The sequence below is a fragment of the Rhodococcus shunpengi genome (assembly GCF_048381395.1).
Classification (GTDB): Bacteria; Actinomycetota; Actinomycetes; order Mycobacteriales; family Mycobacteriaceae; genus Rhodococcus.
The window spans coordinates 57,201-114,416 of sequence record NZ_JBLWIU010000032.1 but is presented as its reverse complement, the minus strand read 5'-3'; the positions used below and the strand labels follow the sequence as shown (position 1 = coordinate 114,416).

Below are 57,216 nucleotides of genomic sequence, written 5' to 3'. Positions count from 1 at the left end.
ACGGAGCGCTGATCGCCGAACTGACCGTGGCGCCCGGACTTCCGGTTCCGGGCAAGGGTCTCGCGGCCTCGCTCGCCGCCTACTCGCACATCGACGACGTCACCCGCTGCACGACCTGGGAGATGAATCCGAGCGGCGTGCGCACCCGGCTCGGCGGCGCGACCCTGCGGTTGGGGACGCATCCGATCGCCGACGAACTGCGGTCGCTCGGTCTGCCGCGACGCGCACTCGCCTCGTCGTCGATCCCCGATCTGCGGATGACCTTCGGCGACGCGACCGTCGTCTGACGATCCTGAGGACTCAGGAGAGCGCACCCGAGACGGCGAGGACGATCACTGCGACACCCAGCAGGGTGTCGAGCACACCGCAGAACTCCGCGAGCGAGCGGGCGACCACGGTGTTCCGGCGGAAATGAACGTAGTCCCACGCGGCGTGACCGAGCAGTCCGAGCCCGACGATCACGCCCGCCGGGACGGGGGTGACGGTCACCGCGGCCACCGCGACGGCACCGAAACCCAGCATGGCCACGGCCGACTGCCCGACGAACATCGCCCGGCCGGCCGGGGTGCGCGCGAGTCCGTAGACGGCGCCGGCGGCACCGAGCGCGACCATCACCACGGTGATCTCGACCGGCACCCCGAGCGCGACGACGGCGACCTTGCCGACGCCGATCACCGCGACGGCGCCGAGGAACAGCGGCCAGGCCGCGCTGCGACGACCCAGCACGGCGGCACCGAGATAGACCAGTGCCGCGCCGGTGAGGATCGCCGGGAAGTCGGTGCCCCCGTCCGCGAGGACGAACGCGGCGAGGGCGACTGCGACGAGGCTCGGCCACCGGCGCAGCACCCCTCGTAGCAGCGCCTTCGGGTCGATGCCGGTCGCAGATCGATCGACAGGAACGGTGATGTCGGAGCTCGTCATGAGGATCCGCCCTAAGTTGAACAGTGATGTTCGAATTGATGGTCAGCGTAACCTGAACATCAGTGTTCGACAAGAGGAGGATCCGTGACCACCCACGAGGCATCCCGCCGTCCCGAATCCCCCCGCCCCGAATCCCCCCGTGCCAGGAAACGTGCGGACGCCGAGCGGAACATCGAGGCGATCCTCCACGCCGGGCGCATCGCACTGAGTCGCGCTCCCGGCGCGAGCATAGGGGAGATCGCCGAGGTCGCCGGCGTCGGGCGTGTCACGCTCTACGGCCACTTCCCCACTCGCACAGAACTCGTCACCGCCGTGGTGCAGCGCGCGCTCGCCGAGGCGGAGGAGACCGTGGAACGGATCGACCTCACGGGCGACCCACGCGACGCCCTACACCGCCTCATCGCGGGTTCGTGGTCGCTGACCGCCGACGCGGGGGCACTGCTCGCGGCCGCCGAACAAGCACTCCCCGCCGAGGACGTCCGCGCCGCACACGACGGCCTACTCGCCCGCGCGACCGCCCTCATCGAGCGCGGTCGCGCCGAAGGGGCGTTCCGCACCGACCTGTCGTCATCCTGGCTGGCGTCGGTCCTGCACAGTCTGGTCCATTGTGCCGCAACCGAAGTCGCGGCAGGACGGTTGTCGGCGGAGGACGCCGCCGACTACATCGCCGCAACGGCCCTGTCGTCGTTCACCCCGCCCGCCTGAGCGGTATCAGCCGGACGCGATCACGCCGTCGACATTCTGACGCTCGCGGAGCCGGGTGACCGTGTCGTGCAGGTGCTCGTCGAGCAGACGCCGCACCTCCTCCCGGTCGGCGGTGCGGATCGCCTCCCGCAGCACGACGTGCTCGTCCACCTGCACATGCAGGTCGGGATAGGTGGTCTGCAACGCGCCGAGGCACATCCGCGTCTCGACGAGCAGCGTGCGGGCCGCCCGCACGAGCCGCGGACTGTCGGCACTGGCCACGAGGATCTCGTGGAAACGCCGGTCGCCGTCCGAGACACCGGTGGCGTCCTCGCGTTCGGCGGCGGTGCGCATCTCCTCGATCGCCGGTTCGAGGGCCTTCCACGTCTGTTCGCGACGGCCGTCCAGCACCAGGTCGAGGGCACCGCCCTCGATGACCCAGCGGCTGCGGTAGATGTCGACGACGTCGTCGAAGGTGAGCTCGGTGACGAAGATCCCCCGGTTGCGGATGCTGTAGAGCAGACCCTCGGACAGCAACCGCTGCATGGCTTCTCGTAGCGGGCCCCGCGATACCTGGAAGTGCGCCGCGAGTTCGGCCTCGCCCAGCTGTTCCCCGGGACCGAGCGCACCCCGGACGATGGCCGACCGGATCTGTTCGGCGATGAGCTCGGCCGTGGACGGCCGGGTGACAGGACGTAGATCTTCCAGATCACCGAGCACCATGATCGGTATCCTCCTCGAACAGTGAGCCCAGGTCCGGGCATTCCACTGTATATCCGGCGAGTTCCAGGCCGTGCCACACGGTGACCTGGTTGGCGGTCAGCACCGGCTTGCCGGTCTCCTTCCCGAGCTCCCGCATGATCCGCAGCGTGTGCATCGCGGTGTCGGGGACGATGACCGCCTGTGCGTCGGGATGATCGTTGGTCCTCACGAATTCGAGGACGGCCTCGTCGGTCAGGGTGCCGACCTCGGCGGCGGTGTCGATGCCGGCGTCGGCGAGCGAGACGACGTCGACACCGGCGTCCGCGAGGAAGGCGACGAACAGTTCGGCGACGTCCCGCGGATAACTCGCCGCCACGGCCACCCGCCCGACTCCGAGCGCCCGTAGCGCGGCGACGAACGCGATGCTCGTGCTCGTCGTGGGCACGCCTCCCGCGTCCCGGGAGAGCTGCTCGACCTGGGTGCGTGCCCCCTCGGGTCCGTACACGAAGCTGCCCGACGTGCACGCCCACACGAGGGCGTCGAGGGGCTCGTCCGCGAACTGCGCCGCTCCCCCGGCGAGCTTGGCCGGGCTCCCGAGGTCGAGGAGTTCGGGAACGGCGTGCAGATCGGTTCCGTAGATGTGGGCGACGGGCAGGTTCACCCCCAGGAGTTCGGCGGCGAACGGGTAGTCGTCCTCGGCGGCATGATCCGGATAGACGATCCCGACGGTCGGACGGTCACGATGCATTCAGAACACTCCTCTCAACCACTTCCCCGGCCCGGTCATGGGCAGCTTCATCCGTCCCAGGCACGCCCAGATGGTGAGCTGGTTGGCCGTGAGGACCGGCTTGCCGAGTTCCCGTTCGAGTGGCGCGATCAGGTCGTAGGTCGGCAGGTTGGTGCAACTGACGAAGATCGCCTGTGCGTCCGGGGTATCGGCCCCGATGATGTGTTCGGCGATGGTGCGGTAGTTGACCTTCCAGATGCCGCCGCCGAGCCCGAGATGTGACGACCGGACGACCTCGGTTCCGGCCTCCTGCAGGAAGTCGTGCAGCAGGTCCGTGAGTTCCCGGTCGTAGGGGGTGATCACCGAGATGCGGGTGAGGTCGAGTGTGTGGAGGGCTTCGAGCAGCGCTCCGGAGGTCGTGACCGCGCACGATGCGCCCGCTTCGCAGATCGCGTCGCACAGGGTCTTCTCGTAGGCCACCCCGTTGACGAAACTGCCCGAGGTACACAGATAGGCAACAACTTCCGGCTCCACCGACAGCACGTCGCGGGTCGCGACCATCAGGTGCCGTCGGTCGGACACCAGCTCGGCCATGGCACGGCTGACCGGCACCGGCTCGTAGGGGGTTCGAGCGAGGTGCAGGGTGACCTCGAGCGGCGCCCATCGCCACAGTTCTCGTTCCAGGGCGAGATCGAAAGGTGCGATCACACCGATGCCCCGCTGAGCCAGAGGACCTTCGAATTCGGGAATGTTCAGTTCCATACGGTCCCTCGGCTTCGTCAAGAGTTCCCTCAGCCTTGAGGATTGTTGACAATAATACGAGGCGCTCATACGGTGTCAACGTGGATGCCCAGCCGGTCGTTGCAGTGCTTCATGCCGAAGCCGTGCCGGATCGTGCGTGGATGGCCCCGGTGGCCGAACACGCCACGGTGCGCTACACCGACGCCTCCGGCCTGGCCGACGCGCTCGACGGCGCCGACATCCTCTTCGCATACGACTTCCTCACCGACGCGCTGCCCGCAGCCTGGCACGCCGCAGCGTCCCTGAAGTGGATCCATGTCGCCGCGGCCGGGGTCGACGCCCTCATGTTCCCCGAGCTGCGCGACAGCGATGTGGTCGTCACCAACTCCCGCGGAGTCTTCGACGGGGCGATCGCCGAATACGTGCTCGCCCAGATACTCTCCTTCGCCAAGGACATCCCCGAATCGCTGCGGCTCCAGCACGAGCACATCTGGAAGCACCGGGAGTCCGAACGCATCGCAGGTCGCTCCGTGCTCGTCGTCGGCACCGGTCCGATCGGTCGCGCGATCGCGCGCCTGCTCTCCGCCGTGGGGATGACGGTCCAGGGCTCGGGCCGGCGTTCTCGCGACGACGACCCCGATTTCGGCACCGTCACCGCGACCGCCGACCTTCCGGCCGCTCTCGCCGACGTCGATTTCGTCATCGTGGCCGCACCTCTCACGGATCAGACCCGGCACCTGTTCGACGCCCGGATGTTCGCCGCGATGAAGCCGCAGGCACGCTTCGTCAACGTCGGGCGTGGCGAACTCGTGCGCACCGACGACCTGGTCGAGGCTCTGCGGTCGGGCACGATCGCCGGTGCCGCGCTCGACGTGCTCGACGTCGAACCGCTCCCCGAGGGCAATCCGCTCTGGGACATGCCGAACGTCTCGATCACCCCGCACAATTCGGGAGATTTCGTCGGCTGGCGCGACGCGCTGGTGGACGTCTTCGTCGACAACTTCCGCCGTCACCGCAGTGGCGAACCGCTTCGGAACGTGGTGGACAAGAAGCTGGGTTACGTGCCCGGCGCGTGAGAGTCGGCATCGTCCGACGAGAAGGAGGCACGATGGAGCCCACAGACATGACCGCCGTCGAACTCGTGTCGGCGTTCTCCTCGGGCGAGTTGTCTCCCGTCGAGGTGACGCGGGCCGTGCTCGATCGGATCTCGGCGCACGATCGCGAGATCAACTCGTTCTGCCTCGTCGACGAGGAGAAGGCACTCGACCAGGCGCGCAGGTCCGAGGAGCGGTGGCGGACCGGCTATTCGAAGGGCCTGCTCGACGGGGTCCCCATCTCGATCAAGGACGTCTTCCTCACCGACGGATGGCCGACCCTGCGGGGTTCGCAGGCCATCGACGAGAACCAGGACTGGAACGTCGACAGCCCGGTCGCGGCCCGGTTGCGCGAGGACGGAATGGTGTTGCTGGGCAAGACCACCACTCCGGAGATCGCGTGGAAGGCGGTGACCGATTCGGCCCTGTACGGGGTGACCACGAATCCCGCCGATACGACGAAGACCGCCGGTGGCTCGTCCGGTGGCAGCGCGGCGGCGGTCGCGGCCGGCTTCGGTCCGTGCTCCGTCGGCACCGACGGTGGGGGCAGCATCCGCATCCCCGCATCGTTCTGCGGCGTCGTCGGATTCAAGCCCACCCACGGCCGGATCCCGATCTTTCCCGCCAGCCCGTTCGGGCCGCTCGCGCACGCCGGGCCGATCACCCGGACGGTCGAGGACGCGGCGCTGCTCACCGACATCCTCGCGCTGCCCGATCCCCGGGACCCGACGGCCCTGGCGCCGCCCCTGACGACCTTCCGCGGCGGCCTCAACCGCGAGGTGGTGGGGATGGACGTCGCCTACTCCAAGACCCTCGGCTACGTCGACGTGGACCCCGAGGTCGGTGAGATCGTCGACCGGGCGGTCCGCGTCCTCGACGAGGCCGGACTGCGGGTGACCGCCGCCGATCCCGGTTTCACCGACCCGCTCGAGGCCTTCGAGAACCTCTGGGCGGCAGGCGCGGCCACGATGTTGAAGACCTTCCCCGAGGGCACGCGGGACAAGGTGGATCCCGGCCTCGGACGCGTGTGGTCCCACGGCGAACAACTCGGTGCCGTGGACTATCTCGAGGCCCGCGCGGTCGCGGCGGCCGTCGGCATCACGATGGGGATCTTCCACCAGAAGTACAACGTGCTGATCACGCCGACGATGCCGATCCCCGCCTTCGAGGCCGGTCACGACGTGCCGTCGGGTTCGTCGCTGACCTCGTGGCCGCAGTGGACCCCGTTCACCTATCCCTTCAATCTCACGCAGCAGCCGGCCATCAGCATTCCTGTGGGCACCACTTCGGCGGGTCTGCCCGTGGGTCTGCAGATAGTCGGGCCGCGGCACTCGGACGACCTGCTGCTCGCCGTCGCGCGATTCGCCGAGTACGCATTGAGCTGAGACAGGAGGAGCACCAAGAGAAACGGCACCGCGCGAAGTACGCGGTGCCGTTTCCCGTGCAGTGGCCGTCTATGCCCGTGCGAAGCTCAACGTCTCCCCCACGACCCCCTGGATCCACAGGTCGTTGCACGCGACGGCGAGTTCGGGCAGTCCCTCCTCGATGGTCGCGAAGACGTTGCCCGGCACCCACCCCACGTCGCCGTTGAGCAGCAGATTGTTCCGGCCGTAGAACAACGCGAGGTCGGTTGCTCCCTGCTGCGCGTGGGCCTGCGATCCGGGTTCGTAACCGTATGCGGAATTACCGATCTCCCACGGTTCGAAGTCGAACAGGCACACATCCCCCGGGATCGGCGTCACCGTCGGGTTCTCCCGGTGCGGTGCCGCGGTGATCCTCGGGACGAGGGTGTAGAGCTCGTTGCGGGCGTACTTGGCATGGAACGCCGAGCCGCTCTGCGGCAGGGCGTCCCACACCGCCGCGCAGGTGAGCGGCGCCTCGCCTTCGAGAAGCCTTGCTCTGCAGGTTATGTCGCGCTTGTCGAGAGTGATCGTGATGTATCGGGCCACGCGGACTCCCTCCTTCGACGGATTATCGGACCTCGGCGAGGACCTCGGACCAGATCCCGAGCGCATCCTCGATCTGCTGGGCGGTGACGATCAACGGCGGGATCATGCGCACCACGTTCATGTGTGCACCGCAGGTCAACAGCAGCAACCCCTTCTGCGCGGCGAGTTGTTGCGCTGCGGTCGCCCGTTCCCGGTCGGGTGCTCCGTCCGTGGTGAACTCGAGGCCCACCATGAGACCGAGGCCGCGCACGTCACCGATGGCGTCGGTCGTGTTCTCCCGTGCGCCGGAGAGCAGTTCACGTCCACGCACAGCGGCGTTGTCGACGAGCCCCTCCTTCTCGATCACGTCGAGAGTGGCCACGGCCGCCGCGCACGAGACCGCATTCGCCCCGTACGTGCCGCCCTGCGATCCCGGACGGGCGCGTTCCATGAGTTCCTCGGAGGCGGCGATACCCGACAACGGGAAACCGCTCGCGAGACCCTTGGCGATGGTGACGATGTCGGGACGCACGTCGAAGTGCTGATGGCCGAAGAACTTTCCGGTCCGCCCGAATCCGGTCTGGATCTCGTCGAAGACGAGCAGGATGCCGTGTTCGTCGGCCCGCTGCCGCAGCCCCTGGAAGAACCGGGTGTTGCCGGGGACGTAGCCGCCCTCGCCCAGGACCGGTTCGACGACGAAGGCCGCGATCTCGTCCGGCGCCACGAGGGTTGCGAAGAGGTAGTCCAGTTCCTGTAGGGCGAAATCGGTCGCTTCGTCCTCCGACCAGCCGTAGCGGTAGGCGGTGGGGAACGGAGCGACGTGCACGCCGCCCATGAGCGGCGAGAACCCTGCGGAGAAGCGGGTTCCCGAGGTCGTCATCGTGGCGGCGGCGACGGTCCGGCCGTGGAAACCGCCGTGGAAGACGACGATTCCGGGTCGTCCTGTCGCCTGCCGGGCCAGACGCAGCGCCGCCTCGACGGCCTCGCTGCCCGAGTTGGCGAAGAACAGTGAGTCGAGCCCTTCGGGGAGCACCGTGCCCAGGCGTTCGGTGAGTTCGAGCAGGGGCCGGTGCATCACGGTCGTGTACTGCCCGTGGATGAGGGAGCCGATCTGCCGGCGGGCGGCCTCGACGACGTGCGGGTGACAGTGGCCGGTACTCGTGACGCCGATGCCGGCGGTGAAGTCGAGATACCGACGTCCGTCGGTGCCGTGGATGTAACAGCCCTCGGCGTGGTCGACGGTGACGGGCGTTGCCTGCAGCAGGCGGGGTGAAAGACGGGTCATGACGATCCCTCCGAACAGCCGAGGGCGCGAACCCTCGTGCCGGTTGTCGGATTGTTGACAATATGGATAACACGCGGGGATGGTCGACGCAACGGCGAGCGGTGTAACGGCAGTGTTTCGTCACTCTCATCGGAGGGCATCCGCACTGCAGGAAGCCGCATCGCCCACGGATGAGGACATCATGATCAGCAACGACGACATCGACACCCTCGCTCGCGCCACCGCGTACGGACCGGACGGCGACAAGCTCGGACGCGTGGGAGAGGTGTACCTGGACAACGACACGGGCCGACCCGCCTGGATCACGGTCGTCACGGGTCTGTTCGGAACGCGCCGGCACTTCGCCCCCATCGACGAAGCCGAACTCGACAGCACCGGAGTGCGCCTGCCCTTCGACAAGGACACCATCACCGGCGCCCCGAACATCGACGAGAACGGTGAGCTGACCCCGCTCGAGGAGGACGAGCTGTACCGCTACTACCGCCGGTTCGGGGACACCCCTGCAGGGGGTGGATCCACCGGCGATCGGGGCGGATTCAACGACGACCGACACGGGTTCACCGACGACCGGAGCGGCCTCGACGAGCGGAGCACAGCCGGTGGAGGCCTCGTCGGTGGCGCGGCCGGCGGACCGGGAGGTACCGGGACACCGCACACCGGCGAGACGTACGGCACCACCACACCCGCGGGAACCGGGCATTCACCGACACCGCCCGACGTCGCGCGTGAGGAGATCGCCGGCAACTACCGGCCGAGCGAGGGCCAGCGGGACGAACCGCTCGAACACTCGATGCCCGGGCATACCGCGTCGACGCCGTCGACACCGTCCGGGACCGCGGACTCGGCGGCGGACACGGCCCGCCACGCGGCTCCCCGCGGCGACGGCGGCAGCGGCAGCGGCAGCGGGCAGGAGATCGTCGGTCCGGGACCGACGGGACCGGCGCACTTCACGCCGCCGCAGTCGGCCGGCACCGACACGAGCACGGCTGACGCGAAGACGGATACGGCAGGCGGCGGGGACACCGACCAGCCGCGCAAGCCGCGCCTGGTGCGTCGGGTCGTGACCACGGAGTACTACGAGGAGTCACCGGACGACGCGACCGACGCCGATCGCTCCTGATCCACACCCGAAGCCGGGACGACCACATTCGATGTGGTCGTCCCGGCTTCGTCGTGCGGTACTTACAGTCTGCGATCTACAGCCAGGTGTCCTCCGTGACGGAGGTGAGGAACGCTTCGAGATCGTCGCGCCAGGGCGCCGGAGTCGTCTTCTCCGGTTCGATCCCGGTGTACTGCCCGCGGTAGAAGAGCAGCGGGCGTTCCTTCTCGTCGCGCACCTCGCTCAGCGACGAGACGCGACCGAACACCACCCAGTGGTCTCCTCCGTCGTGCACCGTCTCGACCGTGCACTCGATGTGCGCGAGAGAGCCCGTCAGGACGGGGGAGCCCAACGGGGACGGCGTCCAGTCGAGTCCGGCGAACTTGTCGGGTTCGCGGGAACCGAACCGCGCGCAGGTCTCCTGCTGTTCCTCGGCGAGGACGTTGACGCAGAAGCGGCCCGCTCGTTCGATGGCCGCCCACGACCGTGACTGCTTCGTGGGGCAGAACAGTACGAGCGGCGGGTCGAGCGACAACGCCGCGAACGACTGGCACGCGAATCCCACAGGCGTCCCGTCGTCCTCGGTGGTGGTGATGACGGTGACGCCGGTGCAGAACTGCCCGAGCACGGTGCGGAAGGCCCGCGGGTCGATCGCACCGTTCTCTCCGGCCTCCGGCGCGGTCATTACTGCATTCCCACCGAGAAGTCGTGGCCCCACAGGCTCACGGCCGTGGATTCACGGGCGATCCAGTCGCCGTCCTCGACCTGCAGCCCCTCGCAACCGAATTCGACGTCGAATCCGCCGGGGGTCTTCATGTAGAAGGACAGCATCTTGTCGTTGACGTGGCGCCCGAGCGTCGCAGACATCTTGACCTTCTTCCGCAGTGCGCGGTCGAGGGCGAGACCGACGTCGTCGGAGTTCTCCACCTCGATCATCAGGTGCACGATGCCCGACGGGGTGGGCATGGGCAGGAAGGCGAGGCTGTGGTGGCGCGGGTTGCATCCGAAGAACCTCAGCCAGGCCGGTTTTCCGTCGGCGGGCCGGCCGACCATCTGCGGAGGCATCCGCATGGAGTCGCGCAGGCGGAAACCGAGCACGTCGCGGTAGAAGCGCAGCGATTCCTCGTCGTCGCGGGTCGAGAGCACCACGTGCCCGAGGCCCTGCTCACCGGTGACGAATTTGTGCCCGTACGGGCTGACCACGCGACGGTGTTCGAGCGCGGCACCGTGGAACGCCTCGAGGGTGTTGCCCGATGGATCCTGAAAAACGATCAGCTCGTCGACGCGACGATCGGCGAGCTGCTCGGCGGTGCCCTCCTTGAACGGGACACCCGCTGCGGAGAGACTGTCGCGAACCGACTGGAGATCGGCGGCGTTCGCGGTCTCCCAGCCCGAGACGAGCAGCTTGTCGGACTCGTGCGGCTCGATGACGAGCCGGGCCGGGAAGTCGTCCATCCGCAGGTACAGCGCGTCGGCGTGGGTGCCCTTGCCCTCGATCATGCCGAGGACCTTGAGACCGTACTCGCGCCAGGCCGGGACGTCGGTGGCGCCGATCCGGAGATATGCCAGCGACCGGATACTCATCTATTCGACTCCGTCCGTGAGGAAATCCACTGTCAGGCGGTTGAATTCGTCGAACTTCTCGAGCTGTGCCCAGTGACCGCATCCACCGAACACATGCAACTGTGCGCGCGGGATCATCTTCAGTGCGACGAGCGCACCGTCGAGCGGGTTGACGCGGTCCTCGCGACCCCAGATCAGCAGCACCCGCTGACGGAGCTTGTAGGCGTCGCGCCAGAGCATCCCCTTTTCGAATTCGGCGCTGGAGAACGACTTCCCCATCGCCTTCGCCGCGGCGAGCGACTCGTGGGTGCTCGCCGACGCGAACCGCTCCTCGACGAGTTCGGGCGTGATCAGCGACTGGTCGAAGACCATGATCCGCAGGAACGCCTCGAGATTCTCACGGGTGGGTTCGTACGAGAACCGGCCGAGATTCTTGACGCCCTCGGTGGGGTCGGGTGCGAACAGGTTGACGCTCAGCCCACCCGGTCCCATGAGGACGAGTCGTCCGGCGCGCTCAGGATAGTCGAGCGCGAACCGCACGGCGGCGCCCCCACCGAGCGAGTTGCCGAGGAGGTGGACGCGGTCGGTGATCCCGAGCGTGTCGAGCAGGTCGTTCAGCGCGGACGCGCTGTGCACGAAGTACTGCGGATGCTCGGTCGGCTTGTCGGACCTGCCGTAACCCGGCTGGTCGACGGCCAGCACGTGGAACCGTTGCGCCAGCACCGGAATGTTCCTGGCGAAATTCGACCACGACGACGCGCCCGGGCCACCGCCGTGGAGCAGGACGATCGTGGTGTCGTTGCCGACACCGGCCTCGTGGTAGTGCAGGCGCAGGTCCTCGCGGACCTGCGCGAAACGGGAGGTCGACTCGTAGGTGATCTCGTCGATTGCGGTCACATCCACCCCTAGACCATCGTGTCGGTGATCGGCAGACCGAACTCGGCGGCACCGAACATCACGTAGGCGCGCTCGGCGTCGTTGGCGGCGTGCACACGACCGGCGTGCGCGTCGCGCCAGAAACGCTGGATGGGTGTGCCGTCCGCGAGTGCGGTGGCACCCGAGTTCTCGAAGAGACGGTCGATCGACGTGATGGCACGGCCGGTCGCGCGGACCTGGTCGCGACGTGCCCGCAGACGCAGTTCCATCGGAACCTCCTCGCCGGCGAGCAGGTGGGCGTACTCGTCGGCGACGTTGCCCGACAGTTGGCGCCAGGCCGCGTCGATGTCGCTGGAGGCCTCGGCGATGCGAACCTTGGCGAACGGGTCGTCCTTGGCCTTCTCACCGGCGTACGCCGCACGGACACGCTTGCCCTGGTGCTCGACGTGGGCTTCGTACGCGCCGTAGGCCATGCCGACGATGGGCGTCGAGATGGTGGTGGGATGGATGGTGCCCCACGGCATCTTGTAGACGGGCGCGGTGTTGCGCCCGAGCCCGGGCGAGGCGAGATCGTTCATGGCCTTGAAGCTGAGGAAGCGGTGGCGCGGGACGAAGACGTCCTTCACCTCGACCGTGTTGGATCCGGTGCCGCGCAGACCGACCACGTGCCACACGTCGTCGATCTCGTACTCGGAACGAGGGATCAGGAAGCTGCCGAAGTCGACGGGGCGGCCGTCCTTGATGACCGGGCCACCGACGACGACCCAGCTCGCGTGGTCGCATCCGGACGACCACGCCCACGCACCGTTGACCTTGTATCCGCCGTCGACGACCTCACCGGCGCCCATGGGCGCGTAGGACGACGAGATGCGGACGTCGGTGTCGTCGCCCCAGACCTCTTCCTGGGCCTGCTGGTCGAAGAGTGCGAGGTGCCAGTTGTGCACGCCGATGATGCCGGAGACCCATCCGGTCGAGCCGCATGCGCTCGCGATGTTGCGCACCGCGGTGAAGAAGGTGACGGGATCGGCCTCGTATCCACCCCACTGGGCCGGTTGCAGAAGTTTGAAGAAGCCGGCCTCCTGGAGCTCCTTGATCGAGTCGTCGGGCACCCGGCGCAGATTCTCGGCCTCCTGCGCACGTTCTCGCAGCGTAGGCAGCAGAGCGTCGATCCGCTGCAGTACCTCGTGGCTGTCGTGGTCACCCACTGGACGCTCCCGTCTGTTCAGGAATTGATCGCTTGTACCGAGACTAGAACATGTTCTTATTCGTGTCGAGACTCGGCACACTCGCAGGTAGACAATCCCTATGGCGGGACCAAAGTCCCCGAACCCTTCCCCTCGCGACGCGAATTCTATAACGTGTTCTAGAAGAGATTTCCGGAAGGAAGTGAGCGGACATGGCACAGATTCGCGAGATCGACGTCGGAGAGGTCCGGACGCGTTTCGCGCGAGGCTGGCACTGCCTCGGCCTCAGTCGCACGTTCAAGGACGGCAAGCCTCATGCCGTCGAGGCCTTCGGCACGAAACTCGTGGTGTGGGCCGACAGCAACGGCGACCTGAAGGTGCTCGACGCGTACTGCCGCCACATGGGCGGCGACCTGTCACAGGGCGAGATCAAGGGCGATTCGGTTGCGTGCCCGTTCCACGACTGGCGCTGGGGTGGCAACGGCAAGTGCACGGACATCCCGTACGCCAAGCGCGTTCCCCCGCTGGCCCGCACCCGTTCATGGATCACGATGGAGAAGCACGGCCAACTGTTCGTGTGGAACGACCCCGAGGGAAACACTCCGCCTGCGGAGGTCACCATCCCCGAGATCGAGCAGTACGGCTCGGACGAGTGGACGGACTGGACCTGGAACCAGATCCGGATCGAAGGTTCCAACTGTCGCGAGATCATCGACAACGTCGTCGACATGGCGCACTTCTTCTACATCCACTACGCCTTCCCCACGTTCTTCAAGAACGTCTTCGAGGGGCACATCGCCGAGCAGTACCTCAACACCCGCGGCCGGCCGGACAAGGGCATGGCGACGCAGTACGGACTGGAGTCGACGCTCGAGTCGTACGCGGCCTACTACGGCCCCTCCTACATGATCAATCCGCTGAAGAACGACTACGGCGGATACCGGACCGAATCCGTGCTGATCAACTGCCACTACCCGATCACGCACGATTCGTTCATGCTGCAGTACGGCATCATCGTCAAGAAGCCTCAGGGCATGTCACCCGAGCAGTCCGACGTGCTGGCCGCCAAGCTCACCGAGGGTGTCGGCGAGGGCTTCCTGCAGGACGTCGAGATCTGGAAGAACAAGACAAAGATCGAGAATCCCCTGCTGTGCGATGAGGACGGTCCGGTCTACCAGCTCCGTCGCTGGTACGAGCAGTTCTACGTCGACGTCGCCGACGTGACGGAGAAGATGACGGGCCGCTTCGAGTTCGAGGTCGACACCGCCAAGGCCAACGAGGCCTGGGAGAAGGAGGTCGCCGAGAATCTCGAGCGCAAGAAGCGCGAGGAAGAACAAGGCAAGCAGGAAGCGGAGGTGTGACGATGAGTGCCTCGACCCGGCGGAGCAGCTGGGCGAAGTCCCCGGACTTCTCCCAATGGCCCGAGCGGGCCGAGGCCGTCGCCGCCCAGACCGCGATCGACAAGATCAACTATCTGGATTCGGGTCAGCACGAGGTGCAGTGCCGCGAGTGCGGCACCTGCGTGCTGGTGCGCAAGAACAGCCTGTCGCACACGAGCGTGCAGTGGCAGGACGATCCGGACACCGTGTGCCCGACCTTCCGCGAGACCGCCTCGCTCCGAGGCTCGTCCATCACACCGCGCGAGGGGTGTCCGCAGCTTCGGGAGAGCATCGACCGGGCCGTGCTCGACGGCACCCTTCCCGTATCGGACGGATCGCCCACCTGACCGATTCCGACCCCGATCGACCCCGCGACGGCACCGTCCCCATCGGACGGTGCCGTCGCTCGTCGTCGGCCGGCGATATCGCGTTCCAGTCCCGACGTCACTGCGTCTTCGCTTCACGTCCAGGACTCTTCGCATTCGGGGATGGACTCGGCACCGCCATTTCTATAACGTGTTCTACATGACGAAGCAGGAGTACGACATCGTTGTCGTCGGCAGCGGTGCCGGCGGAATGACCGCCGCCATCACCGCAGCCCGCAAGGGCGCCGACGTGGTCCTGATCGAGAAGGCGCCGCGCTACGGCGGGTCGAGCGCCCGATCGGGCGGCGGTGTGTGGATCCCCAACAACGAGGCACTGAAGGCCGCCGGGGTGGACGACACCCCCGAAGAAGCCCGGAAGTACCTCCACAGCATCATCGGCGACGACGTGCCCGCCGAGAAGATCGACACCTACATCGATCGCGGACCGGAGATGCTCTCCTTCGTCCTGAAGAACAGCGCACTCGAACTGCAGTGGGTGCCGGGCTATTCCGATTACTACCCCGAGGCGCCCGGCGGGCGTCCCGGTGGCCGTTCGGTGGAACCGACACCGTTCGACGGTCGCCGTCTCGGTGAGGATCTCGCTCTCCTCGAACCCGACTACGCGCGCGCTCCCAAGAACTTCGTCATCACCCAGGCCGACTACAAGTGGCTGAACCTGCTCATGCGGAACCCGCGCGGACCTGTTCGCGCCATGCGGGTCGGCGCCCGTTTCGTCTGGGCGAACATCACCAAGAAGCACCTGCTCGTCCGAGGCCAGGCTCTCATGGCCGGGTTGCGGATCGGTCTGCGCGACGCCGGTGTACCCCTGCTGCTGGAGACGGCGCTCACCGATCTCGTCGTCGAGGACGGCGTCGTGCGCGGCGTCGAGGTGGTCGCGAACGGCGAGAAACGCGTCATCCGTGCCCGCAAGGGCGTGATCCTCGCGAGCGGCGGTTTCGAGCACAACGCCGAGATGCGGGCACAGTACCAGCGTCAGCCGATCGGCACCGAGTGGACCGTCGGTGCGAAGGCCAACACCGGCGACGGCATCCGCGCCGGACAGAAGCTCGGCGCCGCAGTCGATTTCATGGACGACGCCTGGTGGGGTCCGTCCTTCACGCTCACCGGCGGCCCGTGGTTCGCGTTGTCGGAGCGCAGCCTTCCCGGGTGCCTGATGGTCAACGCGGCGGGCAAGCGCTTCGTCAACGAGTCGGCGCCCTACGTCGAGGCGACGCACGCGATGTACGGCGGCGAGCACGGACGCGGTGAGGGACCGGGCGAGAACATCCCCAGCTGGCTGATCCTCGATCAGCGCTACCGCGACCGCTACACCTTCGCCGGAATCACCCCCCGCACCCCCTTCCCTCGCCGGTGGCTCGAGGCCGGAGTGCTCGTCAAGGCCGGTTCCGTCGCCGAACTCGCCGAGAAGATCGGGGTACCGGCCGATGCCCTCACCGAGACGGTGCAACGCTTCAACGGCTTCGCGCGTGCCGGCAAGGACGAGGACTTCGGCCGCGGCGAATCCCACTACGACCACTACTACGGAGATCCGCGCAACAAGCCGAATCCGAGCCTCGGCGTGGTCGACAAGGCCCCGTTCTACGCGTTCACGGTGGTCCCGGGCGATCTCGGCACCAAGGGCGGGCTCGTCACCGACGTCCACGGCCGAGTGGTGCGCGAGGACGGCAGCGTGATCGACGGCCTGTACGCGGCCGGCAACGCCAGTTCCCCGGTCATGGGTCACACCTACGCCGGGCCCGGCGCCACCATCGGACCGGCGATGACCTTCGGTTATCTGGCGGCCCTCGACATCCTGGACCGCACGCGTGACGAACGTGCCGAGGAACTGCGAGAATCCGCCGACACCGTGTGACCCGATCGACCCGCGTTCGTGTCGTAGAAAGGAAGCGCCCGTGCCCATCGATCCCTCGGTTGCCGTCGGAGCCGAACTGCCCGCCCAGGAGTTCGAGTGGAGCAGCACCGATGTCCAGCTCTACAACCTCGGCATCGGCGCCGGGTCCCACCCCACCGACGCGGGCGAACTGCGTTACCTCCGGGACAAGGACCCTCAGGTACTCCCCACCTTCGCGACTGTCGCCGCGACCTTCCACCAGGTCGAGCCGCCGAAGGTCTCGTTCCCCGGGATCGAGATCGATCTCGCCAAGGTCGTCCACGGCAGTCAGGAGGTGACCGTGCACGCGCCCATCCCCGCTTCGGGCAAGGGCCGCACGATCACCCGTATCGCCGAGGTGTGGGACAAGGGCAAGGCCGCGGTCGTCGTGCAGGAATCGGTGACCGAGGATCTCGACGGCAATCCCCTGTGGACCGCACGGTCGTCGATCTTCGCCCGCGGTGAGGGCGGTTTCGGCGGTGAGCGTGGTCCGTCGGAGTCGGTGGAGTACCCCGATCGTGAGCCGGACGCCGAGTTCGACGTGCCGACCCTCCCGCAGCAGGCGCTGCTGTACCGGCTGTGCGGCGACCGCAATCCCCTCCATTCCGATCCCGAGTTCGCATCCGCGGCGGGCTTCCCGGCGCCGATCCTGCACGGGCTGTGCACCTACGGCATCGTGTGCAAGGCGGTGACCGACGGCCTGCTCGACGCGGACGCTTCGCGCGTGAAGGGATTCCGCGCCCGGTTCGCCGGCGTGGTCTTCCCCGGCGAGACCCTCCGAGTGCGCGTGTGGAACGACGGCGACCGCAAGCTCGTGACCGCCTCCGTCGTCGAACGCGACCTCGCCCCTGCCCTGGCCGACGTGGTACTCACCGTGGCGTGATCGCCACGCCCTCCCGAAAGAGCGACATTCGAATATGACACTTCGTGATTCGTCGCCGCGCCTGTCGCGGCGCGGCTTCCTCGCGGCCGGCGCCGGCGCGCTGGCGGTCTCCGCCCTCGGTGGGTGGACCCCGGTGCACGCCGTCCCTTCCGGGTCCGCGGCCTCGACGCTCCCCACTCCTCCGGCGTTCCCCGCCGGCATCGACCTCTACCAGCAGGCATACCAGAACTGGTCGAAAGAGATCATGCTGGACGCCATCTGGACCTGCGCGCCTCGCACCCCCGACGACGTGGTGCGCCTGGTGAACTGGGCGCACGAGAACGGATACACCATCCGCCCGCGCGGGGCCATGCACGGCTGGACACCGCTGACGATCGTCAACGGTGCACCCGTCGACCGGGTGATCCTCGCCGACACCATGCTTCACCTCAACGGGGTCCAGGTGAACCCCGGCGGCTCCCCCGCGACCGTCACGGCAGGTCCCGGCGCGACACTCGACGCCATCACCACGGCACTGCAGAACCACGGTCTCGGTCTCGCGAATCTTCCTGCGCCCGGCGTGTTGTCGATCGCCGGAGCACTCGCCGTCAACGCGCACGGTGCCGCGCTGCCCGCGAACGGCGAATCCACCCTTCCCGGGCACACCTTCGGTTCGCTGAGCAATCTCGTGACCGAACTGACGGCCGTCGTGTGGGACGGCAGTGCCTACGCGCTGCGCACCTTCACCCGCGCCGATCCCGAGATCACCCCGCTGCTCACGCATCTCGGCCGGACGTTCATCACGTCCGTCACACTGCAGGCCGGGCCGAACTACCGCATGCGCTGCCAGTCCTTCACCGACATCACCTGGCAGGAACTGTTCTCACCCGCCGGCGCGCCGGGACGGACCTTCGAGTCGTTCGTCGATTCGGCGGGGCGGGCCGAGGCGATCTGGTATCCGTTCACGGAACGTCCGTGGATGAAGGTGTGGTCGCTCGCACCGGAGAAACCGCCCACCTCGCGCGAGGTGACCGGACCGTACAACTACCCGTTCTCCGACAACGTGCCCGAACCGATCACCGACCTGCTGGGGCAGATCACGGCCGGGAACACGTCGATCGCACCGGCTTTCGGGCAGACCTACTACGGCGTGACCGTGGCCGGTCTCGCGGCGACGGGATCGTCCGACATCTGGGGCTGGTCGAAGGATCTGCAGTTCTACATCAAGGCGACCACCCTGCGACTGACCGAGGGTGGCGGTGCGGTGCTCACGAACCGCGCCAACATCGCCAACGTGATCCACGACTTCGCGCACTGGTTCTCCGAGCGCATCGAGCACTACCGCAGCCTGGGACAGTTCCCTCTCAACGGTCCGGTCGAAATCCGTTGCTGCGGACTGGATCGGCCGGAGGACGTCCTCGTCCCGTCGGCCGGACCGCCGACGATCGCGTCGACCCGTCCGCGTCCCGACCACCCGGACTGGGACACCGCCATCTGGCTCAACGTTCTCGGTGTCCCGGGAACTCCCGGCATGTTCGCCTTCTACCGGGAGATGGAGCAGTGGATGCGGCAGCGGTACAACGGAAGCGACTCGACCTTCCGGCCGGAATGGTCGAAGGGCTGGGCGTTCGGTCCCGACCTGCCGTACACCGACGAGCAGATCCTGACGCAAGGCCTGCCCGACACCTACCGGGAAGGTGTTCCGTCGGACGAGAACTGGGATTCGGCTCGCGCGGTCTACAACCGTCTCGATCCGCATCGGGTGTTCAGCAACACCTTTATCGACACCCTGCTCCCCTGATCTCCCACGGGCGTCCTCGCTCACCACGGGCACAGCGCAGTCCTTTGCTAGGGTTCGCACCATGCGGAACATGCGAAGGTGGATCGGTGCTGCTGCTGTGCCCGTGCTGGTTCTCGCGGGAGGTGTGACACTCGCGGGAACCGCGGTGGCCCTTCCCGACACGGGTTCGGTCGCCGTGTCGAACGGCACCGACGCCCCGGTGACCTTCGAGGCCGACGGCACCACCTTCCACGGCAGCCTCCGCAACCCGGACGGAGCCGCGGTCGCCGCCGCACTGCTGCTCCCGGGCAGCGGCCCCACCGATCGCAACGGCAACCAGCCCGGCTTCGCGTCCGACACCCTGGTGCGCACCGCGGACGCACTCGCCGCCCACGGCATCGCGAGCCTGCGCTTCGACAAGATCGGGGCCGGTGAGACGGGTCTCGGGTCCTACACGGTCGAGACCATCGGCGAGTACGGCTTCACCGAGCAGGTCGACCACGCCGAGGCGGCGGTGCGTCTGCTCGCCGAACGCACCGGAGTCTCCCCCGAGGAGATCCTCGTCCTCGGACACAGCGAGGGTGCACTGACCGCCCTCGCACTCGCCGATCGCGGTATCGGAAGCGGCTTCGCACTTCTCGCTCCGCTGCCGATGCGCTACCTGGACCTGCTGACCGTCCAGCTGAATGCCGTGGTGGATTCCGGGCAGCTCGGCCCCGACGGCGAGGCGGTCCGGGCCGACCTGTCGCGTGCCGTCGAGTCGCTGCGGACGACCGGGGCCTTCCCCACCGATCTGCACCCGATCCTCGCGCAGTTCGGCATGAACCCCGCGAACGCGAAGTTCCTCTTCGAGTCCGACCAGCTCGACCCGGCCGTGCTTGCCGCGGAGCTGGCAGCCGACACCCCGGTGCTGCTCACCTGCTCCGACAAGGACCTGAACATCAGCTGTGCGCAGGTCGAGCCGCTGCGGGACGCCCTCGCCCACACCGACCTGCAGTTCGAGCACTTCACCACCGCGAATCACAGCCTCGAGGAGCTCGGCCCGTTGCAGCCCGGTCCGGCCGACCAGATGGCGCTGCTGCCCACCTCGTTCGAGTTCTCGGCGGCGATCGACGGCTGGGGGGCCGCACGCGGTCGCTGACTGTCGTGCTGCAGCTGATTGTCGTGGTGTAACTCGGGTATCCCGGGCGCATGACAGCACTGCACGCCGTGGCCCTGAACTGCACGCTCAAGCCGTCCCCCGCCGAGTCCAGCACCGACAAGATGGTGGCGCACGTGTTCGACGCACTGTCGAAGCACGACGTCAGCGTCGAAACCGTCCGAGTCGTCGACTTCGACGTCAAGCCCGGTGTCGAAGCCGACATGGGCGACGGGGATCAGTGGCCGGAGATCGTCGAGCGCATCGTCTCGGCCGACATCCTGCTCGTCGCCACACCGACCTGGGTGGGACACATGTCGAGCGTCGCCCAACGTGTCCTCGAGCGGCTCGATGCCGAACTGTCGAACACCGATGACGAGAACCGTCCACGCATGGTGGGCAAGGTCGGGATCGCCGCAGTCGTCGGCAACGAGGACGGCGCGCACAAGATCGTCGCCGACCTGTTCCAGAGTCTCAACGACATCGGTTTCTCGATCCCCGCGCAGGGCTCGACCTACTGGAACGGCGAGGCGATGTCGGGCACCGACTTCAAGGATCTCGACGAGATCCCCGAAGCGGTGCGCTCGACCACCGAATCCGTCGCCCGCAACGCCGTGCACCTGGCGACACTGTTGCGTCAGCGCCAGTACGCGCCCTACCCGGGATGAACCCGCCCGCCGGCCGGACGCCGACCGTCAGCGGCTGACGGCCTTCTGGTACCTGCGGATCGCGAACGGCACGAACACGATCAGCATCAACGCTGTCCACATCAGCGACGCGAGGACCGGATTCTGCAGGGGCCACACGTCGGGCGGCGGCACCATGGGATTGGTGTTGCCGAACAGTTCGCGGACCGCCTGCGTGACCGCCGAGATGGGATTCCACTCGGCGATGACGCGCAGCACCGTCGGCATCGACGACGGGTCGACGAACGTGTTGGCGATGAACGACAGCGGGAAGATCACCATGAAACTCGCGTTGTTGAAGACCTCCGGTGTGCGGATCCACATGCCGATCACGGCCATCACCCACGACAGAGCGTAGGCGAACAGCAGCAGCAACAGGTAGCCGGCGAGCGCCTCGCCCAGCGAGGTGTTGATCCGCCACCCCACGAGGAGACCGGTCAACGACATCACCACGAGGCTGAGCACGTTGATCAGCACGTCGGTGCTGGTACGGCCGATGAGTACCGCCGACGGGGCCATCGGCAGCGATCGGAACCGGTCGATGATGCCCTTCTGCAGGTCTTCGACCATCCCGAGGCCCGTCCAGGTGGACCCGAAGATGACCGTCTGGGTGAAGATGCCTGCGATGAGGAACTCCCGGTACGAGATGCCGGGGACGTCGATCGCACTGCCGAAGACGTAGGCGAACAACAGCACGAACATGATCGGCGACAGCGTCGTGAAGACCAGCAGATCCGGCACACGCTTGATCTTGATCATGTTGCGCTTGGCAATGGTCAGGCCGTCGGATGCGACCATCTCGAGTGTGTTCACGACACCGCCTCCTCGACCTTCTCGTCCGTCCCGCGACCGGTGAGCGTGAGGAACACGTCGTCGAGGGTCGGTTTCCGCAGAGCGACGTCGGAGACCCGGATGCCCGCGGCCGACAGCTTCCCCAGCGCCGTCACGAGCCCGTCGGTTCCGCCGCCCGAGTCGCCGCTGACCGGCACGGTGATGCGACCGGTGCTGCGCTCGACCCTGATCTCCCCAGCCGCCACCGATTCGAGCTCACGGACCGCTCGGTCTCGCTGGTCGGCGTCGGTCACGGCGAGTTCGATACGTTCGCCACCGACGCGGCTCTTGAGCTCGTCGGCCGTGCCGCGGGCGATGACCGCGCCCCGATCGATCACGACGATGTCGTCGGCGAGGCGTTCGGCCTCGTCCATGTACTGCGTCGTCAGCAACAGCGTCGTGCCGCGCTGTACGAGGGTGTCGATGACGTCCCACAACCCGAGGCGCGCCCGCGGATCGAGACCCGTCGTGGGTTCGTCGAGGAACAACACCGGAGGATCGGCGACGAGCGCACCGGCGAGATCGAGGCGGCGTCGCATACCGCCCGAATAACCCTTCACCGGGCGATCACCCGCTTCCTCGAGGTCGAACTGTTCGAGGAGCTCGCGGGCGCGGAGGCGACTCCGTTTGACGCCGAGGTGGTACAGCCGGCCGACCATCTCGAGGTTCTCGAACCCCGTGAGATATTCGTCGACCGCCGCGTACTGCCCCGACGCCCCGATCCGGGAACGAAGCTCCCGCGCCTCGGTGAGGACGTCGTATCCCGCCACTTCGGCGCGACCGGCATCGGGGACGAGCAGTGTCGTCAGCACCCGCACCGTGGTGGTCTTACCGGCGCCGTTGGGACCGAGCAGCGCGGTGACCGTCCCCTCCGGCACCCGCAGATCGACCCCGTCGAGCGCTCTGACCTGCCCGTATGTCTTGATCAGTCCTTCTGCAACTATGGCGTCGGCCATGAGTTTCTCCCTGACTGTGGTGGTGAGCACAGTGTGCACGAAGAGACCGACACGGTTCGACAGGTTTTCTCATCGCTCCGTCAGGCGGATCGCTCAGCCCGTCACCCGGGCGGCGTTGCCGGCATCGATCGGCAACACGGTGCCGGAGATGTGTGCGGACGCCTCGTCGGCGAAGAACAGGACCGCACGGGTGATCTCGGCCGGGTCGAGCCACGGCACCGGTTGTGCGTGCAGGGAGGCGAACACCGGGGCCACATCGTCGGCGGTCGGCTCTTCGAGGTCGGGCCGCAACATCCCGTAGAGCGCGTCGTTGTGGATCATCGGCGTGGAGATGTTGCCCGGGGCGACGGCGTTGACGGTGATGCCGTTCTGCGCGAGGTCCAGGGCCGCGCTCTTCGTCAGGCCGATCACGCCCCATTTCGACGCCGCATATGCGGCCATGTTGGTGTTGCCCGCTCGGCCGAGCATCGACGACACCGTGACGATGCGACCGTAGTCACGCTCGATCATCCCGGGCGCGACCGCGGCGACGGTGTTGAACACCCCGGTGAGATTGGACGAGATCGCTTCGTCCCACATCTGTTGCGGCATCCGGTGCACCGGTGCCGCCACCGACACCCCGGCATTGGCGACCGCGATGTCGATCCGCCCGAGTTCGGCGTGAGCACGGGCAACCAGAGCGTCCATCGCCGGACGGTCGGCGGTGTCGAGTGTCGCCGAGACGACCCGGCGACCGGTCGCCTCGACGAGTCGCACCGTCTCCGCCAGGTCCTCCTCGGTCGCCAGCGGATATCCCACCACCGGTGAGTCGGAGCACCGGTCGCAGACGACCACGTCGGCCCCTGCTTCGGCGAATGCGACGGCGTGCGAGCGTCCTTGGCCTCGCGCCGCTCCCGTCACGAATGCGACCCTGCCCTCGAAACCCATCATGACGTCCTTCCGTCGGCGCGTGATCGCCTCCCTTGTACCGCGCCGGGAGAGAGGACAGGTGAGTAAGTCCCGGACAGCGGACGTGTCCGGGAACCAGACGAAGATCAGAGTCCGGTCCGGACCTTCACTCGTCCCTGCTCGACGGCCTCGTGCAGCGCCTGCAGGTCGCGTTCGTTGCGGTCGGCGTAGGACACCGCGAACGACGAGAGCGCCTCGTCGAACTCCTCGTCGGTGCCGAGATAGGCAGCCAGCGCGATCCGGTCGCCGGCCCGGGCGTGGGCATAGGCGAGGACCCGGCCGCAGAGTCGGCCGTAGAGTTTCATGCCCTTGGGCACCATCTCCTCGATCACCGCCGAACCCTTGCCGTCGCGGAGTTGGCGTATGTAGAAGTCCCGGTTCACGCCGTCGGCTCCGGCACCCTGCTGCCAGCCGAGGAAGATGTCGCTCGCGGACTGCATCAGCCGCTGACCGTTGACGACGCGTTCGCCCTCGTTCCGGAAGGTCGGACCGTCGACGTAGTACGACAGCACCGACCGCTGGGCCTCCTTCGCCTGGAGGAACAACGGATCGTCGTCGTCCGCACCCCGCAGCAGGAGGATCCACGCCCGCGTGCCGACGCTGCCCACTCCGACGACCTTCCGCGCGGCCTGGACCAGTTCGAACTGTTCGAGGAGGACCCGGCGGTCCCACTGCAGCGTCGCCCGGTACGAGCGGACACGGTCGTGCAGTTCGTCGTAGATCGCTTCGGCGTCGAGGTCGGCGAAGACCTCTTCGACGGGCACGATGAGCGGCGGGTCGCTGATGATCCGGCGGCGGCCGTCGGCGACGGTGGTGAGTTTCTCCAGCGCCTGGAGACTGTCGCGCCGTGAGGCCTTTTCGAGCGCCTTGCGGGTGCGCTTCTCCATCCGGGTGGTCAGCTTGTCGCCGAGCTCCGCCATCTCGGTGGTGGGATCGAGATGCGCGTAGCGCACCGCCATGTTCCCGAGTTGCGCCTGTCTGCAGATGGTCTCGCGGTACTCCGCCGCACATGCGCGGGTGATCTTCCGGCGTTCCTTCGCGGTGAACCCGTTGTCGCGACCGGCGATCTCGAGGCTCGCGACCAGACGCTTGACGTCCCATTCGAACGGTCCCGGATAGGTCTCGTCGAAGTCGTTGACGTCGAAGGCCGTTCTGCGTTCCGGGGTAGCGAACAGACCGAAATTGCTCGCGTGGGCGTCGCCGCACAGTTGCGTGTGCAGACCGCTGTTCGGTGTGCGCGACAGGTCGTCGGCCATCACGAGCGCGGCGCCGCGGTAGAACGCGAACGCCGATGTCGCCATGCGGCCGTAACGCACCGGGACGAGCTGCGGAACGCGGGTCTGCGCCTGACTCTCGAGCAGGGCGATCGGATCCCGGGACGACTTTCCGAGTTCGGCGAGCGACTCGACGGGAGTGACCCTCCGAGCGGCGAGACCGTTCTGGACCCGCTGTTCGCGGGTCGGATGCACGACATGCCCGTCCGTGACCGACACGGGTCCTCCCACAAGGTCCCACCGGAATGTGAGCCCTCATCGTAGGCACGCCCGCCCGTCGGTGGGAGGGAAACGGCGTCAGGACCGCGACAGCACCAGACCCGAGGTCGGAACTCCTGTTCCTGCCGTGACCAGGACGTGGCCGACGTCGTCGACCTGGTTGACGGCCGTGCCGCGGATCTGCCGGACGCCCTCGGCGATGCCGTTCATGCCGTGGATGTAGGCCTCGCCGAGCTGACCGCCGTGGGTGTTGATCGGCAGCCGCCCACCCACCTGGATGCCGTCGGCGACGAAGTCCTTGGCCTCTCCGCGTTCGCAGAATCCGAGTTCTTCGAGCTGCATGAGCACGTACGGGGTGAAGTGGTCGTAGAGCACCGCCGTGGCGATGTCCTGCGGTCCGATGCCCGCCTGCTCCCACAGTTGGTCGCCGACGATCCCCATCTCCGGCAGGCCCGTGAGCCCGTCGCGGTAGTAGCTGGTCATGATGTACTGGTCGGGGCCGCTCCCCTGCGCCGCGGCCGCGATCACCGCCGGGGTCTGCTTCAGGTCCTTCGCCCGCTCGGCGCTGGTGACGACGATGGCGACGCCGCCGTCCGATTCCTGGCAACAGTCGAGCAGGTGCAGCGGCTCGGCGATCCATCGCGAGTTCTGGTGGTCCTCGAGCGTGATCGGCTTACCGTGGAAGAACGCCTTCGGGTTGGTCGCGGCGTGGGCCCGATCGGCGACCGCCACGGCGCCGAAGTCGGCGCTCGTCGCCCCGGAGACGTGCATGTAGCGTTGCGCGACCATCGCGACGAACGAGGCCGGTGTGCTCAGCCCGTGCGGGTAGGAGAACGCGTTGTCGGTGCCCGACGAATTCACCTGCGCGGCAAGGGCGGTGTTGACCTGTCCGTACCGCGCGCCGGACCGCTCGTTGAATGCCCGGTACGCGACCACCACGTCGGCCACGCCGGTCGCGACGGCCATCGCCGCCTGCTGCACCGTCGCGCACGCCGCACCGCCGCCGTAGTGGATGCGGGAGAAGAACTTCAGATGAGGTATCCCCACCGAACGGGCCACGGCCACTTCGGTGTTGGTGTCCATCGTGAACGAGACCAGACCGTCGGCGTCGGCCGGGGTCAGTCCCGCGTCGTCGAGGGCGGCGCGCACCGCCTCGGCCGCGAGACGGAGTTCGCTGCGGCCGGAGTCCTTCGAGAAGTCGGTCGCGCCGATGCCGACGATCGCCGCTGCACCCGACAGGCCGCTCATGCGGTGCCTCCGATCACGAAAGTGGCTGTGGCCGTGATGTGCTTGCCCAGACTGTTGGTACCGGTGATGTCGACGGTGACCAGTCCGCCCTCGACGGATGCAACGGTGCCCGAGAGGGTCAGGGTGTCGTAGGCGTACCAGGGCACACCCAGTCTCAGCGAGATCGACTTCACCACCGCGCGGGGGCCGGCCCAGTCGGTGACGTAGCGCTGCACGAGTCCGGTGTCGGTGAGGATGTTGACGAAGATGTCCTTCGATCCGCGCTGCTGCGCCTTGTCGCGGTCGTGGTGCACGTCCTGGAAGTCGCGTGTGGCCAGGGCCGTCGACACGATGAAGGTGGGATCGGCGTGGATCTCGAGGGAGGGCAGGCTCTCGCCCGTCGTGACGGTCGGGGTGCTCACACGTCCTCCTCGATCGACTTCCAGGCGTACAGGGTCCACGGCTGCCCACCGGTCTCGTCGTCGCCGGGGAAATCGAGGAAGGTGACCTCGACCGGCATCCCGATGCGTACCTGCCCGGGTTCGACGTCGCGGAGTTCACCGAGCATCCGGACACCCTCGTCGAGTTCGACGAGTGCGACGACGAAGGGCACCTGCCGCCCCGGCACCTCGGGTGCATGGTGGACGACGAAGCTGAACACCGTTCCGCGACCGGAGGATACGACGTAGTCGGTGGTCTCCGACTTGTCGAGCCAGAGCGCCGGGACGGGTGGGTGCTGCAGGGTGCCGTCGGGGCGTCGCTGGATGCGCAGTTCGTGGGCGGCCACACCGTCCCAGAAGAACTGCGTGTCGCGGGAGACGGACGGGCGGAGCATCCGGGTGGGGTCGAGATCGTCGGGAACCGTGGAGGCGGGCCGGTCCTGCGGCGTCTCTGCGCTCTCGTCCTTCGACGGCGGCGCGAACTTCAGGATGCGGAAGAGCATCTCGGCGACGACTTCGTCGCCGACCTTCCACAGGTTGCGGGTGGTGAAGAACCAGCCCTCCCCGAGCCCGGTCCGCTTCGGGCCGACGACGTCCTCGAGGGTGGATTCGATCGTCACCTGCTCGCCGTGGCGCAGGTAGCGGTGGTAGATCTGGTCGCAGTTGGTGGCGACCACCGAGGTGTAGCCGGCGTCGTCGAGGATCTGCGTCATCCGGCCGAGCGGGTCGTCCTTCTCGCGTTCGGCGCCGAGGCCGCGCATCGTCCACACCTGCGCCATCGCGGGCGGGGCCACGAGACCGCCGTGACCGGCCGCGATCGCCGCGGTTTCGTCGGTGTAGATCGGGTTGTCGTCGCCGATCGCCTCGAGCCAGTTGCGGATCATCGGCATGTTCACCGGATCGCGCCCGGGTCGCGGCGCGGACGGGCCGTCGCCGCGTACCTTCTCGGCAGCCTGCAGGATCTCCTCGGGGGTCTTCCCCGGAACATCTCGTGTCCCCGAATGTCGTGTCACCGCATTCTCCTGCATCACCGAATTCTCCTGTGTCACCGAGGTACCCGCGGCATGCCCAGACCGGCGGTGGCGATCAGTTCGCGCATCACCTCGTTGACGCCACCACCGAAGGTGATGACGACATTGCGTTTGGCCATCATGTCGAGCCAGCGGAGCAGATCGGCGGTGTCGTCGTCGGCCGGATCACCGAAGGCACCGACGATTTCCTCGGCTAGGCGACCGACGCGCTGGATCCGCTCGGTGGCGAACACCTTGGTCGCCGAGGCGTCGGCGATGTCCACGGCGTCGTTGCTGCTCGCCGCGACCTGCCAGTTGAGCAGTTCGTTGAGTCGCCAGGTCGCGTGGATCTCGCCGAGTGCGCGTCGCACCTCGGGACGGTCCTGGAGTTCGTGGGCGCGGACCCACTCGACGAGCCGGTCGTAGATGCCGGCGACGCGACCGGCCGGGCCGAGCATGACGCGTTCGTGGTTGAGCTGGGTGGTGATGAGCTTCCACCCCTTGTTCTCCTCGCCGACGAGCATCTCGACGGGAACGCGCACGTCGCTGTAGTAGGTGGCGTTGACGTGGTGGGCACCGTCGCACGTGATGATCGGGGTCCAGCTGAAGCCGGGATCCTTGGTGTCGACGATGAGCACGGAGATGCCGCGGTGACGCGACTCGGCGGGGCCGGTGCGGACGGCGAGCCAGATGTAGTCGGCGTCGTGTCCCCCGGTGGTGAAGATCTTCTGCCCGTTGACGATGTAGTGGTCGCCGTCGCGGACCGCCGTGGTGCGCAGAGCCGCGAGGTCGGTACCGGCCTCGGGTTCGGAGTAGCCGATCGCGAAGTGCACCTCACCGGCGAGGATGGCAGGCAGGAACTTCCGCTTCTGCTCGTCGGTGCCGTAGACCTGCAGGGTCGGGCCGACGGTCTGCAGGGTGACGCTCGGCAACGGCACGTCGGCGCGGACGGCCTCGTTGGCGAAGATCTGCTGTTCCACGTCGCCGAAGCCGCGGCCGCCGAACTCGACGGGCCAGCCGACGCCGAGCCAACCGTCTTTGCCCATGCGACGCACGACCTCGCGGTAGGTGGGGCCGTGCCGCTCCGTGCGCATGATCGCGGCCTCCTCGGGTGAGACGAGGCTGCCGAAGTAGCGCCGCAGTTCGGCCTGCAGGGCGCGCTGGTCGTCGGTCAGATCGATGAACACCGGGCCCCCACGAGGTCGAGTCGGTACGAAGCGCCGCCGAGCAACCGGGCGAGGTCCTTGGCGGTCGACGAGTACTTGTGCAGCGGATAGGTCTCGTCCACCCCGACGCCGCCGTGCAGATGGTGCAGCACCCGCATCGCCGGTGGCAGTTCGGCGGCGATCCAGTAGGCGGTGACGTCGAGATCGTCCGCGGCGTCGAGACCTTCGGCCAGGCGCCAGACCGACGACAGCGCCGCGACGTGCAGGGTGCGGGCGGTGACGTAGACGTCGGCGATCTGCTGTGCGACGGCCTGGAAGGTCGCGAGCGGCTTGCCGAACTGATGCCGCTCGCTGACGTGCTTCGCGGTGAGTTCGGTCGCCCCGGAGAGCAGTCCGTCGGCGAAGGCCGCCACGGCGGCGAGCGCGATCCGGTGGAGCGTCACCACGGCGTCGGCGCCGGATCCGGCGAGCAGGACACCCACGACGCCGTCGGCGCGCACCGAGAACTCGGGAGAGCCGGTCGAGGTGGGGCTCGGACGCAGGCTCACACCCGCGGCGTCGGGAGCCACCGCGACCACCCCCGCGTCGGTGGGCAGCAGCACCACGCGTGCCCGATCGGCGTAGGGCACGGCGACGAACGAACCGGTGACCGCGTGGCCCCCGTCGGTGGCGATCGCCGTGGCGGCCGGCCGCTCCGGGAAGGCACGCCCCGGTTCGCCGAGCGCGGCGGTGAGCACGGCCCCTTCGGCGACGCCGGCGAGCAGGTCGTCCTGCTGCTGTTCGGAGGCGAGCGCGAGGATCGGCAGGACGCCCAGGCCGAGGGTGGCGAGCGCCGGGGTCTGCGCGGCTCCGCGTCCGATCTCGGTGAGCACGGTGGCGACTTCTCCGAATCCGAGGCCCGATCCGCCGAGACGCTCCGGCAGGGCGAGCGAGAGCAGGTCGGCGTCGGCCAGCGCGGCCCACAACGCGTCGTCGGTGAGGCCGCGTTTCAGGAGACCGGCCGCCACACCGGCGATCTCCTCCTGTGTCTCGTCACGTGCGAAGTCCACCGTCACCCACCTTCGAATAGAACGTGTTCTAGTTGTAGCACTACGGGGCGCCACGCGGAAGGACCGCTCAGTCGCGCGGCAAGCCCAGGAGCCGCTCGGCCGCCACGGTGAGCAGGATCTGCTCGGTTCCGCCGGCGATCGTCAGACAGCGGGTGTTGAGGAACTCCCGGGTGAGCGGACCTTCCACCCAGCCGGCCTCGCCCGCGAGATCCATGGCGAGCTCGGCGGTGTCCTGCCGCTGCCGCACACCGATGAGCTTGCGAACGCTGGACGCGGCGCCCGGATCCTGACCTTCGAGCTGCGCGAGGGTTGCCCGCAGATCCAGGAGCGAACCGACCGTCGCCTCCCCGATCTGCGTCGCGATGCGGTCCTCGGCGACAGGATCACCGGGGGTCGACAGCTCGAGCAGTTCCTCGATGCGCGGCCCCAGCGACGACTTGCCGCCCATCGCGACGCGTTCGTTGGCGAGGGTCGTGCGGGCCAGCTTCCAGCCGTCGCCGAGATTGCCGACCACGCAGTCGTCCGGCACGAAGACCGAATCGAGGAAGACCTCGTTGAACAGCGCGTCGCCGGTGATCTCACGCAGCGGCGAGATCGTGATGCCCGCCGACTTCATGTCGACGAGGAAGTACGTGATGCCCTTGTGCTTGGGGACGTCGCGGTCGGTGCGGGCCAGGCAGATCGCCCAGTCCGCCTGCTGCGCGAGCGAGGTCCACACCTTCTGCCCGCGCAACACCCATCCGCCGTCGACCTTCTCGGCACTCGTGCGCAGTGCCGCCAGGTCCGAGCCGGCACCGGGTTCGGAGAACAGCTGACACCAGACCACGTCGCCGCGCAGGGTGGGCATGACGAAACGCTCGATCTGCTCGGGTGTTCCGTGTTCGAGGACGGTCGGAACCGCCCACCAGCCGATCACGAGGTCGGGACGTTCGATACCGACGGCGGCGAGCTCCTCCTGGACGACGAGCTGTTCGGCGGCACCGGCTCCGCGACCGTAGGGCGGCGGCCAGTGCGGCGCGAGCAGACCCGACTCGGCGAGAGCGACACGGCGCTCGGATTCGGGTGCAGCGGTGATCTTCTCGACCTCCGCACGGATCCGTACGCGCTCCTCCTCGCGATCGGACAGGTCGATACCGAGGTGACGGCGCGCGCCGTCGCGGACCAGGGTCGTCAGCCGCGACCGCCACGCGGTGGAACCGCCGAGCACCTGGCGGGTGGCGACCGCGCGGCGAAGATAGAAGTGCGCGTCGTGTTCCCACGTGAACCCGATGCCACCGAGCACCTGGATCGCATCCTTGGCGGTCTGCACCGCTGCGTCGAGTGCGACCGCCGCGGCGGCGGCCGCCGCGATCGGCAGTTCGTCGGGCTGCGCGTCGACGGTGACCGCCGCATCCCAGGCCACCGCCCGGATCTTCTCGGTGCGGCAGAGCATTTCGGCGCAGATGTGCTTGACGGCCTGGAACGAACCGATCGGTTTCCCGAACTGCTCGCGGATCTTCGCATACTCGACAGCGGTGCTCAGCGCCCAACCGGCGAGACCGGCCAGCTCCGCGGCGGCGAGGCCGGCAGTGAGGTCGCGCACGAAGCCGGCCGGGACGGTCGCGATCCGATCGGTCGAGACCGTCGCGCCGTCGATGCGGACGCGGGCCACCGCGCGGGAGGCGTCGATGGTCTCGAGCGGTTCGATGTGCAGACCCGGATCGTCGGCCTCGACGAGCGCCCAGCTCTCGACGGCCGGATCACCCTCGCCGTCGACACGCACGAGCACGGCGATTCCGGCTTCGGCACCCACGGCCGGTCCGGCCTCACCGCGCAGCAGGAATCCGTCACCCGCCGACTCCGCGGTCACGGCCGAGTCGAGAGCGAGCGCGGTGGGGACCTCGCCCTCGGCGAGCCGCTCCGTCGTCTTGGCGACGGTCTCACCGGCGCGGCCGAACACGAGGGCCGCCACGGCGGTCGTCAGGACCGGGCCCGGCGCGAGTTCGCAGGCGGCCTGCTCGAGCATGACGGCCAGGTCCACGGTGGTCGCGCCGAGACCGCCCGCCTCCTCCGGGACGGCGACGCCGAAGATTCCGAGTTCTGCGAGGGAGGACCAGCCGTCGCGCCACGTCGCGTCGCCTGCGCGACGTATCGTCGACATGGGATCTACGGCACGTGACCAGGCCTGGACAGACGCCTGGACGGCCCGCTGCTCCTCGGTCGTGGCGATACTCACAGCGGTTTCCGCCCTTCCGAATGACATCATTGCTAGAACGTGTTCTAATATGACACCGATTCAGAGTCAAGGCGTGAGGAAACGAATCTATGGCCACCCCGTCCCGCTCCCGTGCCAACGGACACGGAACTCTGACCGCCCTCACCGAGGACGATCTCAGTTCCAATGCCCAGAAGGAACGGCGCAAGCGGATTCTCGACGCCACCCTGGCGCTCGCGTCCAAGGGTGGTTACGAGGCCGTGCAGATGCGGGCGGTGGCAGAACGCGCGGACGTCGCGGTCGGCACCCTCTACCGGTACTTCCCGTCCAAGGTCCACCTGCTGGTCTCCGCCCTCGGCCGTGAATTCGCCCGCATCGAGGGCAAGGGCCGGATCCCACCCGGCCACAGCCCCCTCGAGCGCATGCACCTCATCCTGAGTCTGATCACCAAGGCCATGCAGCGCGATCCCCTGCTCACCGAGGCCATGACGCGGGCGTTCATGTTTGCCGACGCCTCCGCCGCCGCCGAGGTCGACCAGGTGGGCACCCTCATGGACCGGTTGTTCGCGCGGGCCATGAACGACGGCGAACCCACCGAGGAAGAGCTCGCCATCGCGCGCGTCATCAGCGACGTGTGGCTGTCGAATCTCGTCGCCTGGCTCACGCGCCGTTCGTCGGCCACCGATGTCGCCCGCCGGCTCGAACTGACCGTGGATCTGCTGCTCGGCGACGGCTCACGAGCACCGAAGACGGTCGCGTCGGAAGCATGACGGCGCTCGCGCCGCAAGCCTGACGTCCGATCCGCCGCGTCCTGTAACCGGAAACACGTGGTCGGAATGCACACCGGGTCGGATTCGTGCCCCACTCTGACCTAACGTGGATCAGGTGAGTGCCCACGATCTTCCGATTGACCTTCGACGTGCTCTGGTGGCTGTCGCGCGGACGCCTCGTCTGCTCGTGGCAACCGACTACGACGGCACCATCTCCCCTATCGTGAGCGACCCCGAGAAGGCCTACCCGCACGACGATGCGGTGCGGGCGCTGCGGGGCCTCGCCGCTCTGCCGTCGACGGCCGCTGCCGTCATCTCGGGACGCGCTCTCAAGGATCTCGCCGCTCTGTCGCGTTTGCCGGTCGAGGTCAAACTCGTCGGCAGCCACGGCTCCGAGTTCGACATCGGATTCGTGCACGAGATCGATCCCGACGCCAGGGACCTCCTCGCCACGATCGTCGAGGGACTGCACTCGGTGGCATCCCGGTTCGACGGCGTGCGGGTGGAGGCCAAGCCCGCGAGCGCCGCGCTGCACGTGCGCAACGCCGCTCCCGCCGATGCCGAGCAGGCCCTCGACCTCGTACGGAACGACCTCGCACTCCGGCCGGGCGTGCAGGTCACCGAGGGCAAGGCCGTGATCGAGTTGTCCGTGGTGCCCACCGACAAGGGCAAGGCACTCGACGTCATCCGGCACCAGGAAGCTGCCACCGCAGCGGTCTTCTTCGGCGACGACGTGACCGACGAGAAGGCCTTCCGCTCACTGCAGGGGCCGGACGTCGGTGTGAAGATCGGCGACGGCGACACCGCCGCCGAGTACCGCGTCCGCACCAGCGAAGAGGTCATCGCCGCGCTCGCGTTCCTGCTCGAGGAACGTCGCACGTGGCTGTCCGGTGCCCATGTCGCGCCGATCGAACGTCTGACGATGCTCGCGAGCCCCCGCTCGAAGGCGCTCGTGACCCCCGACGGCACGATCACCTGGCTGTGCCACCCCGAACCCGATTCCGCGGCGGTGTTCGCCCATCTCCTCGGCGGCGACGCCGCGGGTCATTTCACCATCGGTCCGACCCGCCAGGCACTGCCTCTCAGCCAGCGCTACGTCGACTCGACGATGACGGTGGTGACCCGGTGGGCGTCGCTCGCGGTGATCGACTACCTCCCGCACGATGTCGAGGCCGGTCGCACCGACCTGACCCGCGTGATCACCGGGCGCGCGAGCGCGGTGGTGACCTTCGCGCCGCGACCGGAGTTCGGGCAGGGCCAGGTCACCCTCGAGGTCGAGGACGACGGCATCCGCGTGATGGGCTTCAACGAGCCCTACGTCCTTCGCTCCCCCGGTGTGCGGTGGGACATCACGACCGACGGGGTGCACCAGACGGCCCACGCCGTGGTCGATCCCACCGAGAACGACATCATCCTCGAACTCCGTTGTGGTACTGATGATCTCGACGAGCACTCTGCGCCGGAGGTCGAGCGCCGGGCACAGTCCGAGGCCTACTGGCACACGTGGGCGTCCCGCCTCGAGCTGCCGCCGCTCAAGCCCGATCTCATGAAGCGTTCGGCGCTCACCCTGCGCGGACTGGTCCACGGACCGACGGGATCGATCCTCGCCGCAGCGACCACCTCGCTCCCCGAGGAGATCGGCGGTGTCCGCAACTGGGACTACCGCTACTGCTGGCTGCGCGACGCCGCGCTCACGGCGCAGGCGCTCGTGCGGGTCGGATCGCTCGAGGAGGCCGAGAACTATCTCGACTGGGTCCACCGCGTCCTCGAGACGGTGCCCGGCCCCGAACGCCTGCACCCGCTGTACACGCTCGCCGGCGGACCGCTCCCGCCCGAGGCCGTGATCGACTCGCTTCCCGGATACGCCGGTTCGCGGCCCGTGCGGGTCGGCAATGCGGCGAACCAGCAGGTGCAGCTCGACGTCTTCGGCCCGATCGTCGACCTGATCTCCGATCTCGCGCACAGCCGCGAGGCACTCGGCGTGCCCCACGACCGGGCCCTCACCGACCGCGACTGGGAACTCGTCTGCTCGATGGTCACCGCGGTCGAACGGCGCTGGTTCGAGCCGGACCACGGCATCTGGGAAATCCGCCACGCGCCCCGTCACCACGTGTACTCGAAGGTCATGGGGTGGCTGACCGTCGACCGGGCGCTGACGCTCGCCGAGAAGTTCGGCCGAACCGCCGGCGAGGGCTGGGCAGCGCTGCGCGACGAAATCGCCGAGGAGGTCACCGAGAAGGGCTGGAACGACGAGGTTCAGTCGTTCACCTCGGCCTACGACGGCACCGATCTCGACGCGGCCACCCTGTTCATCGGCCTCACCGGACTCGTCGACCCGCAGGACGAGCGGTTCCGGGCGACCGTGCAGGCCACCGAACGGGAGTTGCGCAGCGGCGCGACCGTCTACCGCTATCACAGCGACGACGGCCTGCCGGGCGCCGAAGGTGGCTTCCACCTGTGCGCGGCGTGGCTGGTCGCGGCCTACCTGCTGGTCGGGCAGCGCAACGACGCCGAGGCGCTGTTCGCGCAGCTGGTCGCGGCGGCCGGACCGACCGGCCTGCTCAGCGAGGAGTACGACCCCGTCGCGGAGCGTGCGCTGGGCAACCACCCGCAGGCGTACAGCCACATCGGTCTGCTGCGCTGTGCGCAGCTGCTGTCGGGCGCGAAGGCCATGGGCGACCGGGACCGCTGAGCTACGGTCCCAGCCGGGACCGCTCGGTCACTCGGCGTACCACTCGCTCTCGACCCGACCCGAGCTGGCACCGAACCACAGCTGGGTCCCCAGGGTCTCGAGCGCGGGCACACCGGAGTGCGAGGGGGCGGCGAGGAGCAGTTCGCCGGCGCGCCGCCCCTTGTCCTTCTGCGGTTGCCGCACGGTCGTGAGACCTTCGCGGATCGCTTCGTCGATGCCGTCGAAACCGGTGATCGACAGGTGCCCGGGCACGTCGAGGCCCATCTGATTGGCCCAGGCGAGAGCGCCGAGCGCGAGCACGTCGGTGGTGCACACGAGCGCGGTGATCCGCGGGTTGACGCGCATGATCTGCGCCGCGGCGGACAGGCCGTCCTCCGCGGTGTGGGTGTAGCGCTCGACGACGGTGAGCGATCCGGGGGCCAGACCTGCGGCGCTCATGGCGTCCTGGACGCCGCGGATGCGTTCGCGCTGCACGTGGAAGGCGCCGGATTCGAGGGTCGACAGGTCGACGACCCCGTCGTGCCGTTCGCGGCCGAGGCGCATCGACAACATGCCGATCTGCCGGTGGCCGAGTTCGATGAGGTGGGCGGCGAGATCGCGCATCGCCCGCCGGTCGTCGATGCCCACCACCGGGGTGTTCTCGAGACCGCGCGGCTGGTCGCACGCGACGACCGGGAGGTGCCGTTCGAGCACGGCCGCGAGGTAGGGGTCCTCGGCGGGGACCGAGTAGACGACGAACCCGTCGACGGACGAGCGGTGCACGACCTGTGCGGCCTCGTCGTCGGTCCGGCCCGGTCCGGCGGGGATGAGCAGCAGTCCCTGTCCGGCCGCTTCGCAGGCCTCGGACAGTCCCGACAGGAAACTCATGGCGGCGGGATCCCGGAAGGAATAGCTCAACGCTTCGGTGAGCAGGACCCCCACGGCTCCTGCCTTGCGGGTGCGCAGCGACCGCGCCATCGGATCCGGGCCTGCATATCCGCGTCGTTTGGCGACTTCGAGGACACGTTCGCGTAGCTCGGCGGACAACTGGTCGGGGCGGTTGTACGCGTTCGAGACCGTGGTGCGGGAGATCTTCAACTCGGCGGCAATCGACGCCAGGGTCGCCTGTCGGCGCGGCTGACGAGACCTGGACATGAGAGGACCGTAGTCCTGTGTCCGTGGTCACGACCACCCAGGGATGGTAGGAGGGCTCCGCGTCGTCCGCTAAAGTGGAACGGTAACGGTTACCAATAACGTTTGGGTCGGTCGCTCGGTCGTTCCGGACCCCGTTCGTCGAAGACCGCCGATCCTCAGGAGAAGAACTGTGCGACTGTCCTCCCGCACGGCCCTCGCAGCCGCCGCCGTAGCCTGCGCGACCACCCTCGCCGCGTGCGGCACCGATACCTCCGGCGCCGACGACGACGAGATCAGCGTCGTCGCCTCCACGAACGTGTGGGGGTCGATCGCGCAGGCCGTGGCCGGAGATCGCATCGAGGTCCGCTCGCTCATCACCGAACCGAGCGCCGACCCGCACTCCTACGAGGCCAGCCCCCTCGACGCCGCGGCGATCTCCGACGCCTCGCTCGTCGTCTACAACGGCGGTGGCTACGACCACTTCGTCGACGACATCCTCGGCGCCACCGGGGACAAGCCTGCGGTCGTGGAGGCCTTCGCCCTGTTCGAATCCGGCGCGTACTCGGACCTGCACGCCGGACACGATCACGGCGACGAGGACGGCACCGACGACGCCATCGAGAGCGGCTCGGAGACAACCGTTTCCGAGGACCACTCACACGAGAGCGGTGAGGTGTCCGACGCCGATGTCGCCGGCGACGGGCACTCGCACGAGGGTCACGACCACGGCGGCATCAACGAGCACGTCTGGTACGACCTCGCGACCGCCGACGCCGTCGCGCACGCCGTCGCCGAACAACTCGCCGAACTCGACCCGGACGGTGCCGCCGTCTACGAGGCCAACGCCGCGGCCTTCCACGAGAACCTGCACTACGTCGCGGATGTCGTCGACAAGCTCGCCGACACGCACGGCGACGCACCCGTCGCCCAGACCGAGACCATCGGCCACTACCTCGTCTCGGCCGCGACGCTCGACGACGTCACTCCCCCGGACTTCACCGACGCCATCGAGAACGGCACCGATCCGTCCCCGGCGGCGATCGCAGCCACACGGCAGTTGTTGGTCGACAAGCAGGTTCGCGTCCTGCTCTACAACCCGCAGACCGAGGACCGGATCAGCCGCGAGATGCGCACGGCAGCAGAGTCGTCGGGCGTCCCCGTGGTCGAGGTTTTCGAAACCCTGCCCGAAGGTGTCGACTACATTCAGTGGCAGGCCCGGACCGCCGAGACCCTCGCCGCCGCGCTCGAGACCGCCTCCTGACCATCCGATCGAGAACACGGACCCCGGTGACACCTCCTCCATCCGACCGCACGCCCACCGTCGAACTCCGCGATGCCCGGCTGGCATTCGGCGATCGGGTCCTCTGGGACGCACTCGACCTCGTCGTCGAACCCGGCGAGTTCCTGGCGGTGCTCGGACCGAACGGTGCCGGAAAGACGTCGCTGCTCAAGGTGCTGCTCGGTCAACTCCCGCTCACCTCCGGAACCGCGACGATCGCCGGGCAGCCCGTCCGGACCGGGAACTCGCACGTCGGATACGTGCCGCAGCAGAAGTCCCTCGACGAGGGCGTCCCGCTGCGGGGACGCGATCTCGTGGGCCTCGGCATGGACGGACATCGCTGGGGCACCGGCCTGCGCACGCGCCGGAAGCGCCGCGTCGCGGTCGACGACGCGATCACCCAGGTCGGCGCAGAGACCTATGCCGGAGCCCCGATCGGCACGCTCTCCGGTGGTGAGCAGCAGCGGCTGCGCATCGCGCAGGCGCTCGTGGGAGATCCGCGCGTACTCCTGTGCGACGAGCCGCTGCTCAGTCTCGATCTCGCCAACCAGCACCTGGTGTCGGCGCTCATCGACCGGCGCCGCCGCGACCACGACACCTCCGTCCTGTTCGTCACCCACGAGATCAATCCGATCCTGCCGCTGGTGGATCGCGTGCTGTACCTCGTCGACGGCCAGTTCCGCATCGGCACCCCCGCCGAGGTGATGACCTCGCAGGTGCTCTCCGAGCTCTACCGCACCGACGTCGAGGTGCTCGAGATGCGCGGCCGCCTGGTGGTCGTCGGCACCGGCGACGCCATCGACGCACTCGGCAGCGCCGGCGGACTGCGCCCCGGGGAAGGCGTCCACCACGATCACGAGGATCACGAATGAGCAGCAAGTTCACCGACGCCCTCGGGCGGATGTTCGACGTGGAGACCACCGTCGAACTCCTGCAGTACGACTTCGTGCAGCAGGCGCTCGTCGCCGGTGCGATCCTCGGTCTGCTCGCCGGCGTGATCGGCCCGCTGATCATCAGCCGTCAGATGGCGTTCTCCGTCCACGGCACCTCCGAACTGTCGCTCACCGGTGCCGCGGCGGCGCTCATCATCGGGGTCTCCGTCGGAATCGGTGCGGTCGCGGGCGCCGTGATCGCCGCGATCCTCTTCGGGGTCCTGGGGACACGTGCCCGCGAACGCGACTCCGTCATCGGCGTGGTGATGGCCTTCGGTCTCGGCCTCGCCGTCCTGCTGCTGTGGGCCTACGACGGACGCACCGGTGCCGCCTTCTCGCTGCTCACCGGTCAGATCGTGGCACCCGGCGGTACCGGCATCGTCCTGCTCGCCGCGTGCGCTGCCGTCGTGATCCTCACGCTGCTGGTGATCTACCGTCCGCTGCTGTTCGCCAGCACCGACCCGGAGGTCGCGGCTGCACGCGGCGTCCCGGTGCGCGCATTGTCGATCGTGTTCGCGGTGCTCGTCGGTGTCACCGCCGCACTCGGTGTGCAGATCGTCGGCGCGCTGCTGGTGATGGCACTGCTCATCACCCCGGCCGCCGCGGCGGCCCGGGTGGTCAGCGGGCCGCTCGCCGCCACAGTGCTGTCTGTGGTCTTCGCGGAGATCTCGGCGGTCGGCGGCATCCTGCTCGCACTGGCGCCGGGCGTGCCGGTTTCGGCGTTCATCACGACGATCGCGTTCGCCATCTACATGATCTGCCGCGCGATCGGCACCGCCCGCAACCGGCGTGGTTCCGGGCGGGTCGCCGCAACTGCCTGACCCACGGCCCATCGGGACGTGATCTTGACGCGCTCCTCGATGTCCGCCTAGTTTCCCGAGGTTGTTCCGGTAACGGGACGTCACAGACATCGGGGGTAGAGAGTGCAGCACGTCACGCGTCGTTCCTTCCTGACCGGAGCGGCCGCGGCCGCCGGACTCGCCCTCACCGGCACCGCCGGTGCCCACGCGGTGCCCGGCATCCCCGCCCGCGTGAACAACGTGCCGCTCACCCACGAGGAACACCGGGTGGTCGTCATCGGCACCGGTTTCGGCGGTGGTGTGACCGCCCTGCGCCTGGCCCAGGCCGGCGTGCGCGTGCACATGCTCGAGCGCGGCATCCGGTGGCCCACCGGGCCGAACGCGAACACCTTCCCCCGCGTCGACAACCCCGACAAGCGGTTCCTGTGGCACCGGTCGAACCCCGAGGTGTTCGGTCGCCACCTCGCCTTCGAGCCCTACACCGGTCTGGTCGAGGCGTGCGTGGGAGAGAACATGACGGCCCTGTGCGCCGCCGGTGTCGGCGGCGGGTCGCTCGTCTACCAGGGCATGACGCTGCAACCCGACGAAGCGGTGTTCAACGCCCACTTCCCGAACGAACTCGACTGGGCACGCATGGACCGCGTCCACTACCCGCGCGTCGCGCAGATGCTGCGCCTCGCCGTCGCACCGGACGAACTCGTCGCCAGCCCCAACTACGCGACCTCGCGCATCTTCGCCGACCGTGCGCGGAAGGCGGGTTTCCCGATCGACAAGATCCCGATGCCGATCGACTGGGACTACGCGCTCGCCGAACTCCGCGGCGAGATGGCCCCGGCCTACACCGACGGTTCGGGCGCGATGGGTGTCAACAACGGCGGCAAGCACTCCGTCGACGTCACCTACATCGCGGAGGCCGAGGCCACCGGTCTGGTCACCGTCGCGACGCAGCACGAGGTCACCGACATCGAACGTGCCGAGGACGGCCGGTGGACGGTGCACGTGAATCACATCGACACCTCCGGTGCCGTCGTCGAGAACAAGATCCTCACCACCGACGCGCTGGTGCTGTCCGCGGGCACCATGAACACCACCCGGCTGCTGATGAAGGCCGCCGCGAAGGATCTGATCTCCGACCTGCCCGACGACGTCGGACAGGGCTGGGGTTCGAACGCCGACCGCATCTACCTCTGGACGAACCTCGAGGAGGAGTTCGGCGCGGTGCAGGGCGGTCCCGTCGTCTACGGCAGCAAGAACTGGGACGACCCTGACTCCGCGTACACCGTCATCCAGGCCTCCATTCCCGGCTTCTACGGGATCGACATGCGCAGCACCGTACTGGTGGGCTACGGCGTCAGTGAGGGTCGCGGGCACTTCGTCTACGACGCCGCTCGCGACGACGCCGTCCTGCGCTGGCCGCACGAAGGGGACTCGGTGTTGCAGACGGGCCACATCGACCCCACAGTGCGCCGCATCGCCGGCGAACGCAGCATCCTGACCGACACCAACTCGATCGTCCCGTCGACCTGGCATCCGCTCGGCGGCGCGAGCATGGGCACGGTGTGCGATCTCGAGGGCCGGGTCTTCGGCCAGCGCGGGCTGTACGTGCTCGACGGCGCCCTCATGCCGGGCAACACCGCCGCGTGCAACCCGTCGATGACGATCGCCGCGGTCGTCGAACGCGCCCTCGACGACATCGTCGTCCGCGACGTCGGAACGGTCTTCTGAGCGGGCATAGACTCGGGTCGTGACCCGCATCGACCTCAACAGCGACCTCGGTGAGAGCTACGGCCGGTGGCGCCTCGGCGACGACGAGACCATGCTCGACATCGTCACCAGCGCCAACGTGGCGTGCGGATTCCACGCCGGCGACCCGGCGACACTGCTGAGCACCTGCCACGGCGCAGCGAAGCGCGCGGTACGAATCGGCGCCCAGGTCGGCTACAACGACATCGGCGGTTTCGGCCGCCGGTTCATCGAGGTGCCGTCGGCGGATCTCACCGCCGAGATCATCTACCAGATCGGCGCGCTCGACGGTCTCGCCCGGGCGGCCGGTTCGTCGGTGAGCTACGTCAAACCCCACGGCGCGCTGTACAACGCGATCGCCCATCACCGCGAACAGGCCCGCGCGGTCGTGGATGCGGTGCGCGCCTACGACGCCTCGCTGCCCGTCCTCGGACTACCCGACTCCGTCTTCCTCGAGGAGGCCGAACGGGCCGGGCTGAGGGTGGTCACCGAGGCGTTCGCCGACCGCGCCTACACCCCCGAGGGCACGCTCGTCTCCCGGCGCGAACCCGGTGCGGTACTGCACGATCCGGACGAGGTCGCCGAGCGGGTCCTGCGCATGGTCACCGAGGGGGTGGTCACCGCGGTCGACGGCAGCGACGTACTCGTGAACGCGCAGTCGGTGTGCATCCACGGCGACTCCCCCGACGCCACGGCGATGGCCGTCGCCGTGCGCCGTCGCCTCGACGCCGAGAAGATCGACATCCGGGCGTTCGTGTGAACGCCCGACACCGCGAGGTCCACCGATGAGAATCCTTCGTGCCGGAGACAGCGCACTGCTCGCCGAATTCGATTCCCTCGACGAGGTTCTCGCCCACTTCCGGGCACTCGACCGCGAGCGGCCGCGTGGCGTCGTCGATCTCGTGCCGGCGGCGCGGACACTGCTGGTGTGCTTCGATCCGTCGGAGACCGGCCTGCAGGTCGTGCACAAATGGGTCACCACCACCCCACCGGCGTCCGGGGACGAGGTCGACGTCGAGGAGGTGACGCTCGAAGTCCGGTACGACGGGGCCGATCTCGAGGAGGTCGGCGAGTTGACGGGCCTCGGTGCGGACGGCGTGATCGCCGCCCACACCGGAACCCTCTGGACGGTCGCCTTCGGCGGGTTCGCGCCCGGCTTCGCGTATCTCACCGGCGGGGATTCGCGATTGCACGTGCCGCGCCGTAGTTCGCCGCGCACCTCCGTCCCGTCCGGCGCCGTGGGACTGGCGGGCGAATTCTCGGGCGTCTACCCACGGAAGTCGCCCGGAGGATGGCAGCTCATCGGAACCTCCGATGCCCCGCTGTGGCAACCGGATCGGACCCCTGCGGCGCTGCTGCGGCCGGGGTGTACGGTGCGCTTCGTCGCGATCTGATCCGTCCTCGGATCCACTGCGCCGTTGCGCTCAGATACCGAGCACGGCCTTCGCGACGAGGAAGTAGATCACCAGGCCGGTCGCGTCCACGAAGGTCGTGATGAACGGATTGGAGAAGACTGCGGGGTCGGCGCGAATCGATTTGGCCACCAACGGCATCGCACCACCGACCGTGGCGGCGAGAGTGCAGATGCTCACCAGCGTCAGCCCGATCACCGCACCCACCGACGAGTCGTAGACCAGGGACGTCAGGACGAACGCGACCGAGCCCAGCAGGACACCGAGGGACAGACCCACTCGGAGCTCGCGGGCGATCACCCCGCCGATGTCGCGTGGCGTCACGTCGTCGAGCGCCAATGCACGGGTGACCGTGGTGGCGGCCTGGTTTCCGGTGTTGCCCCCGGTGCCGATGATCAGCGGCACGAACAGGGCCAGGGTGACCACCTGATCGAGGGTCGACTCGAACACTTCGAGGACCTGAACCGTGAGGGTCGCGCCGAGGGCCAGGACCAGCAACCACACCACCCGCGAGCGCACCAACTGCCCGACGGGTGTCGCGAGATAGGGGCGGCGCAGCGGCTCGGTACCGCCGATGCGCGCCTGGTCCTCGCTGTCGGCGGCCTCGAGGATCCGCAGGGCGTCGTCGACGGTCAGGATGCCCACCAACCTGGTCTCGCTGTCGACGACGATCAACGCCAGCAGTTTGAGTTCGGCGCAGCGGCGCGCGGACTCCTCGGCGTCGTCGGTCACGCGCGCCCAGTAGGGCTCGCTCATGATGTCGGCGAGCGCTGTTCCCGGCGCCGCACTCATCAGCTCGCGCAGACCGACCACTCCGACGAGCACACGACCGTCGTCCACCACCGGCAGCGTGTACACCGTCTCCGCGTCGTCGAGCCGACGACGCACGACGTCCATCGCCTGCTCCACGGTCATGTCCTGCCGCAACGACACGAAGGCCGGGCTCATCCGCCGGCCGATCGCCCGCTGCGGATAGCCGAGGATCGCGGCGGTCGCCTCGCGGTCGGCGGGCGGCAGGCCGCGCATGAGGGTCGATGCGACCGTGGCGGGCAGTTCGTCGAGCAGCTCCACCCGGTCGTCGGGTTCGAGGTCGGCGAAGATCGCGGCCACCTGGTCGTCGCGCAGCCCGCGGAGCAGTTCGCTCTGCATGCTCGGGTCGAGCTGTTCGAAGACGTCGATCGCCCGGTCCTTGGGCAACAGCCGGTAGAGCACCGCGCGGCCCGTCCGGCCGAGCCGTTCGAGCACGTCGACGACCTGTTCGACGCTCAGATCCGCGACGGCGTCGTGCGCGGCCGGAAGGTCGTCGGCCTCCACGGCCTTCTCGATCAGTCGCGTCGTCGCTGCCCGGACGTCTGCTTCGTCCATGATCGTCACCTCCGTCCTCGATGATCTTCAACCTAACGCGATCGTTCGGCCGGAGTCGGGCCGTGCGATCGAAGCCGGTGGGTGAGAATGAACATCGTGGCGTGGTTCGAGGTGCTCTCCGGCGGAATGCTCACGACGGTCCAGGATCGCGGACGTCCCGGTTACGGCTCCTCGGGCCTCACCCGGTCCGGTGCCGCCGACCGGCGCGCACACGACGCCGCGAACCGGCTCGTGGGGAACCAACCGGACGCGGCGACACTCGAGGTGACCGGCGGTGGTCTCGCCGTCCGCAGCGTCGGCGAGACGATCGTGGCCGTGACCGGCGCCCGCGCCGACGTGACCGTGTGCGACCGGCCGGTCGGCGACTGGGCGCGCATCACCCTCCGCAACGACGACGTGCTGCGGATCGGCATCCCGAACGAAGGCCTGCGGACCTACCTCGCGGTACGCGGCGGCATCGACGTGCCGGAGGTGCTCGGCAGCAGATCCACCGACACCCTGTCGCACACAGGCCCGTCACCCGTTCGCGCCGGCGACAGTCTGCTCGTCGGGGCGATGTCGGGTCACCTGCCCGACGAGGAGCAGTTCCCACCACCGCCGCCGATCGACGACCCCGTGGAGATCCGGGTACGACCCGGTCCGCGCGACGACTGGTTCACGCCCGGATCACTGCGGGCGCTGTTCCACGAGACATGGACGGTGACACCGGAACTCGACCGGGTGGGCATCAGGTTCCACGGTCCCGGCCGACTGCACCGGGCACGGCACGAGGAGATGCCCAGCGAGGGCATGGTTCCCGGCTCGCTGCAGATACCGCCGGACGGGCATCCGGTGCTGTTCCTCGTCGACCATCCCGTCACGGGCGGCTATCCGGTGGCCGCGGTGGCGGTCGCCGCCGATCTGCCGGTCGCGGCGCAACTGCGTCCCGGACAGCGGGTGCGGTTCGTGCCGGTGCGCTGATCGTTGCGAGGTGACCGCAGCCGGGTGACCGTCAGGCGCGCGACCGCACGGATGCGTCGTCCTCGTCGGTCGGGTCGGCGGCCGTCACCCGCCGTACGAAGGTGATCGTCTCGTCGAGTGCCCGTGGCGCGGGTGGCGAGATGCCGGGCAAGCTGAGATAGCCGTGCACGGTGTCGGGATAGTCGATCTCCGTGACGTCGCCGCCCTTGGCCCGCAATGCTTCGGCGTATCGAACGGCGTTGTCGCGCAACGGGTCGTGCCCCGCAATCTGGACGAGGGCCGGTACTGCGGCACCGGCGAGCGTGCCGCGCAGCGGAGCCGCGGTCGGCGCATACGGATCGGCGCCGGCCAGATACAGGCGCACGAACGCCCGCATACCGCGGGAGGTGAGCACGGGAGCGTTCGCGAACTGCCGCTCCGACGGGAACTCCTCCTCCATCTCCGTCGCCGGATAGATCAGCACCTGGCCGACCGGCAACGGACCACCCGAGCGTCCGGCCACATCGGCGACGACCGCAGCGAGGTTGCCTCCGGCACTGTCGCCGGCGACCACGACGCGGGACGGATCACCGCCGAGTTCCGCAGCGTGTGCGAGGACCCACCGGAACGCCGCCCAGCAGTCCAGGACCGCTGCCGGATAGGGGTGTTCGGGGGCGAGCCGGTAGTCCACCGACACCACGACGCTCGGGGTCCGCGCGGCGGTGTGGCTCGCCCACCACTCGTTCTGCTCCGGATTGCCGAGCACCCACCCGCCGCCGTGGAACAGAAGCACGACCGGCAGCGGACCGTTCGTCCGCGCCGAGGGCCGGTAGATCCGCAGACGGGTCCGGACCGGGGAGCCCTCGGTGGCGAGATCGTCGATCACCTCGTGCTCGAGATCGACCCATCGGTCCTCGATCCGCACGCCGGGATGCGTCCGGCCCGAGATCAACCGGCCGACCGGGGACGACAGCAGCTTCGCGCGTGCAGCACGACGTGCCGGGATCTCGTCGACGGAGGCGTCGGCGATGGACTTGTTGGCGAAGCGTTCGAGGAAGGCGAACACCTTCGTACGGAACGGCAGGGATGCGACCACGAGGACAGACTAGGCCCTCGCGACCGCGAATCGGACCGACTCGATCAGGCCCGACTGCGGTGCAGTCTTGTCAGACCCGACTGCGGTGCAGTCTTGTCAGACCCGACTGCGGTGCAGTCTTGTCAAACGCGGCGCTGCCGCGCGATGTCGGCGAGCACCACGCCCGCCGCGACGGAGGCGTTGAGCGACTCGACGTCTCCGGCCATCGGAATGGAGAGAACAGCGTCGCAGGTCTCCCGCACCAGGCGTGAGAGCCCCTTGCCCTCCGACCCCACGACTACGACGACGGGATCGGTACCGTCGAAATCGTCGAGGCTGGTGTCGCCACCGGCATCGAGACCGACGACGCGGACACCGCGGGACTGCCAGTCCTTGAGCGTGCGGGTGAGGTTGGTGGCACGCGCGACGGGCAGTCGCGCTGCGGCGCCGGCGCTCGTGCGCCACGCCACGGCAGTCACCGACGCGGAGCGGCGCTGCGGGATGACCACACCGTGCCCGCCGAAGGCCGCGACCGAGCGGATCACCGCGCCGAGATTACGCGGATCGGAGATGTTGTCGAGAGCCACGAGCAGCGGACGCTCGTGGTTCTCCGCGGCGCGCGCGAGCAGGTCGTCGGGGTGCGCGTAGCGGTACGGCGGCACCTGCAGACCGATGCCCTGGTGCATCCCGTTCGACGACATCCGGTCGAGCTCGGAACGCGAGACCTCGAGGATCGAGATGCCCATCTCGGCCGAGCGCTGCACGGCTTCCTTGAGCCGCTCGTCGGCCTCGGCGCCGAGGGCGACGTACAGAGCGGTCGCGGGCACACCGGCACGCAGGCACTCGACGACCGGGTTGCGGCCGAGCACCATCTCGGGCCCGTCCTCGGCCTTGCGACCGGCCGCGGGACGACGACCGCCGCCGCGCGGGTCGGCGGCCTTGGCCGCGGCCCGGGCGCGCCGTGCGGCGGGGTGGTAGGGCCGGTCCTCGGCCTTGGGGGTGGCGCCACGCGCTTCGAGCCCGCGTCGCCGCTGTCCGCCGGACCCGACGACCTGACCCTTCTTCGTGCCGCCCTTACGAATAGCGCCGCGACGCTGAGAATTGCCTGCCATCACTGTCCTGCTTTCAGAGACCACTCGGGTCCGTTGGGCGTATCGGTCACTTCGACCCCCGCGGCTGCGAGGCGGTCCCGCACCTCGTCGGCCACCGCCCAGTTCTTCTCGGCCCGGGCGGTCGTGCGGCGTTCGAGATCCGCGCCGACCAGCACGTCGAGTGCCGCGAGTGCGGCCGATCCGGAGTCGTCGGTGGAGCACCAGTGCTCGTCGAGCGGGTCGACACCGAGGATGTCGAGCATGCTCCGGACCTGCGAGGCGATCTGCACGGCCGTGTCGAGATCGCCGTTGTCGAGCGCCTTGTTGCCCTCGCTGCGCTTACGGTGGATCTCCGCGAGCGCCTTGGGGACACCGAGGTCGTCGTCGAGCGCCTCGGCGAAGGCCTCGGTCCACTCGCCCACGGGCACCTCACCCGCGCGGTCGCGGGTCTTGAGCACGAACGACTCGAGTCCCCGGTACGCGGCGGCCGCTTCGGCGAGCGCGTCGTCGGAGTATTCGAGCATCGAACGGTAGTGGGCGCTGCCGAGGTAGTAACGCAGTTCCTGCGGCCGGACGCGGGCGAGCACGTTGGGGATCGACAGCACGTTGCCGAGCGACTTCGACATCTTCTCGCCGCCCATCGTCACCCAGCCGTTGTGCAGCCAGTAGCGGGCGAAGCCGTCGCCGGCGGCGCGGGACTGGGCCATCTCGTTCTCGTGGTGCGGGAAGACGAGGTCCATTCCTCCGCAGTGGATGTCGAAGGTGCCGCCGAGATAGAAGCCCGCCATCGCGGAGCACTCGAGATGCCAGCCGGGGCGGCCGCGTCCCCACGGGGTGGGCCACGAGGGCTCACCGGGTTTCTCGGCCTTCCACAGCGTGAAGTCGCGGGGGTCGCGCTTGCCGAGTCCGGCGCTCTCGCCCTGGTGGACGTCCTCGATGCGGTGTCCGGAGAGGGCACCGTATTCGGGGTAGCTCAGTACGTCGAAGTAGACGTCGCCGTCGGCCGCGTAGGCGTGCCCGGCGTCGATGAGGCGCTGGATGAGTTCGACCATCTGCGTGATGTGGCCGGTCGCGCGAGGTTCCACCGAGGGTGGAAGCACACCGAGCGCGTCGTAGGCGCGGTTGAAGGCCCGCTCGTAGGTCGCGGCCCACTCCCACCACGGCCGACCTGCCTCGGCGGCCTTGCGGAGGATCTTGTCTTCGATGTCTGTGACATTTCTCACAAACAAGACATCGAGACTCTTGGTAGCGAGCCACCGGCGGAGCACGTCGAACGCAACGCCGCTGCGTACGTGCCCGATATGGGGTTCGCCTTGGACGGTGGCCCCACACAGGTACACCGAGGCCTGGCCGGGGACCAGCGGTTCGAAATCCCGCACGGCCCGCGATTCGGTGTCGTATAAGCGCAAGGTCACGACCGTCGATCCTACCGCTCGTCCTGCTGGGCCAGGACCAGTGCGGTCGCAACCGCGGCCACACCTTCTCCCCGACCGGTGAGCCCGAGTCCGTCCGTGGTGGTCGCCGACACGGAGACCGGACCGCCGAGCGCCTCGGACAGCACCGCCTGCGCCTCCTCGCGCCGCGGCCCGATCTTCGGGCGGTTCCCGATCACCTGGACAGCCGCATTGCCCACCACCCAGCCGGCGTCGTCGAGCAGTCGACGTACCTCGCCGAGCATGGCGACACCGGACGCGCCGGCCATCTCGGGTCGGCCCGTGCCGAAGACCGATCCGAGGTCGCCGAGACCGGCGGCCGAGAGCACCGCATCGCACAGCGCGTGCGCAGCGACGTCCCCGTCGGAGTGACCCGCGCACCCGTCGGCGTCCTCGAACAGCAGACCGGCCATCCAGCACGGCCGTCCGGCCTCCACGGGATGCACGTCCGTTCCGATGCCGACACGCACGATGCTCACATCTCCTTCTCGGTGCGGACGCCGGACGCGAGCACGGTTCGTGCCAACACCAGGTCCAGCGGGGTGGTGATCTTGAAAGCGAGAGGGTCTCCGACGACGGTGGTGATCCGCTCCCCCAGCCGCTCGACGAGTCCCGCGTCGTCGGTCGCGTCGGCGGCGTCGCGGTTGGCCCGCTCGAGCAATTCGACGTCGAATCCCTGCGGCGTCTGCACCGCGCGGAGGGTCGACCGGTCGGGAGTGCCCGTGACGGTCCCGCCGGCGTCGACACTCTTGATGGTGTCGACGACAGGCAGGACGGGGATCACCGCGTCGCTGCCGGCCCGCAACGCGTCGACGACCCGGACGAACAGATCGGCCGGGGTCAGCGCACGCGCGGCGTCGTGGACGAGCACGAAACGCGCTCCCGATGCCGCGGCGAGACCGGCGCGCACCGAGTCGGCACGCTCGGCTCCGCCCGCCACCACGGTGACCCGGTCGGCGAACGACCCGCCGACGAGCCGGTCCGCGGGCGTGGCCGCCAGTTCGGGTGGCGCCACGATCACCACTCGATCGATGACCGCCGAGGAGAGCATCGCCTCGACCGAGCGGTCGAGCATCGTGCGGCCGTCCAGTTCCACGAACGCCTTGGGCAGTGGTTCCCCCAGGCGAACACCGCGGCCGGCCGCCGGAATGATTCCGACGACCGGCCCGTTGCGATCGCTCATGTGCAGTTTGCCGATGTCTCGCGCGTCAGGAAGCGGCGGCGAGAACCTCGTCGAGCATGGTCTCCGCCTTGACGTCGTCGGTGCCCTCGGCGAGCGCGAGCTCACCGACGAGGATCTGACGTGCCTTGGCGAGCATCCGCTTCTCACCTGCGGACAGGCCGCGGTCCTGCTCCCGGCGCCACAGGTCGCGCACAACTTCTGCGACCTTGTTGACATCGCCGGAGGCCAGCTTCTCGAGGTTGGCCTTGTACCGCCGTGACCAGTTGGTGGGTTCTTCCGTGTGGGGTGCGCGCAGCACCTGGAAAACCTTGTCGAGGCCTTCCTGCCCGACGACGTCGCGCACTCCGACGTACTCCGCGTTCTCTGCAGGTACCCGGACCGTCAGGTCGCCCTGCGCGACTTTCAGAACCAGATATTCCTTCTGCTCACCCTTGATGGTGCGTGTTTCGATTGCTTCGATCAGCGCCGCACCGTGATGGGGGTATACGACGGTGTCTCCGACCTTGAAAATCATGTGTCCCGTGCCCCTTTCGATTCTCCCAGTTTAACACGTGACCACATCACCCTCCCGTCAACGGTGCAGGTCAGGGGCACCGAGCACTGAGCGTAGGGCTTGACAGGCAGTTCCTTCCGTGTATCGGGTGACCTCCGACACACCCGCCCGTCGGCGCCTGTCGATCTTGTCTTCCGCGCGCGAATCCGCACGACATTCGGCCCCGACGTACACAGCGCACACGGGAACTACTACTCTGCCTAGTGGATTGCGAGCCTTACTCGAGTGGAGGAACCCGTGACTGCTCTCAAAGCGCCGACTCGCCGAGTCGTGACCGCTCTCGCCCTTGCCGCGGGAGCGGCGCTCACGATGTCCGCGTGCAGCGCCGGTCAGATCACCCAGACCTCGACCCAGGTCGCGGCCATCAACGGTTCCAACGTGGACGCCGGCAGTCTCGCGCTGCGCAACGTGCACGTGATCTACCCGGACTCCGAGGAGTACAGCATCGAGCCCGGCGGCACCGCCCAGCTCGGCTTCACGATCGTCAACCTCGACCCGTACGTCGGCGATCAGCTCACCGGTATCTCCACCGATTTCGCAGCCTCGGTCACCGGTGCCCGCCTCGAGATTCCGCCGCAGTCCTCCGTGGTCGCCGGTGTCTCCGAGGAGAACGCCGCCCTCGTCGAGGAGGTCGACGAGTCGCCGCGTCCGAACAGCACCGAGGAGACCCCCTCCCCGGCTCCGGCAGAAGTCGTCAACAACGTCGAGCTCGTGAACCTCTCCGAGGGTGTCCGCCCGGGCCTGACCATCCCCGTGACCTTCACGTTCGCCGAGGCCGGCGACGTGACCCTGTCCGTGCCGATCGATGCCGGCCCGGAGCTCCCCCGCGACGAGTCGGAGCTCTCGCCGATCGTGGGAGAAGCACACTAGGACTTTCCTGCGAAAGGGCCCGGTCGAGCACAGCTCGGCCGGGCCCTTTCGCATCCGGTCCGATGTCGGTGCGACCGTCTATCCTCCGGCCGTGGCAAAGACCAAGACCCTCTACCGCTGTTCCGACTGCTCGCACACCGTCGCGAAGTGGGTCGGGCGCTGTCCCGAATGCGGAACGTGGGGGTCGATGGACGAAGCACCCGTCCAGCCGGTCGCGGTCGCCTCGCGGTCGGGTACCTCGCTCGCCCGCGCCGGTGCCGCCGCCGTACTACCGAGCACCCCGGCCATCCCGCTGTCGCAGATCGACGGCAAGTCCACCCACGCGAAGCCCACGGGCATCCCCGAGCTCGACCGCGTCCTCGGTGGCGGTGTCGTCCCCGGTTCGGTCGTCCTGCTCGCCGGCGAACCCGGTGTCGGCAAGTCCACACTGCTCCTCGAGGTGGTGCACCGCTGGGCGTTGCGTGGCGAAGCCGATCGCGCGCTCTACGTCACCGGCGAGGAGTCGGCCGGTCAGGTGCGTTTGCGCGCCGACCGCACCGGCGCCGTGCACGACCGGGTCTACCTCGCCGCCGAGAACGACCTCGCGACGATCTTCGGACACGTCGAGCAGGTCGAACCCACGCTGCTGGTCGTCGACTCCGTCCAGACGATGCTCGCCGCCGACGTCGACGGCGTCACCGGCGGTGTCACGCAGGTCCGCGCAGTCACCAGCGCCCTGACCTCCCTCGCGAAGTCCAGCGGCATCCCGGTGCTGCTCATCGGCCACGTCACCAAGGACGGCGCGGTCGCCGGTCCGCGTTCCCTCGAGCACCTCGTCGACGTGGTGCTGCACTTCGAAGGCGACAAGCACTCCACGCTGCGCATGGTGCGCGGGGTGAAGAACCGGTTCGGGGCCGCCGACGAGGTGGGCTGCTTCGAACTCGCCGAGGACGGGATCGTCGGCGTCAGCGACCCGTCGGGATTGTTCCTGCAGCACCGCGACGAGGCCGTGCCCGGCACCGCCGTCACGGTCACGATGGACGGCAAACGCCCGCTCCTCGGTGAGGTCCAGGCGCTCGTGGTGCCCACGCACAATCCGTCACCGCGACGCGCCGTGAGCGGTCTCGACTCGGCGCGGGTGGCGATGGTGCTCGCGGTGCTCGAGCGTCGCTGCGGGCTCGGCCGGCTCGGCAACTGCGACGTCTACGCCTCCACCGTCGGCGGTATGCGAATCACCGATCCGTCCGCCGACCTCGCGCTCGCGCTCGCTGTCGCCTCGGCCGTGCGCGACCAGCCCGTCCCGGCCGGCACCGTGTTGCTCGGCGAGGTCGGTCTCGCCGGGGAGGTCCGTCGTGTCGTCGGTGCGGGTCGTCGGCTCGCGGAGGCGAACCGGCTCGGCTTCGACCGCGGGGTGGTCCCGCGCGATGTCGAGGGAATGCCGAAGGGCATGAAGAAGTTCGAGGTGTCCAACGTGGCCCAGGCACTGTCGACGCTCACGCGCTGACCTGCCGAGATGTCGGTGGTCGGTGCGAACATGTGTTCGTGTCCGATGCGACGGTGCTGCACGCCGATCTCGACGCGTTCTACGCGTCGGTGGAGCAGCGCGACGATCCGTGGCTGCGCGGCAAACCGATCGTAGTGGGTGGGGGCGTCGTGCTCGCGGCGAGCTACGAGGCCAAGGCCTACGGCATCGTCACCGCGATGTCGGGCCGGGCCGCCCACGCCCTGTGCCCGGGACTGACCTCGGTGCCTCCCCGCATGGAGGCCTATGCGCAGGCGTCCCGCGACGTGTTCGCGATCTTCGATCGCACCACACCGATCGTGGAGGGGATCTCCATCGACGAGGCGTTCCTCGACGTCTCCGGTCTCGGGCGCATCGCCGGCAGACCCGTCGATATCGCCGCACGTCTGCGCTGCACGGTCGTCGAGGAGGTGGGGCTGCCGATCACCGTCGGGATCGCACGCACCAAGTTCCTCGCCAAGGTCGCGAGCGGGGTGGCCAAGCCCGACGGCATGCTCCTCGTTCCTCCGCACGCCGAACTCGAGTTCCTCCATCCGTTGCCGGTGGAGCGGTTGTGGGGCGTCGGTAAGGTGACGGCGGCGAAGTTGCACGCACACGGTCTACGAACCGTGGCCGATGTCGCCGCCCATTCCGAGTCCGATCTCGTCTCGCTCCTCGGACGCGCGGCGGGACGCCACCTGCACGCGCTCGCGATCGGCCACGATCCGCGTCCGGTCCGGCATCGGCGGCGCAGTTCGATGGGCGCGCAGCACGCGCTCGGCCGCGGGCCGCACAGCGTCGAGTCGGTCGGCGAGACGCTGCAACTGCTCGTCGACCGCGTGGGCCGGCGGATGCGCCGGGCCGGACGCCTCGGCCGCACGGTGGTCCTGCGGATGCGCTTCGCCGACTACAACCGCGCGACCCGCTCGCACACGCTGCCCGGGGCCACCGCACGCACCGATCTGCTGTCGGCGGCGGCGCGCGACCTGCTCGAGCAGACCCGGCCGCTCATCGCCGAGCGCGGCCTCACCCTCATCGGGATCGCGGTGACGAATCTCGTCGGCGAAGGCGTCGAACAACTCGAGCTGCCGTTCGACGAGCCGGTCGAGGCCGCCGGGGACGGTACCGGAGACATGCGAACGCAGCACCGCGCCGTCGCCCGGCATGCCCTCGATGCCGTCCTGGACGATCTGCACTCCCGCTACGGCGCGGGCGCGGTCACGTCCGCGGCATTGCTCGGACGCGACCACCGGCCGGGTGTTCCGTTGCTCCCCGACGCCCCTGAGGCCTGAACAACAAAGCCTGAACAAGAAAGCTTGACCGACAGAGATCTCAGACAGCGGAGATGTCGTGCTCGCTCTGCGGGATGCCGTCGGCGTAGTCGCGACCCTTCGCGAAGTGCTCGTGTCCGACGACGACGAACAGCCCGACCGACGACGCCACCACGACGTCCGGGTCGGCCAGCGGACCGTCGACAATGCGTGCCTCCGCGCTGGTGTAGACCTTGCGCCGCACCGTGCCGTCGACACGGGCGCGGAACTCGAGCACCGAACCCAGCGGGATGGGACGAGCGAAGTCCGTCTCGAAGTGCCCGGTGACGACGGCGGTCCGCAGGGCGGCGTTGCACGCCATTCCCTGTACCTCGTCGAAGGCCGTCATGAGGATGCCGCCGTGGATGAATCCCGGTCCGCCCTGGTAGCGCGTGGCGACGTCGAGACGGCCGAGCACCTCGAGACCCTCGCCGACGGTGAACTCCATCGCGAGACCGTGGGGCTGGTCGTCACCACACCCGAAGCACTTGTTCCAGTGCTGCGGTACCGGCGCACCCGGGCCGGGATGATCTTCCGGCAGATCGGGAACGACGAGGTCGTCGGGCAGAGTCCAGGTGCTGCGCATGAGCAAGTAATGTAGTTGCGCGGTCGGGGCGCCGATCAGGGAGTCCGCGCATTGTGACGACGACCGCAGACCGCACAGGGGAAGGAAGTCCAGATGACCGAGTCGGCGCCGGCATCGACGCTGAGCGACACCATCGCTCGTCTGGCGCCCGGCACCGCATTACGCGACGGTCTCGAACGTATCCTCCGTGGCCGGACGGGCGGCCTGATCGTCCTCGGTTTCGACGACACGGTCGCCGAGCTGTGCGACGGGGGCTTCGAACTCGACGTCGAGTTCGCCCCCACCCGGCTCCGGGAGCTGTCGAAGATGGACGGCGCCGTGGTCGTGTCCACCGACGGTTCGCGCATCGTGCGTGCCAACGTGCAGCTCGTCCCCGATCCGAGCATTCCCACCGTGGAGTCCGGTACCCGGCACCGCGCCGCGGAACGTACCGCGATCCAGACCGGATATCCGGTGGTCTCGGTCAGCCAGTCGATGAGCATCGTCAGCGTGTACGTCGACGGTCGCCGCCACGTCATCAACGACTCCGCGACCATCCTGTCGCGGGCCAACCAGGCCGTCGCGACACTCGAGCGCTACAAGGCCCGCCTCGACGAGGTGACCCGGCAGTTGTCCGTGGTCGAGATCGAGGACATCGTCACGCTGCGCGATGCGCTCACCGTGGCGCAGCGGCTCGAGATGATGCACCGCCTGTCCGTGGAGATCGAGCAGGACGTGCTCGAACTCGGGACCGACGGTCGCCAGCTGGCCCTCCAGCTCGAAGAACTCGTCGGCGACAACCAGCTCGCCCGGCAGCTCATCGTGCGCGACTACCTTGCGGGCGAGCACGTCCCCACCCAGCAGGAGGTCGAGCAGGCTCTCGAGCGTCTCGCACACCTGACCGACGTCGACCTGCTCGATCTGACCAGCCTTGCCCGCGCCTTCGGCTATTCGGGCACCATCGAGGCCCTCGACACCTCGATGAGCCCGCGCGGCTATCGCGTGCTCCATCGGGTGCCGCGCCTGCAGACCCGGCAGATCAACCGGCTCGTGGGTGCGTTCGGCACGCTGCAGGGCCTGCTCGCGGCCACCGCTGCCGATCTCCAGGCGGTCGACGGGGTCGGCGCCCTGTGGGCCCGGTACATCCGCGAGGGACTGTCGCGCCTCGCCGAAGCCGCGATCAACCACTACGACTGAACAGCGCTCGGACGAGCAGCAGATCAGGGCGTGATGTTGAACGGCTCGGGCACGCTGCGCAGGCCGCCGAGCTGCCCGACCACGGTGTATGCGCCGGGGCCGACCGGTTCGCGCGGCGCCTGGCAGCCGGGCTCGGAGGTCGTCGCCGACCACTTGACGGAATAGGCCGCCTGGTCGCCCGGAGCGAGCGACCGGATGTCGGCGGTCGATTCGGGGAAGCAGTCGGTGTTGGCCCAGAGCCGCTCGTTGCCGTCGAGGCTGTAGACGAGCACCTGCTGCAGGCCCGCACCGAGGTCGCGTTCGCACTGCGATGTGCCGATGTTGGTGATGACGATCGTGAAATCGGGTTCGGAGCCGATCCGGTAGTTCGGCTCGTCCGCCGTCACCCGCACGGCGAGCGACTGATCGGAGCACTGCCCCGGCGGAACCGGAGCAGCGGAGGTGGTGGCGGACGTGGACGTGTCGTCCTCGTCCGCGTCGTCCGAGGCCGATCCCTCCGCTCCACCCGATCCGGACGAACCCGAGGATTCACCGCTCCGGGTGGTGCTCGCGGATGCCGCGTCGGCGGACGCATCGGCCGCCGTCGTGGTGGCGGAGGTCGTCACCTCCGCTGCTGCGGGTTCGGGATTCTGATCGGGGTCCTCGCCGCCGGTCAGCGCCACTACGAGCCAGATGACCAGAGCCAGCACGACCACCGAGACTCCGATCGCGAGAATGCGTCGTCGCCAGTAGATCTCGGGGGGCAGAGGACCGGTCGGTTCTAGCACGCCCCCCACGGTATGTGCCGCGGGGGGCGCACGGCTACACCGCCGTCGGCGTGTCGCTGTGACCTGCGGTCACATCGTTGTGACCGGCAGGTGCACACGTCTTCAGTTGTCGGAGACCTCACCGATGTCGCCGAAGTGGCCGCGCAGACTCACCTTGCCGTCCTCGAGCTTGTAGGTGACGCCCACGATGGCGCAGCGGCCGTCGGCGATGCGCTCTGCGATGATGCGGGAACGATCCGTGAGCAGCTTGCCCGTCTCGACCACGTGGCGACCCTCGAGCTCGTCGACGGTGGACAGCCCCTCGGCCCGGCCCATGAGGATCGACGGAGCGACACGCTCGACGAGACTGCGGATGTGCCCACCCGGCACAGTGCCCTTGTCGAGGGCATCGATGGTCGCCGCCACGGCACCGCAGCTGTCGTGGCCGA

Annotated in this window: 56 protein-coding genes (2 of these 56 running past the window's edge); 25 read left to right on the top strand and 31 right to left on the bottom strand. The window is 68.5% G+C overall.

From position 1 onward, the window contains the following. Positions 1-287, top strand: partial view of an acetoacetate decarboxylase family protein gene (locus ACNJ7K_RS19025; RefSeq protein WP_455408037.1) — the end only. 451 nt of this gene lie to the left of the window's left edge; only the last 287 of its 738 coding nucleotides appear in the window; the start codon falls outside the window, past its left edge; its stop codon occupies positions 285-287. 13 nt (positions 288-300) lie between these two features. Here ACNJ7K_RS19025 and ACNJ7K_RS19020 read toward each other — a convergent pair whose 3' ends face one another. Continuing rightward, positions 301-921, bottom strand: a complete 621-nt coding sequence (locus ACNJ7K_RS19020) for a hypothetical protein (protein WP_455408036.1) — start codon at positions 919-921, stop codon at positions 301-303. An 84-nt stretch (positions 922-1,005) separates the two neighbouring features. On the opposite strand from ACNJ7K_RS19020, the gene ACNJ7K_RS19015 reads away from it, so the two are divergent. After that, a complete protein-coding gene (locus tag ACNJ7K_RS19015) occupies positions 1,006-1,626 on the top strand; it encodes a TetR/AcrR family transcriptional regulator (RefSeq protein ID WP_487042061.1) in 621 nt (206 codons plus the stop codon). A gap of 6 nt (positions 1,627-1,632) precedes the next feature. Here the strand turns inward: ACNJ7K_RS19015 and ACNJ7K_RS19010 are convergent, their stop codons facing one another. Genes ACNJ7K_RS19010 through ACNJ7K_RS19000 form a run of 3 tightly spaced genes read right to left on the bottom strand, consistent with a single transcriptional unit; the run spans position 1,633 to position 3,796 of the window. Continuing rightward, positions 1,633-2,328: a GntR family transcriptional regulator gene (locus ACNJ7K_RS19010; RefSeq protein WP_006550439.1), complete on the bottom strand. Its 696-nt coding sequence runs from the start codon at positions 2,326-2,328 to the stop codon at positions 1,633-1,635. Then, entirely contained in the window at positions 2,315-3,055 is a 741-nt protein-coding gene (locus ACNJ7K_RS19005) for a maleate cis-trans isomerase family protein (protein ID WP_487042060.1), read from the bottom strand. The genes ACNJ7K_RS19010 and ACNJ7K_RS19005 overlap by 14 nt, the downstream gene beginning before the upstream one ends. After that, complete coding sequence (locus ACNJ7K_RS19000) at positions 3,056-3,796, bottom strand: maleate cis-trans isomerase family protein (RefSeq protein ID WP_159416800.1); 741 nt, start codon at positions 3,794-3,796, stop codon at positions 3,056-3,058. Positions 3,797-3,936: 140 nt separating this feature from the next. On the opposite strand from ACNJ7K_RS19000, the gene ACNJ7K_RS18995 reads away from it, so the two are divergent. Together ACNJ7K_RS18995 and ACNJ7K_RS18990 are read left to right on the top strand one after the other, a co-directional pair. Next, positions 3,937-4,851, top strand: a complete 915-nt coding sequence (locus ACNJ7K_RS18995; RefSeq protein WP_269072426.1) for a D-2-hydroxyacid dehydrogenase — start codon at positions 3,937-3,939, stop codon at positions 4,849-4,851. Between the two features lie 32 nt (positions 4,852-4,883). Continuing rightward, positions 4,884-6,254 (top strand): amidase, encoded by a 1,371-nt coding sequence (locus ACNJ7K_RS18990; protein ID WP_230788459.1) that lies wholly within the window; start codon positions 4,884-4,886, stop codon positions 6,252-6,254. 69 nt (positions 6,255-6,323) lie between these two features. On the opposite strand, the gene ACNJ7K_RS18985 is transcribed toward ACNJ7K_RS18990, so the two are convergent. Both ACNJ7K_RS18985 and ACNJ7K_RS18980 read right to left on the bottom strand, forming a co-directional pair. Continuing rightward, positions 6,324-6,818 (bottom strand): DUF3830 family protein, encoded by a 495-nt coding sequence (locus ACNJ7K_RS18985; protein ID WP_230788463.1) that lies wholly within the window; start codon positions 6,816-6,818, stop codon positions 6,324-6,326. Between the two features lie 22 nt (positions 6,819-6,840). Continuing rightward, positions 6,841-8,082: an aspartate aminotransferase family protein gene (locus ACNJ7K_RS18980; protein ID WP_487042059.1), complete on the bottom strand. Its 1,242-nt coding sequence runs from the start codon at positions 8,080-8,082 to the stop codon at positions 6,841-6,843. Positions 8,083-8,263: 181 nt separating this feature from the next. Between ACNJ7K_RS18980 and ACNJ7K_RS18975 the strand changes: the two genes are divergently transcribed. Then, on the top strand, positions 8,264-9,202 hold the full coding sequence (locus ACNJ7K_RS18975) for a PRC-barrel domain-containing protein (RefSeq protein WP_159416803.1): 939 nt from the start codon (positions 8,264-8,266) through the stop codon (positions 9,200-9,202). A gap of 76 nt (positions 9,203-9,278) precedes the next feature. On the opposite strand, the gene hsaB is transcribed toward ACNJ7K_RS18975, so the two are convergent. Genes hsaB through hsaA form a run of 4 tightly spaced genes read right to left on the bottom strand, consistent with a single transcriptional unit; the run spans position 9,279 to position 12,825 of the window. Beyond that, positions 9,279-9,866: a 3-hydroxy-9,10-secoandrosta-1,3,5(10)-triene-9,17-dione monooxygenase reductase subunit gene (gene hsaB, locus ACNJ7K_RS18970; RefSeq protein ID WP_159416804.1), complete on the bottom strand. Its 588-nt coding sequence runs from the start codon at positions 9,864-9,866 to the stop codon at positions 9,279-9,281. Continuing rightward, a complete protein-coding gene (gene hsaC / locus ACNJ7K_RS18965) occupies positions 9,866-10,765 on the bottom strand; it encodes an iron-dependent extradiol dioxygenase HsaC (protein WP_159416805.1) in 900 nt (299 codons plus the stop codon). Before hsaC ends, hsaB begins: the two co-directional genes overlap by 1 nt. Beyond that, entirely contained in the window at positions 10,766-11,641 is an 876-nt protein-coding gene (gene hsaD / locus ACNJ7K_RS18960) for a 4,5:9,10-diseco-3-hydroxy-5,9,17-trioxoandrosta-1(10),2-diene-4-oate hydrolase (protein ID WP_487042058.1), read from the bottom strand. An 8-nt stretch (positions 11,642-11,649) separates the two neighbouring features. Then, positions 11,650-12,825, bottom strand: coding sequence for a 3-hydroxy-9,10-secoandrosta-1,3,5(10)-triene-9,17-dione monooxygenase oxygenase subunit (gene hsaA / locus ACNJ7K_RS18955; protein WP_159416806.1), 1,176 nt, complete (start codon positions 12,823-12,825; stop codon positions 11,650-11,652). 191 nt (positions 12,826-13,016) lie between these two features. Here hsaA and ACNJ7K_RS18950 point away from each other — a divergent pair, with 191 nt between their 5' ends. The 7 genes from ACNJ7K_RS18950 to ACNJ7K_RS18920 all read left to right on the top strand — a co-directional run bounded on the left by ACNJ7K_RS18950 (position 13,017) and on the right by ACNJ7K_RS18920 (position 20,887). Continuing rightward, positions 13,017-14,165, top strand: a complete 1,149-nt coding sequence (locus tag ACNJ7K_RS18950; RefSeq protein ID WP_159416807.1) for a 3-ketosteroid-9-alpha-monooxygenase, oxygenase component — start codon at positions 13,017-13,019, stop codon at positions 14,163-14,165. 2 nt (positions 14,166-14,167) lie between these two features. Beyond that, positions 14,168-14,530, top strand: coding sequence for a hypothetical protein (locus ACNJ7K_RS18945; RefSeq protein WP_174246941.1), 363 nt, complete (start codon positions 14,168-14,170; stop codon positions 14,528-14,530). Between the two features lie 178 nt (positions 14,531-14,708). Next, complete coding sequence (kstD, locus tag ACNJ7K_RS18940) at positions 14,709-16,421, top strand: 3-oxosteroid 1-dehydrogenase (RefSeq protein ID WP_174246942.1); 1,713 nt, start codon at positions 14,709-14,711, stop codon at positions 16,419-16,421. Between the two features lie 40 nt (positions 16,422-16,461). Continuing rightward, the gene (locus ACNJ7K_RS18935) at positions 16,462-17,322 is read left to right on the top strand and encodes a MaoC/PaaZ C-terminal domain-containing protein (protein ID WP_120281303.1); all 861 of its coding nucleotides are present in this window, start codon (positions 16,462-16,464) and stop codon (positions 17,320-17,322) included. Positions 17,323-17,356: 34 nt separating this feature from the next. Then, the gene (locus ACNJ7K_RS18930) at positions 17,357-19,102 is read left to right on the top strand and encodes a cholesterol oxidase substrate-binding domain-containing protein (RefSeq protein ID WP_120281302.1); all 1,746 of its coding nucleotides are present in this window, start codon (positions 17,357-17,359) and stop codon (positions 19,100-19,102) included. A 70-nt stretch (positions 19,103-19,172) separates the two neighbouring features. Then, on the top strand, positions 19,173-20,222 hold the full coding sequence (locus tag ACNJ7K_RS18925; RefSeq protein WP_487042057.1) for an alpha/beta hydrolase family protein: 1,050 nt from the start codon (positions 19,173-19,175) through the stop codon (positions 20,220-20,222). Between the two features lie 50 nt (positions 20,223-20,272). Beyond that, on the top strand, positions 20,273-20,887 hold the full coding sequence (locus ACNJ7K_RS18920) for a flavodoxin family protein (RefSeq protein WP_019290163.1): 615 nt from the start codon (positions 20,273-20,275) through the stop codon (positions 20,885-20,887). A gap of 27 nt (positions 20,888-20,914) precedes the next feature. Here the strand turns inward: ACNJ7K_RS18920 and ACNJ7K_RS18915 are convergent, their stop codons facing one another. The 10 genes from ACNJ7K_RS18915 to ACNJ7K_RS18870 form a co-directional block, all read right to left on the bottom strand. Further along, positions 20,915-21,703: an ABC transporter permease gene (locus ACNJ7K_RS18915; protein WP_172415019.1), complete on the bottom strand. Its 789-nt coding sequence runs from the start codon at positions 21,701-21,703 to the stop codon at positions 20,915-20,917. A gap of 11 nt (positions 21,704-21,714) precedes the next feature. Then, on the bottom strand, positions 21,715-22,692 hold the full coding sequence (locus ACNJ7K_RS18910; RefSeq protein WP_455408029.1) for an ATP-binding cassette domain-containing protein: 978 nt from the start codon (positions 22,690-22,692) through the stop codon (positions 21,715-21,717). A gap of 93 nt (positions 22,693-22,785) precedes the next feature. Then, positions 22,786-23,622: a mycofactocin-coupled SDR family oxidoreductase gene (locus ACNJ7K_RS18905; RefSeq protein WP_172415016.1), complete on the bottom strand. Its 837-nt coding sequence runs from the start codon at positions 23,620-23,622 to the stop codon at positions 22,786-22,788. Positions 23,623-23,726: 104 nt separating this feature from the next. Further along, on the bottom strand, positions 23,727-25,133 hold the full coding sequence (locus tag ACNJ7K_RS18900) for a DUF2252 domain-containing protein (RefSeq protein ID WP_487042056.1): 1,407 nt from the start codon (positions 25,131-25,133) through the stop codon (positions 23,727-23,729). A 78-nt stretch (positions 25,134-25,211) separates the two neighbouring features. Continuing rightward, a complete protein-coding gene (locus ACNJ7K_RS18895; RefSeq protein ID WP_487042055.1) occupies positions 25,212-26,381 on the bottom strand; it encodes a lipid-transfer protein in 1,170 nt (389 codons plus the stop codon). Continuing rightward, a complete protein-coding gene (locus ACNJ7K_RS18890; protein ID WP_159416811.1) occupies positions 26,378-26,782 on the bottom strand; it encodes a MaoC family dehydratase in 405 nt (134 codons plus the stop codon). Before ACNJ7K_RS18890 ends, ACNJ7K_RS18895 begins: the two co-directional genes overlap by 4 nt. Beyond that, the gene (locus tag ACNJ7K_RS18885) at positions 26,779-27,828 is read right to left on the bottom strand and encodes a bifunctional MaoC family dehydratase N-terminal/OB-fold nucleic acid binding domain-containing protein (protein ID WP_487042093.1); all 1,050 of its coding nucleotides are present in this window, start codon (positions 27,826-27,828) and stop codon (positions 26,779-26,781) included. Before ACNJ7K_RS18885 ends, ACNJ7K_RS18890 begins: the two co-directional genes overlap by 4 nt. A 17-nt stretch (positions 27,829-27,845) precedes the next feature. Beyond that, positions 27,846-28,997, bottom strand: a complete 1,152-nt coding sequence (locus ACNJ7K_RS18880; protein WP_159416813.1) for an acyl-CoA dehydrogenase family protein — start codon at positions 28,995-28,997, stop codon at positions 27,846-27,848. Continuing rightward, positions 28,982-30,025: an acyl-CoA dehydrogenase family protein gene (locus tag ACNJ7K_RS18875; RefSeq protein WP_487042054.1), complete on the bottom strand. Its 1,044-nt coding sequence runs from the start codon at positions 30,023-30,025 to the stop codon at positions 28,982-28,984. Before ACNJ7K_RS18875 ends, ACNJ7K_RS18880 begins: the two co-directional genes overlap by 16 nt. A 67-nt stretch (positions 30,026-30,092) precedes the next feature. Then, the gene (locus ACNJ7K_RS18870; RefSeq protein WP_487042053.1) at positions 30,093-32,240 is read right to left on the bottom strand and encodes an acyl-CoA dehydrogenase family protein; all 2,148 of its coding nucleotides are present in this window, start codon (positions 32,238-32,240) and stop codon (positions 30,093-30,095) included. An 89-nt stretch (positions 32,241-32,329) separates the two neighbouring features. On the opposite strand from ACNJ7K_RS18870, the gene kstR reads away from it, so the two are divergent. Further along, the gene (kstR, locus tag ACNJ7K_RS18865; protein ID WP_145692932.1) at positions 32,330-32,989 is read left to right on the top strand and encodes a cholesterol catabolism transcriptional regulator KstR; all 660 of its coding nucleotides are present in this window, start codon (positions 32,330-32,332) and stop codon (positions 32,987-32,989) included. A gap of 115 nt (positions 32,990-33,104) precedes the next feature. Next, a complete protein-coding gene (otsB, locus tag ACNJ7K_RS18860; protein ID WP_487042052.1) occupies positions 33,105-35,681 on the top strand; it encodes a trehalose-phosphatase in 2,577 nt (858 codons plus the stop codon). A gap of 27 nt (positions 35,682-35,708) precedes the next feature. Here otsB and ACNJ7K_RS18855 read toward each other — a convergent pair whose 3' ends face one another. Continuing rightward, on the bottom strand, positions 35,709-36,815 hold the full coding sequence (locus tag ACNJ7K_RS18855; RefSeq protein ID WP_120281292.1) for a LacI family DNA-binding transcriptional regulator: 1,107 nt from the start codon (positions 36,813-36,815) through the stop codon (positions 35,709-35,711). 169 nt (positions 36,816-36,984) lie between these two features. Here ACNJ7K_RS18855 and ACNJ7K_RS18850 point away from each other — a divergent pair, with 169 nt between their 5' ends. From ACNJ7K_RS18850 to ACNJ7K_RS18825, 6 genes are all read left to right on the top strand, one after another. Then, positions 36,985-38,055 (top strand): metal ABC transporter solute-binding protein, Zn/Mn family, encoded by a 1,071-nt coding sequence (locus ACNJ7K_RS18850; protein WP_487042051.1) that lies wholly within the window; start codon positions 36,985-36,987, stop codon positions 38,053-38,055. A 26-nt stretch (positions 38,056-38,081) separates the two neighbouring features. Then, entirely contained in the window at positions 38,082-38,945 is an 864-nt protein-coding gene (locus ACNJ7K_RS18845) for a metal ABC transporter ATP-binding protein (protein WP_159416818.1), read from the top strand. Continuing rightward, complete coding sequence (locus ACNJ7K_RS18840; protein ID WP_159416819.1) at positions 38,942-39,826, top strand: metal ABC transporter permease; 885 nt, start codon at positions 38,942-38,944, stop codon at positions 39,824-39,826. The genes ACNJ7K_RS18845 and ACNJ7K_RS18840 overlap by 4 nt, the downstream gene beginning before the upstream one ends. Positions 39,827-39,928: 102 nt before the next feature. Continuing rightward, the gene (locus ACNJ7K_RS18835) at positions 39,929-41,530 is read left to right on the top strand and encodes a GMC oxidoreductase (protein WP_230788502.1); all 1,602 of its coding nucleotides are present in this window, start codon (positions 39,929-39,931) and stop codon (positions 41,528-41,530) included. A gap of 19 nt (positions 41,531-41,549) precedes the next feature. Next, positions 41,550-42,308: a LamB/YcsF family protein gene (locus ACNJ7K_RS18830; protein ID WP_230788505.1), complete on the top strand. Its 759-nt coding sequence runs from the start codon at positions 41,550-41,552 to the stop codon at positions 42,306-42,308. Between the two features lie 25 nt (positions 42,309-42,333). Continuing rightward, positions 42,334-42,942, top strand: coding sequence for a 5-oxoprolinase subunit B family protein (locus tag ACNJ7K_RS18825; RefSeq protein ID WP_230788507.1), 609 nt, complete (start codon positions 42,334-42,336; stop codon positions 42,940-42,942). Between the two features lie 30 nt (positions 42,943-42,972). On the opposite strand, the gene mgtE is transcribed toward ACNJ7K_RS18825, so the two are convergent. Further along, a complete protein-coding gene (gene mgtE / locus ACNJ7K_RS18820) occupies positions 42,973-44,325 on the bottom strand; it encodes a magnesium transporter (RefSeq protein WP_487042050.1) in 1,353 nt (450 codons plus the stop codon). A gap of 87 nt (positions 44,326-44,412) precedes the next feature. Here mgtE and ACNJ7K_RS18815 point away from each other — a divergent pair, with 87 nt between their 5' ends. Then, positions 44,413-45,285, top strand: coding sequence for a 5-oxoprolinase subunit C family protein (locus tag ACNJ7K_RS18815; protein ID WP_120281285.1), 873 nt, complete (start codon positions 44,413-44,415; stop codon positions 45,283-45,285). Positions 45,286-45,316: 31 nt separating this feature from the next. Here ACNJ7K_RS18815 and ACNJ7K_RS18810 read toward each other — a convergent pair whose 3' ends face one another. The 6 genes from ACNJ7K_RS18810 to carD form a co-directional block, all read right to left on the bottom strand. After that, complete coding sequence (locus ACNJ7K_RS18810) at positions 45,317-46,360, bottom strand: alpha/beta hydrolase (RefSeq protein ID WP_487042049.1); 1,044 nt, start codon at positions 46,358-46,360, stop codon at positions 45,317-45,319. 122 nt (positions 46,361-46,482) lie between these two features. After that, positions 46,483-47,451: a 23S rRNA (guanosine(2251)-2'-O)-methyltransferase RlmB gene (gene rlmB / locus ACNJ7K_RS18805; RefSeq protein WP_120281283.1), complete on the bottom strand. Its 969-nt coding sequence runs from the start codon at positions 47,449-47,451 to the stop codon at positions 46,483-46,485. Further along, the gene (gene cysS / locus ACNJ7K_RS18800) at positions 47,451-48,845 is read right to left on the bottom strand and encodes a cysteine--tRNA ligase (RefSeq protein WP_159416826.1); all 1,395 of its coding nucleotides are present in this window, start codon (positions 48,843-48,845) and stop codon (positions 47,451-47,453) included. Before cysS ends, rlmB begins: the two co-directional genes overlap by 1 nt. Before the next feature lie 11 nt (positions 48,846-48,856). Continuing rightward, entirely contained in the window at positions 48,857-49,333 is a 477-nt protein-coding gene (gene ispF, locus ACNJ7K_RS18795) for a 2-C-methyl-D-erythritol 2,4-cyclodiphosphate synthase (protein ID WP_024102859.1), read from the bottom strand. A 5-nt stretch (positions 49,334-49,338) separates the two neighbouring features. After that, complete coding sequence (ispD, locus tag ACNJ7K_RS18790; protein WP_159416827.1) at positions 49,339-50,046, bottom strand: 2-C-methyl-D-erythritol 4-phosphate cytidylyltransferase; 708 nt, start codon at positions 50,044-50,046, stop codon at positions 49,339-49,341. 25 nt (positions 50,047-50,071) lie between these two features. Continuing rightward, positions 50,072-50,560 (bottom strand): RNA polymerase-binding transcription factor CarD, encoded by a 489-nt coding sequence (gene carD / locus ACNJ7K_RS18785; protein WP_006550486.1) that lies wholly within the window; start codon positions 50,558-50,560, stop codon positions 50,072-50,074. A 276-nt stretch (positions 50,561-50,836) separates the two neighbouring features. Between carD and ACNJ7K_RS18780 the strand changes: the two genes are divergently transcribed. The 3 genes from ACNJ7K_RS18780 to dinB all read left to right on the top strand — a co-directional run bounded on the left by ACNJ7K_RS18780 (position 50,837) and on the right by dinB (position 54,241). Continuing rightward, positions 50,837-51,469 carry a copper chaperone PCu(A)C domain-containing protein gene (locus ACNJ7K_RS18780; protein WP_174246944.1) on the top strand — a complete coding sequence of 211 codons (633 nt, stop codon included), beginning with the start codon at positions 50,837-50,839 and terminating at the stop codon, positions 51,467-51,469. Between the two features lie 91 nt (positions 51,470-51,560). Further along, positions 51,561-52,952, top strand: coding sequence for a DNA repair protein RadA (gene radA / locus ACNJ7K_RS18775; protein ID WP_230788530.1), 1,392 nt, complete (start codon positions 51,561-51,563; stop codon positions 52,950-52,952). A gap of 32 nt (positions 52,953-52,984) precedes the next feature. Beyond that, positions 52,985-54,241: a DNA polymerase IV gene (gene dinB, locus ACNJ7K_RS18770; protein WP_487042048.1), complete on the top strand. Its 1,257-nt coding sequence runs from the start codon at positions 52,985-52,987 to the stop codon at positions 54,239-54,241. A 40-nt stretch (positions 54,242-54,281) separates the two neighbouring features. On the opposite strand, the gene ACNJ7K_RS18765 is transcribed toward dinB, so the two are convergent. After that, a complete protein-coding gene (locus tag ACNJ7K_RS18765) occupies positions 54,282-54,845 on the bottom strand; it encodes a PaaI family thioesterase (RefSeq protein ID WP_120281277.1) in 564 nt (187 codons plus the stop codon). A gap of 93 nt (positions 54,846-54,938) precedes the next feature. Here ACNJ7K_RS18765 and disA point away from each other — a divergent pair, with 93 nt between their 5' ends. After that, the gene (gene disA, locus ACNJ7K_RS18760) at positions 54,939-56,021 is read left to right on the top strand and encodes a DNA integrity scanning diadenylate cyclase DisA (protein WP_120281276.1); all 1,083 of its coding nucleotides are present in this window, start codon (positions 54,939-54,941) and stop codon (positions 56,019-56,021) included. A 23-nt stretch (positions 56,022-56,044) separates the two neighbouring features. On the opposite strand, the gene ACNJ7K_RS18755 is transcribed toward disA, so the two are convergent. Beyond that, the gene (locus ACNJ7K_RS18755; RefSeq protein WP_159416828.1) at positions 56,045-56,788 is read right to left on the bottom strand and encodes a hypothetical protein; all 744 of its coding nucleotides are present in this window, start codon (positions 56,786-56,788) and stop codon (positions 56,045-56,047) included. 102 nt (positions 56,789-56,890) lie between these two features. Beyond that, a protein-coding gene (locus ACNJ7K_RS18750; RefSeq protein WP_120281274.1) for a carbonic anhydrase crosses the window boundary here: on the bottom strand, positions 56,891-57,216 show its 3' portion. It continues 304 nt past the right edge of the window; the window shows 326 of its 630 coding nt (coding positions 305-630); its start codon lies off the right edge, out of view; it ends in the stop codon at positions 56,891-56,893.

Coding starts and splice junctions, on each gene's coding strand:
- ACNJ7K_RS18930 (WP_120281302.1), top strand. CDS start 17,357: ATGACACTTCGTGATTCGTCGCCGCGCCTGTCGCGGCGCGGCTTCCTC.
- hsaC (WP_159416805.1), bottom strand. CDS start 10,765: ATGAGTATCCGGTCGCTGGCATATCTCCGGATCGGCGCCACCGACGTC.
- ACNJ7K_RS18925 (WP_487042057.1), top strand. CDS start 19,173: ATGCGAAGGTGGATCGGTGCTGCTGCTGTGCCCGTGCTGGTTCTCGCG.
- ACNJ7K_RS19010 (WP_006550439.1), bottom strand. CDS start 2,328: ATGGTGCTCGGTGATCTGGAAGATCTACGTCCTGTCACCCGGCCGTCC.
- carD (WP_006550486.1), bottom strand. CDS start 50,560: ATGATTTTCAAGGTCGGAGACACCGTCGTATACCCCCATCACGGTGCG.
- ACNJ7K_RS18885 (WP_487042093.1), bottom strand. CDS start 27,828: ATGCAGGAGAATGCGGTGACACGACATTCGGGGACACGAGATGTTCCG.
- ACNJ7K_RS18975 (WP_159416803.1), top strand. CDS start 8,264: ATGATCAGCAACGACGACATCGACACCCTCGCTCGCGCCACCGCGTAC.
- ACNJ7K_RS19000 (WP_159416800.1), bottom strand. CDS start 3,796: ATGGAACTGAACATTCCCGAATTCGAAGGTCCTCTGGCTCAGCGGGGC.
- ACNJ7K_RS18765 (WP_120281277.1), bottom strand. CDS start 54,845: ATGCGCAGCACCTGGACTCTGCCCGACGACCTCGTCGTTCCCGATCTG.
- rlmB (WP_120281283.1), bottom strand. CDS start 47,451: ATGGCAGGCAATTCTCAGCGTCGCGGCGCTATTCGTAAGGGCGGCACG.
- ACNJ7K_RS18915 (WP_172415019.1), bottom strand. CDS start 21,703: ATGGTCGCATCCGACGGCCTGACCATTGCCAAGCGCAACATGATCAAG.
- ACNJ7K_RS18995 (WP_269072426.1), top strand. CDS start 3,937: ATGGCCCCGGTGGCCGAACACGCCACGGTGCGCTACACCGACGCCTCC.
- ACNJ7K_RS18990 (WP_230788459.1), top strand. CDS start 4,884: ATGGAGCCCACAGACATGACCGCCGTCGAACTCGTGTCGGCGTTCTCC.
- disA (WP_120281276.1), top strand. CDS start 54,939: ATGACCGAGTCGGCGCCGGCATCGACGCTGAGCGACACCATCGCTCGT.
- ACNJ7K_RS18905 (WP_172415016.1), bottom strand. CDS start 23,622: ATGATGGGTTTCGAGGGCAGGGTCGCATTCGTGACGGGAGCGGCGCGA.
- kstD (WP_174246942.1), top strand. CDS start 14,709: ATGACGAAGCAGGAGTACGACATCGTTGTCGTCGGCAGCGGTGCCGGC.
- ACNJ7K_RS18910 (WP_455408029.1), bottom strand. CDS start 22,692: ATGGCCGACGCCATAGTTGCAGAAGGACTGATCAAGACATACGGGCAG.
- hsaB (WP_159416804.1), bottom strand. CDS start 9,866: ATGACCGCGCCGGAGGCCGGAGAGAACGGTGCGATCGACCCGCGGGCC.
- ACNJ7K_RS18895 (WP_487042055.1), bottom strand. CDS start 26,381: ATGAGCGGCCTGTCGGGTGCAGCGGCGATCGTCGGCATCGGCGCGACC.
- ACNJ7K_RS18945 (WP_174246941.1), top strand. CDS start 14,168: ATGAGTGCCTCGACCCGGCGGAGCAGCTGGGCGAAGTCCCCGGACTTC.
- ACNJ7K_RS18855 (WP_120281292.1), bottom strand. CDS start 36,815: ATGTCCAGGTCTCGTCAGCCGCGCCGACAGGCGACCCTGGCGTCGATT.
- mgtE (WP_487042050.1), bottom strand. CDS start 44,325: ATGGACGAAGCAGACGTCCGGGCAGCGACGACGCGACTGATCGAGAAG.
- ACNJ7K_RS18825 (WP_230788507.1), top strand. CDS start 42,334: ATGAGAATCCTTCGTGCCGGAGACAGCGCACTGCTCGCCGAATTCGAT.
- kstR (WP_145692932.1), top strand. CDS start 32,330: ATGGCCACCCCGTCCCGCTCCCGTGCCAACGGACACGGAACTCTGACC.
- ispD (WP_159416827.1), bottom strand. CDS start 50,046: ATGAGCGATCGCAACGGGCCGGTCGTCGGAATCATTCCGGCGGCCGGC.
- ACNJ7K_RS18815 (WP_120281285.1), top strand. CDS start 44,413: ATGAACATCGTGGCGTGGTTCGAGGTGCTCTCCGGCGGAATGCTCACG.
- ACNJ7K_RS18840 (WP_159416819.1), top strand. CDS start 38,942: ATGAGCAGCAAGTTCACCGACGCCCTCGGGCGGATGTTCGACGTGGAG.
- ACNJ7K_RS18920 (WP_019290163.1), top strand. CDS start 20,273: ATGACAGCACTGCACGCCGTGGCCCTGAACTGCACGCTCAAGCCGTCC.
- ACNJ7K_RS18980 (WP_487042059.1), bottom strand. CDS start 8,082: ATGACCCGTCTTTCACCCCGCCTGCTGCAGGCAACGCCCGTCACCGTC.
- ACNJ7K_RS18950 (WP_159416807.1), top strand. CDS start 13,017: ATGGCACAGATTCGCGAGATCGACGTCGGAGAGGTCCGGACGCGTTTC.
- ACNJ7K_RS19020 (WP_455408036.1), bottom strand. CDS start 921: ATGACGAGCTCCGACATCACCGTTCCTGTCGATCGATCTGCGACCGGC.
- ACNJ7K_RS19005 (WP_487042060.1), bottom strand. CDS start 3,055: ATGCATCGTGACCGTCCGACCGTCGGGATCGTCTATCCGGATCATGCC.